Raw genomic sequence first — 45,878 nt, 5'->3', positions numbered from 1 at the left:
AGCAGTTCTAATTAAAAAATGGAATTACGCTAAATTCTTTTCTAATTCCGATTTGTGTTTTCTTAATATAGCTCTAGTCATCCCTAAATTTGCTTTAGCAGAATCTGCAGCCAGATAAATCATGAACTTTTTGTTCGGTGAAATGTCAATAATGTGAATTTGATTAGAAAGAGTGATCAAAATATCTTCAATATCCTGATTTAAATTCAAAGCTTTCACAGCGTTTAGTTTTGCTTTTACAACTTCAAGGTTGTAAGCAGCGGCCAGCTCAGGATCAAATGAAGGGTCAATAGTCAGATTTCCAAAGCTTAGGCCTGATTCAATTTCGGTAACAGCGACAGCAATAAAGCCGTTTACGTTTGTTTTCATTTCATTTAAAAACACGTTTAAAAAATCGTTACTCATAGTTTGTTGGGTTTGTTGTTAATGGATTATTTATTTTAATAGGGAATTTTTGCTTAATTGACTCGAAACTTCTTCTATAGAACGCATTAATAAAGCCAGATTACTGCCTTCTCTTGAAAATGCGACTAAAAAGTTTGTACCGCTGATTTTGTTTCCGACAACAACACCTTCGGAAGTTTTTAAATATAGTTGTTTTAGGGCTCCTTTTTCTAAATCAATTAGAAATTTTTCGCTCATAGATAAAATAGCAGCGCTCATTGCTGCAATACTGTCTCCGTGGTCCAGGTTTTGAGAAGTGATTAGCTTTCCCTTTCCATTTGTGATTAAGGCTGACGTGGATTTTGTGTCTACCAGAAAGTCGTTTAAGATGGTTGTGATTTCGTTCATGGTTTTGTAGGATTTCGGAAAATAGTTAAAATTAATTCATATAGGTGGTGGATTTCAAAAAAACATTGCTTTTGTCATAAACAATTGTTAATTTATGTTAACAAATATAAATTAATTTATGTATTATTGTAATACCAATTTGATAAATTTTAAATTATTCACTATAAAAAACTTACACAATGGCTAAAGTACTGAAATTCAAAGAAGTAAACTCTGATGTTGAGAGCAGATTGAAAGAGTTCGAAAAATTGCGTATAAAATTTAAAGCTGAAGTAAAAAAGACTGAAGTTAAAAAAGCAGCAACCGGAAAAGAGAATAAAGGGCTGCTTAAATCTATTTCAGATTTCTTTGCCGATAGTCCGAAAACAATAGTTGCGACTCCGGCAAAAAAATAGACTTTAAGCTTAATAGAATACTAATTGATTTTATTTTGTTTTATTAGAAAAGAATTAACGCTCCTTAAGGAGCGTTTTTTTTGATTTAATTGTTATTTTTGCGCATCAAAAAATTATAAAATGTCATTACGAAAAGCGTATTTCCTTATATTTCTAGTTCTAATTGTTGACCAGCTCTCAAAAATCTATGTAAAAACAAACTTTATATTAGGTGAATATGGTGAGGTTAAAGTTTTTGATTGGTTTAGAATTCATTTTATTGAAAATGAGGGAATGGCATGGGGAACAAAAATCCCGGGAGAATATGGAAAGTTAATTTTGACTGTCTTTAGAATTTTTGCTGTTGTCGGAATTGGTTATTGGCTGGCAGATTCTGTAAAAAAACGCCAATCCAATTATCTGATTGTTTCTATAGCATTAATTTTTGCAGGAGCCGCAGGAAATATAATTGATTCTGTCTTTTATGGAGTTATTTTTGACGGAAGCAGTCATAATTTGGCAACATTATTTTCTCCTAATCCTTATGGAACATGGTTTCACGGTTTAGTGGTTGATATGTTTTATTTTCCGATCTGGAAAGGTATGCTGCCATCTTGGATTCCCTTTTTTGGAGGAAAAGAGTTTACCTTCTTTAATGCTATTTTTAATGTTGCAGATATGGCAATTTCTGTAGGAGTTGGAATATTGTTGTTTTTTAATAAAAGAGCATTTCCAAAAACTGAAAATACTGCAGAATAATTATGCGTAACAAGTATATTGACGATGAATCTCATTTTGTAACGCGTGCTGTCGTTTTCTTATCTATAGTTTTTTGTTTCATTGTCTTTAATTATCTTTTTATTGATCCAAATGGCCGTTCCTGTTTAGGACCGCCCAGAGTTTTGGTCTTTGGAATGCTTGGTTTTCCATTCATTACATTAATGCTTCTTTTAGATCTAATCGTATTGGCTTTTTTAAAGGCTTTAAGCTGGACAAAAGCCTTCATAAACCTTGTACTTTTTCTAAGTATGATCTTCTATTTCTATTTGGTTTTTTAATTAACTTTATAGGCATTCTTTCTTTTTTATATTCATCTGTGCTTTAGAAATAGTATTTTTACCATTTAAAATATAAACTATGCAAAGTCCGTCTTTCTCTATTTACGATGCATCTGCAGGTTCGGGAAAGACCTACACTTTGGTTAAGGAATATCTTAAAATCATTCTTTCGTCACCAAAAAATGATGCCTATCGTAATATTCTTGCCATAACTTTTACCAATAAAGCTGTTCATGAAATGAAAAGTCGTATTGTGGGGAGTTTATCTGAATTTGCAAAAGAAGTACCTTCCGATAAAGCATCAGATTTAATGGAAGATTTATCTCGGGAAACGGGTCTTTCCATAATTAAAATTAAAGTAAAATCTCAAAACATTATCAAGCACCTAATCCATAATTATGCTGCTTTTGATATTTCTACTATAGATAAATTTACTCACAAAGTGATTCGGGCGTTTGCTCATGACTTGAATCTTCCGATGACTTTTGAAGTTACGCTCGATACGGAAAACTTGTTGATAGAAGCTGTTGATGCGATTATTGCTCAAGCCGGTCAAGACGAAACACTGACGAAATTGCTCATCGACTTTACGATGGAAAAAACCGACGATGATAAAAGCTGGGATATTTCGCGTGAAATTCTGGAGACAGGTCGATTGGTTTTGAATGAAAATAATCGCAATGAAATCTCGCATTTTCAGGATACAACTATTGAAGAGTTCCTGGAGATTAAAAAGAAAATGCTGGCGCTTTGTAAAACCTTAGAAGAGGAGAATGGACAGTTTGCTTGTGATGTTATTTCTCTGATTGAGAAAAATGGGATTGATCCTAAATCATTTTCAAGAGGAACTTTTCCTAATCATTTAGAAAGCATTCGGGACGGAAAATTTAATCCAAGAAATAAAACTTTTCATGAATTTGATGATATTGCGATTAATAAAACTGCAAAAGACCGTACGTTAATTGAAAGTCTCATTCCTGATTTTCTTCAGGCATTAGATAAAATTTATAAAAATTTTGAAAAAAGAGATTTTTACAAAGCTTTCCTGAAAAATATAACACCGCTTTCGCTGCTAAATACGGTAAGTAATGAATTGGCAAAAATTCAATCAGAGCAAAATATTTTGTCTATTTCTGAATTTAATGCTATTATTCACCGTGAAATTCAGAATCAGCCGGCGCCCTTCATTTATGAACGTTTAGGCGAACGTTACCGTCATTTTTTTATTGACGAATTTCAGGATACTTCAGAAATGCAATGGCAGAATTTGATTCCGCTGATTGATAATGCGCTTGCCGGTCAGGATGATTTAGGAAATAAGGGAACATTAATGATTGTTGGAGATCCTAAACAATCAATTTATCGCTGGCGCGGAGGTAAAGCAGAACAGTTTATTGAATTAAGTAAAGATGCTAACCCATTTAGTAATCCAGATAAAAAACTCGAGAATTTGAATACAAATTACCGCAGTTATAGTGAGGTAATTGACTTTAATAATGATTTTTTTAGGCTTATTTCGACTGAATTTTCAAATGCAGATTATAAAGATTTATACGAAAATCATAGTTTTCAAAATACAAATTCAAAAAAAGGAGGTTATGTCAATATTTCTTTCCTTCCTGTAATTGATAAAAATGATTTTGCTGATGAAGAAGAGGTGGTTGAAAAATCTGACCTGTATGTTCTCGCGACTTTAAATACAATTCAGAATGTGGTTCGGCAAGGTTTTCAATATAAGGATATCGTAATCTTAACCCGAAAAAGAGATCAGGGAATCGCAATTGCGAACTACTTAACAGAACAGAATGTTCCCCTTATATCTTCGGAAACGCTGATGATAAAAAATGCGAAAGAAGTCCGCCTGATCGTACATCTTTTAAAATATCTGAGTAATAGTGCAGATTTAGAATCAAAAGCAAATTTTCTTCATTTTTTAGCAGTGAATATGGAGGTTGATCTCCCAATTCATGATTTTATAGCAAAAGGAATGTCTCAGAAAAGAGAAAATGACTTTGAAGCATGGCTTTTAGGGTTTGATGTTTCCCTTTCTTTTGAAAACATCAGAAAAAAATCGCTTTATGAAGCGGTTGAAATTATTATTTCAAAATTTGTACTTCCGTCAGAAGGGAATGCTTATGTGCAGTTTTTTCTTGATATCGTTTTAGAGCGAGACATAAGAAATCAGGCTGGTATTTCTGATTTTTTAGTTTTCTGGGATAAAAACTCAGAGAAGTTTAGTATTCCGTCTCCAGAAGGGAATAACGCTGTGCGTATTATGACCATTCATAAATCTAAAGGACTGGAGTTTCCGGTTGTGATTATGCCCTTTGCAGAAGAGGATTACAGCAGAAAACCAAAAGACAAATTATGGCTGGACACAGAAGAAACTGATTTGAATGTTCCTAAAGCTTTAATTGATAACAGCAGTGCTGTAGAGGGTTTTGGGGAAAATGCTCTGGCGGTTTTTAATTTAAAAAAACAAGAAGAACTCTTAGATAATATAAATGTTTTGTATGTGGCTTTAACTCGTGCAGAAGAGCAGTTGTATGTTATTTCGCAATCATTAAAAGAAAGGAAAGATGGTGAATATCCTAGTAATATGGCATCTTTTTTTATCAAATATCTTATTTATAAGGGTGTATATGATCCTGAAAAATTAGAATATGAGTTCGGAAATAAAGTAAAGCTTTCATCTGTAAAACATACAGTAGATTTGGTGAAAACGATTCCAATGGTTTCGCATGTTTTAAATCCAAAGAATATAAAAATTGCGCAGAGAGAAGCTTTAATGTGGGGAACGCATCAGCAAGAAGCAATTTCGTACGGAAATATTGTGCATGAAATTTTGGCTTTCGTAAAAGATAAATCAGATATAGATTTGGCGGTTTCAAAAGCAATTGAAAACGGTTTAATTGTATTTGATCAGGTTGAAATTGTTTTAAGTACACTCCGAGAAATTGTAAACCATCCTGAGCTGGAAAATTGTTTTAATGGATCCTATACGATTTTAAACGAGCAGACCATTATTCAAAAGCATGGAAAAATTTTAAAACCAGATCGCGTTATATTAACTCAAAACAAAGAAGCTTTTCTTTTGGATTATAAAACTGGTGCAGTAAATCTCAAATACAAACAGCAAATTCAAGAATATCAGGATGCTATTGAAGATTTAGGATATAAAGTGTTAAAAAAAGCTTTGGTGTATATAGGAGCCAATATTGATGTAGTAAATTTGTGAAAAAATTAATCAGATGTTAAAGGTTTAATGATGGTTATATTGTTAATATTTAACGTTTTAAATAAATAAAAATGTACGGAAAAATTAAAGAACATCTGCAAAGTGAGCTGCAGACGATTGATGAAAATGGGATTTTCAAAAAAGAGCGTATTATAACTTCTGCACAAGGGGCAGAAATTACAATTTCTACCGGAGAAACGGTTTTGAATTTTTGTGCAAATAACTATCTGGGACTTTCTTCACATCCAGAAGTAGTTCAGGCTGCAAAAGATGCCATGGATACACATGGTTTTGGTATGTCGTCAGTTCGTTTTATTTGTGGTACTCAGGATATTCATAAGACTTTAGAAAAAAAGATAGCTGATTTTTATGGTACAGAAGATACTATTTTGTACGCAGCTGCTTTTGATGCTAATGGAGGTGTTTTTGAGCCTCTTTTAGGTGAGAATGACGCCATTATTTCAGATAGTTTAAATCATGCATCAATAATAGATGGTGTTCGTTTGTGTAAAGCTGCTCGTTATCGCTATGAAAACAGCAATATGGAAGATTTAGAACAGCAGTTGATCAAAGCTAATGAAGCAGGAACACGTTTTAAATTAATTGTGACCGATGGAGTTTTTTCTATGGATGGTCTTGTGGCGCCATTAGATAAAATTTGCGATCTGGCTGATAAATACGATGCTATGGTTATGGTTGATGAATGTCACGCCGCTGGATTTATTGGTGCAACTGGAAAAGGAACACTAGAAGCAAAAGGTGTGATGGGAAGAGTAGATATTATAACTGGAACTTTGGGTAAAGCGTTAGGCGGTGCAATGGGAGGTTATACTACTGCTAAGAAAGAAATAATCGAGCTGCTTCGTCAGCGTTCGAGACCATATTTATTTTCTAATTCACTTGCGCCTGCAATTGTAGGAGCGTCTATTAAAGTATTTGAGCTTTTAGAAAAGGATACTACCTTAAGAGATAAGCTCGAATGGAATACAAATTATTTTAAAGAAGGTATGAAAAAGGCCGGCTTTGATATTATAGACGGAGATTCTGCAATCGTTCCTGTTATGCTGTACGATGCTAAATTATCCCAAACAATGGCAGATGAATTATTGAAGCAAGGTATTTATGTAATCGGATTCTTCTTTCCTGTTGTTCCTAAAGAAAAAGCTAGAATTAGGGTGCAGCTTTCGGCAGCTCATACTAAAGAACATTTAGACAGGGCGATAAAAGGTTTTGAAGTTGTCGGAAAAATGTTAAAAGTTATATAATTACCATATACCCCAAATTTTTGTAGGTTTTTTTTAACATTTCATTTTGTATTTAAAAAATTTGGTGTTACTTTTGCTAGTAATTAACTAAATTGTAATTAAAAAAATTAAGTATGAAACATCTTAAAAAACTTTTAGTTGCTGTACTGATGGTGATGGGTCTGGCTCCTCAAGCTTCTCACGCGCAAGACAGTAACAACCCATGGGCTATCTCATTTGGAGTTAATGCCGTTGACACTAGAACTAGCTCTGGTGCAGGAAGTGGTTTCTTTGATCAACACTTTTCTCAGCCATTCGCTGTAAAAGACAACTGGAACATTCTTCCTTCTTTATCTTACATTGGTGTGTCTAGATATGTAGGGAGCGGTTTCTCTTTAGGTTTACAAGGATCTGTAAACAAAATCGATAAATTAGTAACTTTCTCTCCATTTGCCGCAGGTCATGACGGTAGAGGAAATGTTGTTACTAATCCTGGTGACTTGATGTATTACGGAATTGATGCTACTATTAAATATAGCTTCAAAGAATTAATTAAATCTAAAGTAATCGATCCTTCGTTATCTGTTGGTGGAGGTTATACTTTCTTCGGAGATAGTAGTTTTGGAACTGTTAATCCAGGTGCTGGTTTAACTTTCTGGTTTACTGATGCTATTGGTCTTGAATTAGCTACAAGATACAAATGGGTTGTTTCTCCTAACGAAACTAAAGCAACTGACAGATCTGTATTTCAACACACAGCTGGTCTTATCTTCAAATTTGGAGGAAAAGATACAGATGGTGACGGAATCTACGACAAAGATGATGCTTGTCCAGATGTTGCTGGTTTAAAACAATTCAACGGATGTCCTGATACTGACGGTGACGGAATCGTTGATGCTTCAGATGCTTGTCCAGATGTATTTGGTTTAGCTGCATTAAACGGATGTCCTGATACTGACGGAGACGGAATTGCTGATAAAGATGATGCTTGTCCAGATGTTGCTGGTTTAGCTGCTTTAAAAGGTTGTCCTGATACTGACGGAGACGGTATTGCTGATAAAGATGACAAATGTCCTACAGTTGCTGGTCCTAGAGAAAATGGTGGTTGTCCAATCTTAGACGCTGATAAAGATGGTGTTGCAGATAAAGATGACGATTGTCCTACAGTTGCTGGTCCTGCTAGTAACAGAGGATGTCCAGAAGTAACTTCTGAGGCTTTAGAAGATCTTAAAGTTCAAGCTAGAGCGGTATACTTTAACTCTGGTAAAGCTACTTTCAAAACAGGAGACAAAGAAACTCCAGCTAGATTAGAGGCTATTAAAGAAATCCTTAAAAACTATCCAAACGCGAAATTCAGTGTTGAAGGTCACACAGATAGTACAGGTTCTGCTAAAGTTAACCAAAAATTATCTGAAGACAGAGCTGCTGCTGTAATGAATGCTTTAATTGAAAGAGGAGTTAATCCAGAGAACTTAGAGTCTAAAGGATTTGGTTCTACTCAACCAGTTGCAAGTAACAAAACTGCTGCAGGTAAAGCACAAAACAGAAGAACTGAAATCAAACATATTGGTTCTAAATACCAAGGTAAAATCTAATTTACCTTTTAAATAAATACTAAAAGCCATTCTTAATTGAATGGCTTTTTTTATTTTTACAATATGGTAAATCCTTCTTTTCTTCAAAAAATAGCTGCCTTTGTAATTCAGGATTATTCTTCAAAACTTGCTGATATTACAATAGTGCTCCCTAACAAAAGGGCAAAGGTTTTTTTGATTGAAGCCTTAAAAAACGAAACTAAAGCGACAATTCTTAGTCCGGAAATAGTTAGTATAGAGGATTTTGTACAAGATATTGCGGCTGTTAGATCAATAGATTCTATTGAACTTTTATTTGAGTTTTATGAAGTCTATTTGTCAGTGACTGATAAACAGAATCAACAATCATTTGAATTATTTGCTAACTGGGCAAAAACACTTTTGCAGGATTTTAATGAAATTGATCGTTATCTTTTAGATCCATCACATGTTTTGTCTTACTTGAAAGATATTGAAGATATTAAAAAATGGGGAATTGAAGTTGAAAATAAAACAAAACTCTTAGAAAACTATATTGATTTTTGGAAATTACTCCCATTGTATTATGAATCTCTGTACGGACATTTGCTTAATAAATCAATAGGATATCAAGGATTGATTTACAGAGAAGCAGTAAATAATCTGAATCATTTTTCTAATACAATTACAAATCGAACTTTTATTTTTGCTGGATTTAATGCATTAAATGCTGCAGAAGAAAAAATTGTGCAACATCTTTTAGCGTTGGATCAGGCTAAAATTTATTGGGATGTTGATCAGGCTTTTTTAAACGATCCTTATCATGACGCTGGATTATTTGTTCGTCGTTTTAAAGAAAGCTGGAAACATTATAAATCGAATCCATTCGAATGGATTGTTGATGATTTTTCTCAACATAAAAATATTCACGTAATTGGAACTCCAAAAACGATTGGACAAGCTAAAATAGCAGGAAGTATTATTGAAAATATAATAAACGAAAACCCTTTAGTATCTCTGGATAAAGTAGCAGTAGTTTTAGGAGAAGAGAACTTATTGGTTCCGGTGTTGTATTCTCTGCCGTCTACAGTCGGAGCTCTTAATATTACAATGGGATATTCTGGAAAGAATAATCCATCCCAGATATTGATTGCAAAATTGTTTAAAATGCATACCAGTGCAATTTCCCGAAAGGGGGGCAGTTATGTCTTTTATTATAAAGATGTACTCGATATTTTAACTCATCCTTTGGTAGAGCCATATGCAAGCACTAGGGAGCTTGTCAGAATTGTCAAAGAAAACAATTATACTTTTGTAACTCATAGTAAACTTGTTGAGCTAAATCCAAATCAATCGATTTTATTTACACTGCTATTTCAAAAATGGGAAAGTGGTTCAGTGGCAGTTTTGGAAACTATTTCTGCGTTGCTGCTTTTGATCAAAGAGAATTTCAGTAATGATAATGAAGAAGAAAAAATAGCTAAAACTTTTGTTTTTTCTGTTTTCAAAGTGATTAATAAGCTTATTAATTATTATTCGCTGCATAAGCATATTGATAATATAGATACTTTGTATGCCATATACAAACAGATAATTGATATCGCAGAAGTTTCTTTTGAAGGAGAGCCTTTAAGAGGTTTACAAATTATGGGAGTGTTGGAAAGCCGTGTTCTGGATTTTGATACCGTAATTGTGACTTCTATGAATGAAGGTAAATTTCCTGCCGGAAAATCTCAAAACTCTTTTATTCCTTATGATGTAAAAAAGGAATTAGGACTGCCAACCTTTAAAGAGAAAGACGCGATTTATACGTACCATTTTTATCATTTGCTTCAAAGGGCAAAAAATATTTACCTGATTTATAATACAGAAAATGAAGGACTGGATGCAGGAGAGCGCAGTCGTTTTATTACACAGTTGGAAGTAGAAAGACAAAAAAAGCACAATCTTACATTTGATATTTACAATCCTGTTTTGCCTGCAACGGCATACGAATCTATGGTTGTTCCTAAATCTGCTGCGGTAATGGAACGTTTGAAGGAAATTGCCGAAACTGGATTTTCGCCATCTGCATTAACAAGCTACATTCGAAATCCTATTGAGTTTTATTTTCAAAAAATTCTCCGAATCCGCGAAGTAGAAGAAGTAGAAGAAAATATTGCTTTAAATACTCTGGGGACCATAATTCATGAGACATTAAAGTCATTGTACGAGCCTTTTATTGGAAAATTTATTTCAGAACACGATCTTTCTAATTGTTTAAAATTATTGGATGAAGAAGTTTTGAAACAGTTTAAGCTTGTTTATAAAGAAGGTGAAATCAAGAAAGGAAGGAATCTTTTGGCTTTTGAGGTTGCAAAACGTAATGTTTCTAATTTTATAAGAATGGAAATAGAAGCGGTGAAAAACGGTGATTCTATTAAGATTATAGCTTTAGAAACTACATTTCAATATGAGCTGAATCATCCGAGCCTTCCGTTTCCTGTTTTGCTAAAAGGAAATGTGGATAGAATCGAACTTAGAAACGGCAGAATAAGAATTATTGATTATAAGACGGGAAAAGTTGAAAAAGCCAATGTTATCTTGAAATCATGGAATGGATTAACACAAGAGCTTAAAAACGATAAAATAATACAAGTATTAGCTTATGCCTTAATGTTTCAAAACGAAGCCAAAGATGTGCCTGTTGAAGTTGGGATTATTTCCTTTAAAAACCTGAAGTCTGGTTTTCTGCCTTTTGGATTTAAAGAAGAAAAAGAGCTCACTACGACTGTAACTCCTGAAATCTTAAATAACTATCTGGAACAAATCGTTTTATTGTTAAACGAAATTTTTGATACTGCAATTCCTTTTGAAGAGAAGGTTTAAAGAAATCTGATGGAAAACAAATGTATCTTATTAAAAAAAAGGATTCAGGTGTTGTTTAGATAATTTTGGTTATCTGCGTAAAAATCAATTTATTCCAATTTATTTGTCGATTTCTATTTCATCAAATTTTCCATCGCTAAACAAAATAGACGTATTTTTTTAAAGAATGAATTTATTTAAAATATTTTCAAAAACAGATTAATTCGTTTTATTCTGGAAATTGAATTGTCTTAAAGAAAAGGCGGTGCTTTTTTTATAACATAAAGTCTGTGCAGTAAAAATAGATTCTGTCAGATTATCCCCCGATATCACTGGTCTCGCGAAAGAAAGTGTTAAAAGTAAATTCGTACAATAAAGAATTTTAGTGCGATAGAGTAAGTAAAAGAATGTAATAAAAGTTTTTACATTCATTAGTTTTTACTGATAGTCTTAAGATGCAGATAATCAATATAAAAGCTGAATTTTTTAAAGAAAAGTTCTCTAGAAAATTCAGCTTTTTATAATTGCTTTTTAGCTAAATATTTTTTTGAAGAAACCTTTTTTAGCAGGTTCCTCAGAAACAGAATTATTTATACTTCCGTTTTCAATTCTAAATCTTCTAAACTTCATCAGTTTTACATTTAAATCAAAGCGTAATTCATCAACAGTTTTCATCGCGTTAAATTTTTTTGCAAATGTAAAGAAAACTAATGGAAATTAAACTTTGTTTATGCTCGTGGCATTAGAAATGAGTTTAATGAAACGAAATGTTAATTTTTTCTCTATATCTGTTTTTTCTGTTAATTTTTTTTGAAGATTTTATTCTAAAAAAAGCGAATAATTATGCTATAAACAAAAGTGATTCAATGGGTTGTGATTGATTGTTTTTTAACAAGTGTTTATCGGATAGTTGAATTTTATTGAAATAACTTTGAACTTTCTAAAATATAATTAAAAAAGAATATGATTAATTTAAACACATTAGTAGAGGAGACAGGAGCAGAATCTGGATTAAGTTTTAACATTGACGGAATCTTAACAGAATCTGTTAATTTAGAATATGACGGAAATGTTGCTGCAATGATAGGAATGATTTTAAAAATGTGTTTAGAGATGTCAGAAGATGTTAATAATGGTGACCTTAAACAAGTTATGATTAAAAACAATGATGGAATAGTGGTGGCGAGCAAAGATTCAGAAGATAACTGTGTGGCTTTGCTGTCTAAAGATGTGAGCAAAATGGGTCTTTTACTTCGTAAGATGGACTCAATTTTCAATAATTAATTAAATATAAATACAAAACATGTCAGATTTTTTACAAGATTTTCAAAATGATCTAAAAGAGAATATTAACGGATTTATTGCTGTTTCGGTAACTGAGGTTGAAACAGGAATGTCTTACTGCTCATTAACTGTAGATCCAAATTTTGATCCTGAATTGGCGTCTGCTTATAATTTAGAAGTTGTAAAAGCTAAAATGAATGCGATTAAAGCATTGGGCTTAGATCAAAAAATTGGCGATATTTTAATTTCGCTTACAGATCAGCTGCATATTTTGGATGTTTCTGAAGACGGAAGATATTTTATATACTTAGCAGTAGATTCTAAAAAAGCTAATCTAGGTTTAACGAGAGCAACATTATCAAAATATAAAAAAGATATTGTCTCAAAATTATAATAATATTGCCCCCAAGAATGAGAAAAAGGCTGTTTCAAAATATTTTGAACAGCCTTTTTTGATTTTATGGACAGAATTTTAATTGATAAATTTCAGTAAAACATCTTTTAGTTCTTCTTTATTTTCGATGTGGCTCATATGTCCATCGTCAAAAGAAACCAGTTGAGCATTTGTACCTTCGATCTGGCCAATATTTTCCTCATAATTTAAAACAGGATCTTTTTTTCCTAAAACTAACAAAAGCGGAAATAAATTCTGCTTAAGAAATGATTCTCTGTCTTTTCTGATTTTCATGCCTTCCAGCGACGCTACAATTCCCTGCAACGGTGTTTTTAGAGCTTGTTCTTTTGCCTTTTCAATTTCTTTTTCTAATCGGGTGCGGTTATTTTCGCTGAATAAATTGGCAATTGCCAGACTTACAAAGTTTACATAACTTTGTTTTACTGCTTTTATCGCGCGCGTTCTGTTTAATTTTTTCTCGGCATTATCCTCCTTAGAAGTTGAATTCAGCAACGCTAGTTTCTGAACTTTTTCCGGATACAATTCGGCGAAAGCCAAAGTAACATAACCACCCATAGAATGTCCTGCAATAATTGCTTTTTTGATTTCTAAATGCTCCAAAACTTCATTTACAACATGGGCATTATCTTCCATTTCATGAACATAACCCAAAGAATCTGTCTCGCCGTGACCTAATAAATCGATTGTAATAACGCGATGACTTTTAGAAAAAAGTTCAACATATTCCTCCCACATTTTTTTGTTTTCCAAAAAGCCATGAAGAAATACAACCGCGTTTCCTTCGCCTGAATCTGTAAAAGATATATTGGTGTTTTTATATAGAATGTTTTTCAAAATAATGTTTTTTAAGTATAACACAAAGATAATAATTGACAAGCCATATAAAGGCTATAAGTTTATTTCAGTTAAAAATAATAATTATTTGAGGCAGTTTTAAATGAATTCTTAGTGCTGAATAATTTAAACAAAAATAGCCGACATTTCTGCCGGCCATTTTATATAAAATATATTTTTTATATGCTCTTAAGAATTCATCAACGTTTCAATTTCGTCAATTTCTACAGGAATGTTACGCATCAGGTTAAAAGGTTCTCCTTTTTCCTGAACGACAACATTGTCTTCAAGACGGATTCCGAATTTTTCGTTCGGAATATAAATTCCAGGCTCAACCGTAAATACCATATTGGCTTTCATTGGCTCATGAAGCAATCCGTAATCGTGCGTGTCCAATCCCATGTGGTGAGAAGTTCCGTGCATAAAATATTTTTTGTACGCTGGCCATTCTGGGTTTTCATTCTGAACATCGGCTTTGTCTAATAAACCCAAACCAAGCAGTTCTGATGTCATGATTTTGCCTACTTCAATATGATACTGTTTCCAAAGTGTTCCTGGAGTAAGCATTTTTGTTGCTTCATTTTTAACATTCAAAACCGCTTTGTAAACTGCTTTCTGGCGATCAGAAAAACGTCCAGAAACCGGAATCGTTCTCGTCATATCGCTTGAATAATTTGCATATTCAGCAGCAACATCCAATAAAATTAAATCTCCAGCTTTACATTGCTGATTGTTTTCTATATAATGTAAAACATTCGCATTGTTTCCAGAAGCAATAATTGGTGTATAAGCAAAACCTTTAGAACGGTTACGAATGAATTCGTGCGCTAGTTCAGCTTCGATTTCATATTCGGTAACATTTGGTTTTACAAACGATAATAATCTGAGGAAACCTTTTTCTGTAATGTCGCAAGCTTGTTGAATCAAATCGATTTCTTCGCTTTCTTTTACAGAACGAATGCGCTGTAAAATTGGGTTACTTTTAGCAACATTATGTGCCGGATAACGTTCTTTCCACCATTTTACAAAACGAGCTTCGCGAGTTTCTGTTTCAACAGTTGCGCGATAATGTTCGTTGGTGTTAATGTACATTGTGTCGGCGTAGGTCATCATTTCGTTCAAAATTTTATGAAAATCCTGCAGCCAATAAACTGTTCTAATTCCCGAAACCTGAAAAGCACGTTCTTTAGTTAGTTTTTCACCTTCCCAAACTGCGATATGTTCGCTGGTTTCTTTCAAAAAAAGGATCTCTCTTTGACTTTCATAAGGTGCATCCGGAAACAAAAGCAAAATGCTTTCTTCCTGATCTACACCGCTCAGATAAAAAATATCTCTGTGCTGCGCAAACGGCAAAGTACTGTCGGCGCTAATTGGGTAAATGTCATTTGAGTTGAAAACGGCAACCGAATTAGGTTTCATTTCTGCCGTAAATTTTCTGCGGTTTTTTACAAAAAGAGCGCTGTTTATTTGATGATATTTCATAATAAATTGAATTTTGAACTTCGATTTTCAAAATTAGTGATTTTTAGAGAAGTGACGTAAGATTGATTTATTAAAGTTTTCTTATTTGTTTGAGATTTTTTCTTTCACAGATTTCGCAGATTTTTAATAGTTCCGCAAAAGAAACCTAACAGGTTTTTAAAACCTGTTAGGTTTGTCGTAGTTTCATTTTTAGGCAATTTTTGGCGATTTTATCTCACGCAGATTTGGCAGATTTTTTCTTTTCAAATTCGCAGGTAACCATAATCTTGTCATTTCGACGAAGGAGAAATCTGCGCAAGAAACTCTACAAAGAGTGAAAATCTCAGCAACTTAGAACCTTAACATCTCAGGATCTTAATTTGGGCGTGACCCTCCGGGTCGTCCCGAGGCTTCGGGATCGGCTATATCTTTTATTCCGCTCCGCTCCATAAAAGGATACCGCCTCAATCCCTCACGCGAATCTCGGTTTCATAAGAAAGCAAAGGTTTATAGATGTTTTTGATTATTCAGAATAGTGTATTGTTTTAATTCTTATTTTCGGTTTATAAAATCAATAAATTAAAATAAATGTCAAATTATAAGTGGACAACTAATTTGAGTATTGCGACTCCAATGATTTTAATTGGATCCATAATTATTTCAGGAGGTGGACACGGATTTACAAATCAATTGATTGTTTTGTTTCCTTGGGCATCTATATTTTTATCAATTGACTTTGAATTTCTTTTTTATTTTTTTGCTTTAATACAATTTCCTATTTATGGAATTTTGTATGATAAGGCTTTTAATAAAGTAAAAACTTTATTTGTAATTGGGATTATTCATTTTTTAATAATGTTAGCAGTTTTATTCTTAAAGAATAAGTGAAATGTAGTTTGGTAGTACAGATTTGTAATCCTAATAAATTTTCATTCGGCGGTATCTTTTGCTCCGTTTCACTTCACAAAAGGATACCGCCTCTATCCCTCACGTTGGCGGTTTCATAAAAAATTTATTATTCTTATAATTTTATTTTACCAATTCTGAGAATTTGTATATTCGTTTAAGAAAACAAACTAAAAAACTATAAATGAAATTTAAAACAATAGTTATATCGTTCGTCTTTTTAGTTTTTTTCAGTTGCAAGCAAACTCCGGCTGCGATAAAATTAAAAGTAGCGTTTTCAGATCAATCAAAAAAAGAACTTCCCCAACTTTATTTTATAGATGTTTATAAAGACGGAAAAATATTTAAAAAATACGAACGCTTTAGAAAACCTCGTATCGAAAAGGAAATTTTGATCGATAGTCTGGATAATGGAGAATATGAATTTGTTTATTTAAATTTTTTAAATCAATCTCTAACAAGAACTATCGAAGTAAAAGAGAATAAGGTATATAATATCTCAATCTATCCTGATTATTCAGATTACAAAGAATTCATTAATAAATCATTTGTTAGAAATTTGAAAGACAACCAAAAGGTAGAATTCTATTATGAAAGTTCAGGATGTTTTCATTCTTTTGAAGGAAATTTAATAGTTAGCAAAAGAGATAATAAATATTATGCTGAAAGTCGCGGTTCGTCTAAAAAGCTGAATAAAAAAGAATTAGAAGCGATAATTCAAATGGAGTGCGAGTTGAATCTTTTGAATAAAGGAGGATGTACAACAGATGATAGTTACATTGTTAAATTTGGAAACGAACAAAAACAATTTAATGATAGAACCTGTGCGTGGGAAGGCTGGAGAACAATGTGGAAACAAATTGGTTTGAAAATATGAGTTTTGAAGTTAAGCCGTTCCGTCTCTAAAAGATAATTTTAATAAATAAAAATAAACTCATTTAATCAAGCTGCTTTATGAAACCAAATATGAAATTTTTTATTTCAATTCTCTTGATCGGATTTTCAATGTTTTCTTGCTCATCAAAAGATAATGAAGAAGATTTTTGGAACTGGTTTTCATCAAATCAGGAAAGAATTTATAAATTTGAAAATAACCAGGAAGAAGTTTTTGATGAATTACATGAGAAATTAATAGAAATTGACTCAAATCTTGTTTTCGAATTTAGTAAAATACGTAAAGATAGTACTAGAGAGTTTATAATATCGGCAGATGGTATTACAGAATCTTTTCCGGCAGTAATTAAACTCGTAGAAAAAGCGCCAAAATTAAAAAAATGGGAAGTTAAAGCTTTCAGGCAGAGAAATTCTGGAGACGGTTTGCAAATTGTGTATGATGATTCATTAAAAATAGCTTACGATGATATTTATTTTCGTCACAAAAAAAAATTAGGGAAACTTGATATTGAATTAAATATTAGAAATTATAGAGAATCTGCAGAGATGATGAATGCTACATATATTTTACTTGACGGCTTAATTGGTGAATATGATATGGTAACAAAAATAAATGGCATTGAATGGAGGAAATTAGAAGAAACACAAAAAGATTCATTATACAAAATTATCAAATTACGAGAAATCGTTGATTCTCTAAAATAGAAAGCAGCGAAAGGAGTATGTTAAAATCTATTCCTGCAGCAATAATCAAGTTCAAAAAAACAGAAGCAATCAAACTTCAGTTTTTTATAGATATTACGATTACACCTGCGTATGGAATGGCTGGTCAAATTTATTTAAAATAATTAAGTTGAAATCTAAAGTTTGATTTTTAGGATGAACAATGAAAACGTAAAATTATTAAGAAATAAAATTTCAGTTCCTTTGAATATTGCTCTTGAGCTTCTTAAAAAGAATAATGGAGATATTGAATTATGCGAAAAGGAATTTCATGACGATAATATTCAAAAAATCTGTGACAGAACAGAATGTGATTATGAAACCGCCAAAGAAAATTACAAAATCTGCAATTGGGATATTACAAAAGCAATCGAAAGAATTAATCAAAAACTCGTTATAATTTCAACAGGCAAAACAACAGATTCTAAAATTGGTTTTATTTTATGGCCAGAAAATGCAGATGGAGAAGCGTATAAAACAGAGAAAAGAAACGATGCTTTTATACCAGCTGAAAATTTTGATCTTATTTTAAAAGAGTTTCAATCTGTTTTTCCATTACGTAATCCTTGGAATGATCTTGTTGAAGATGAATTTGATATAATGGGCAGTAATTTCTTTGACAATAAAACGTGTAGAGAAATTGTAGAAAAAATAAACCAAATAAAAAATGAAGATGAAAAAGTGCAGACTTTTCTAAAAGAATTTCTAATCTGGTTAAACGACAAATTAGTCTACGCAGATTATATTGTAGTTTATGGAAATTTATAAGCAGTTTATGAACTTAAAAATCAAAATCAGAAATTTGAATGTCTAGGTTTGAATGAATATTTATAGAGATAAAATGAAAGAACTTATAATTGAAAGTGTGAAAAAAATCCTGCTAATAATAATGATTTTATTTATTTCGAATTTCGGCTATGCTCAAATGAAGAATTTTCAAGAGATAGAAAAATATGTCAAAAACGTTCCGGAATCTGAAACTTTAGATGTGGCGATTTTGACTCAATACTTAAAGAAAAATGCTAAAACCAAAACCGAAATTTTAGCAAGAGTTTATTTTTGGATGATAGAGAATATAGAATATGATTGGGATGCTTTTTTGAATAATAAGAACATTGATGTTTCTGCTGCAGTAACATTAGCAAACAAAAAATCTGTTTGCTCAGGTTATGCCAATTTGTTTAAAGCAATTTGTGATAATGCTAAGATTAAATGCGTTGTAATTATTGGTTATGCGAAAGGATATGGTTATAATGGTAAAAAATTGAGTGAACCAAATCATGCTTGGAATGCAGTAAAGCTTTATGATAAATGGGAGTTAATTGATGTTACATGGGGAAGAGAATCGACTCTTACCAATGATGGGGAGCAGAATTCGTGGAATGCCAGATATTTTTTAGATGACCCAAATGACTTTATTCTAGAACATTTTCCCCAAGATGAAGTATGGCAATTATTAGACAACGAAATAAGTATAGATACTTTCTTTAGTAATAAAATGGAAGAGAATAGGAGGGCGAGATCGGATTATGAAATTATAATTGAAGAATAATTATGTAAGTAAAAGACATAACAGTAAGAAAAATCCAAACCCAAGATCTAGATTTCGTCTATAAAGCAATTTACGAAAACCTTTGTCAAAGTTTTAAACTTTGACAAAGGTTCAATAGATTTAAATTTCAAATCAATGATAATTCAAAAAGCCAGTATAACCGACCATGAAGTTCTCACAGAAATAACCAAAAAATCAAAAGCATATTGGGGATATTCGGTAGAACAAATTCTAGAATGGGATAAAAACCTAACGATTTCCAAAGATTATATTAGAGATCAAAATGTATTTAAGTTAGTAAATGACAATTTAATTATAGGTTATTATTCTTATGTTTTTAAAGAAGAAAAGGTAATTGAGCTCGATAATTTATTTATATTCCCCGAATATATTGGGAACGGATTAGGGAAATATTTGCTTTTAGATTTCTTAAACCGAATAAAAGAAACTAACATAGAAAAGATAATTCTCGATTCCGAACCAAACGCAGAAGGTTTTTATTCGAAAATGGGATTTGTAAAAATTGGCGAATTTGAAACTTCCATAAAAAACCGTTTTATGCCCATTATGGAAATGAAAGTTATAGGGTAAATTGCAATGTCAGACCTAACAGGTTTTTAAAACCTGTTAGGTCTCCTGTAGAATTAAAATCAATAAAAGGATTGTGAAAAAATGAAACAGCTAAATATTTCCATAAAACATAATCTTATAGTAGGTTTATTGATTGCATTATGGCTCTTTATTTTTGCTTTCATCATAAAACCTTTTGATGACGGAACTATAAATTTCAGATCTTGGCTTTTAATCAGTATTGGATTTAGCGTTTTGGCTTTTTTATGTTATGCTGTTTTGGTTTTCATTCAAAAACAAGTCTATCGGAGAATATTAAAATGGAATCTCACTTTAGAAACTTTAAGTGTTTTCTTTTTTTATTTTATTTATTTGATTGGAATTTACGCCTATTATAAAAGCCCGATCTTAAAAGGCGGATATGATTTCGCCGAATTCTTTTCAATAATTTTCGTAAAAGTAGTTTTGATTTTGACACCGCTAATTATTCTCGCAAGAAGATATTTAGTGAAACTCATTCCTGTAAAGGAAGATGTTTTAATCATTAAAGGTGAAAATAAATTGGATATTTTAAAAATAAATAAAGCAGATTTGGTCTGCATTTCTAACGCTCAAAATTATATTGAGATTTTTTACACCGAAAATGATAAACTGAAGTCAAAACTAATTCGGACTTCACTCAAAAAAGTTCAGGAAGATTTCGATTTCCTAATTCAAATCCATCGATCTCATTTAATAAATCCGTCGCATTTTAAATCGTGGAGAAACCAAAATACCGTTATTCTCACTCAAATAGAACTTCCGGTTTCTAAAAGTTTTAAAGAAAGCTTATTGACATTATAATTTCGTACCTAAAACGATGTGTTTTGTACCAAAGCCAATAAAATCAGTATTTAATAAAGTTTTCCATTTTAGTTTTGTCTCATCAATTTAAAATTAATTTATGAAAACAAAACACCTTTGCCTCTTCGGATTATTATTTTTCCTGATCAGTTATGTATTCTTTTCCAATATTTTGCTAGATTTTAAACAGTCAATAGATTTTGCACATTGGTTTAATTTAATCGGAGCTTGTTTGTTATCGTCATTCAATGATGTTTTTCCTAAAAACAAGTTGAGTTTCCTCGCTTCTATTGCAACTACTTTAGGCGTTATTGCTCATGTTGGTCTCTGTACGATTGACTTTATAATGTGGAGTTATCAAAATAATGAAATTGCAAAACAAGCATTAAGCGTTCAGATTAGTAATACGCCTTCTATTTTTTATCCTTTTATTGTTATAGGACCATCTTTGCTATTTATCGGTCTGTCTTTGCATGCTTTAAATTTTATCAAAAGTCATTTAGTATTGGCTTTAATGGTTGCGATTAGTTCAATTGCAATTGGCTTTTCGTTTTTTGTTTTGAAAGACGGAATTTATATGCTGTTGAGTTGTGTGGTTTTTGTTTCGGGATTGGGTTTTCTAATTTGTAAGAATGATAATAGTAAATTGTATTGAAATCTATATATTTGAATTTTGAACTATTTGTTTTTGAATAGCAAATGAAATACTCCAAATATGTATAAGATTTTCAGCTTGATTTTTTTCGCTCTAACATTAAATCTGTCGGCACAAAGCCAAATGAAGTTTGATAAAAAATTTGTTCAAAGCGAAGATAAATGGATTGCGTTTCAGGCCGACAGTACGGGAGCGCATAATTTTGGATTCATTTATATAGATTCTCAAGCCGGGTTGACATTTGATTTTAAAGGTACTTTTATAATTGATGCCAGTGGAAAATTCATTCCGACTATAAGAGACAAAACAAGTTCTATGAAATTTAGATTGCAGCCTAATAATACACTAGTAGCTTTTATTCCAGAATCGAAGTTTCAAGAATTGCATATTGATAAAATTCCAGAATGGCTCAAATTTTACAAAAAAGAAGAAGGTTCTATAAAACAGCTTTACGATTGGGGTTATATGTATAACGGCTGGAATGAATGTCAAAAAGCGCTGGAATATCTAGAAAAAGCAGATAAAATTAACCCTGAATACAAAGGACTTCAAGTAGAAATGGCATTTTCTTATAACGGTCTAAAACAATATCAAAAAGCGGTAGAAGTTTTGCAAAAAGCCTTAAAAAGTAATCCGCTCGACGCTTACACCAATAAAGAATTAATTTACGCCGAAGTTAAAAATGATCATTTAGAAGAAGCTAAAGTTGTTTGCCGTAAGGTTTTTAAAGAATGCAAAGATAAAACGTACCACGGCGAGAACGCTTTTAATATTTTGGGTGCTTATTATGAAAAAAAAGATATTAAAAACTTCGACAGCTGGCTGGCAGAGGCAAATATTTATATAGTTGGGAATCCAAAACTTAAGTCTCTGGCAGAGCAAATGAAAGCACAATTAGGGCAGTAAAATCAAATGTGATAGATTTGCCATAGAAATAAAACAATAATAAACTTAATCTTGAATAAATATCTAAAATATCTTCTTTCTCTCTTTCTGGTTTTTGCCATGATTGCGACTGACGGCACTTTAGGTTCTCAATCCAAATCAGCGGCTTATTATCAATCTTCGTATGTAATTTCAAAACGCGAATTAGATTTTAAAATTTTCCATTTACATGTATTTCAAAAGGGAAAATCTTCTGAAAAAACTTCTTTTTCTGTTTTTGTAACTTATCTGAAACTTAAAATTGTTTTCGGTTTTTATGTTAAAGGCGTAGTGCAATTGCAAGCGCTGCTTCATCAAAATATAAATTCATTTATAAAACAATCTATTTTTGTAAATGAAATAGAAACTTCAAAAAACTTACGTACAAGTTTATACATCGCTTAAGGAATTTATTTCTTAAGTACTTATGCTTTTAAGGCATAAAATGATCTGTAATGTCTAATCATTTATCATTTTCAAAATGTATAAACACAAAAATAAAACACGTTTAGAGCAATCTAAGCAGCCACTTCTTTATTGGGTAAAAAGAAAATTGCTTTTAATAATAACCGCCTTTATGTTAGGAATGTCCAACGGAATGAATGCCGAAGATCGATCTGTAAATGGAAATTTTATTCAGACCGAACAACAGGATAAAAAGGATTAATTTAGTTGTTTAGGACGTCGACCTTTGTCAAAGTTTAAAACTTTGACAAAGGTTTTTGACACGATCTTGTCATTTCGTTTTCGGATTAAATTAAAAGACCAGGCAGGCATAAAGCTTTACTTCACAACAAATATTTGCTATTTCTTGCGTAGGCATTTCAAAAGTTTATATTTTTAAGAAATTTCTTGTATTATAGAATGAAATTAGATGGATATTTGTAAGTGCAAAGGAGATTATTAAAATTTTAATTGAAGTAAAAAGAATATATAAATTAAATAATGATAAAGTCTTATAAAACAGTAGTAATAATTCAAATTCTAGTAATCCTGATTGGCGGTTTTGCGCTCCATGATTTTCATTACACAAACGATTTTAATCGACTTCCAACAACTATTGTTTTATTGATTGGTTCATCGGTTTTAATTTTATGGATGTTTTCGATACTCATTCAAATGTTAATTGCCGGAATTTTCTATTCCAATTCGACAATTAATGAGGTAAGCAAGGATGTGATGAATGATAAATTTTGGAGAAACTCATTTTCTATTAATCTCGGTTTCGGAATTCTTGCTTTTATAGTTTCTGTTGTGGCAATTGTTTCAAATTTGGATTTAGCAGTTCCAGGATATGACTCTAGTGATCGATTTTTTATTTCTTTAGCAATTTTGATAGTCTCCAGTTTGGTAATTAGCCTTTTACTGCACATAAAAAAATCGGTTAATATAACAACAAAGCTGTTAGGATTTTTAATGATTTTGATTTCTGTAATTGTTTTTGCAGGATCATTATTTGTCGCGTCAACTAATGCATTAATGGTAAAGTCTTATAATCGTGACAGTTTATACGGGATTTTAAAAAAAATACTTGGAGAAGATGTCGAAACTCCTTCAAATGAAAAAAAAGTTACAAAAGTGGTAGTCCCAGTAAAAGTAGTAAGTAAGGATGATGCAAAAGAATCAGATCACGATTACTACGGATTTAGTAAAATGAGTTTTCCAGATCTTGAAACAGGAGATTATTTTATAGAGCTTTTCGATGAAACATATACCAAATCAAAGGTTCAGGAACTTTTCGGATTTTTTTTATCTGATTTCTTGAGTTTGCAAAGAAAACAATCGATTTGTTATTTGAGAGGATCAATAGAATTAGGTTTTTATTCTTATAGGTATGACGATTTGGTAGCGGTCGATAAAATGATCGGGCGAAACCCTGAATCAATTCAAAAAACATTTGATAGTTATAGTCCTTTGATTTATGCTTTTATTTCAGATGAAACCTATTACGATTCCAATCTAAATGTTATTGTAGATATTTTGATTGAAAGTCATAACGATATTTATAGGACTGAAAATCCAGAAGAGGCTCTAAATAAAATCTATAAAATAATGGTTTTAGGAAAAAATACACAGTATCCTGATTTTCATTTTAAAGAACTCAGTAAGTTTGCTTCGAAAAAGGTGTTGGATTTAATTAAACAGAATACAAAAGGCGATCCAGATCCTGATTACAGCGTAAAAGTAAGTACATTTTGGATTTACAGTTTTTGGGCTAGAAGATACAAGGAAAAAAATATTGATGTTGTGTTTGAAATTATTAAAGAAATTAAACAGCATTATGAAGTTGATGATGATCAATAATTTTCATAAAAAAAACCGAAGTCATTTCTGCTTCGGTTTTCTATTTATTGGAATTTAAAAATTTTGGAATTTCTTAATCAATCCATTTATAATATCTCGCCCCAATTAAAACAGGAATTTCTTTTTCAATTCGGTCTAAAATCCATTCGTTTTTAGGAGTTCTTACGCTTTGTTTCTGTTCTTTTTTATGAAGACTTTCATAAGTTTCAAAACCAATTTCTATGCTTTCTTCTAAGTTTTCAAAAAGTTTTACATTCTCCAAAGCTAGTTTCCATTCTGGCTGAATAGTTCCTTCAAAAACTTTCGATTTCGATCCGCTTCCATAAGCAAGGAAACCAAATTTAGTTCCGGCAACTTCTTGGTTTGTATCGTAATAATGTGCCAAAGTCGATAATAATCCCATGAAAATAGAACCTGTATAAAGGTTTCCAATTAAAGACGAAGCCAGTTCAGCAGGCTGTAATTTATCGGTTACAAATTTTCGGTAATCATCAGATTTTCCAACTTCTTTAATTTTTGTCTGATAATCTGCTGGAGTAATGTCATCAGAAATAATTTTTTCTGCACTATCTAAAGCATAAATTTCAGATAACATTCTGCGTCCCTGAAAAGAATACGGTAAGTGCATGATAATGCTGTTCCAGGTACTGTATAAAGTTTCAGTTGTGTTTTTTAATTTTTTAAAAGAAAAGTAAGCATTTCGCGTACGATCCATATAACATTGATTGGAGTATTGTCCGTCAAAAACCGGCTGATCTTTATGAATTTCGATTTCGGTTTCTAAATTGTCAAACCAAGAATCGTTATTTTTATTTTTTGTAATTTCTTCTTTCGAGATAGTTCTGTAAGGTTTAAAAAAGTCAAAAACACCTTTTGTACTCGTTGCCCAATTGTCATCAAAAGCAATGATTTTTGGATTTGAAGTTACAAGCATTGCCACCGCTCCGGCACCCTGCGTATATTCGCCAGTAGAGTTTAAATCGTATTTTGCAAAATCAGTTGTTACAACGACAGCTTTTTTTGTGGGATTTAATTTTACAAAATCCAGACAGTTTTGCAGCGCATCAACCCCGCCAATACAGGCAAAAGTAAAATCTACAACATCACATTCTGCTAAACTGTCTTCGCCAAATTTTTGTTCCATCAAAGCAATCAGATATGAACTAATTGGTTTCGAACTGTCAATCCCGCTTTCGGTACCAACATAAATCCGGCTGATTTCGCTTAGGTCTATTTTATTGTCGAGAATTAGCTTTGTTAAAGCATTTGCTCCAAAAACAACCGCGTCTTGGTGAACGTCGGGCAAAGTCATTTTTAATAATCCTAGACCTTTTTCTAATTTTTCTGGTTCAATATTTCTGGCAGCTGCCAAAGTTTTTATAGGTAAGTGTATGTTGGCTACATCAAAAGAGATAGCATCAATTCCTGTTTTCATTATTAAATTTTAAGCCGATAAAGGTAAAACTATGTGACGGACTGGCAATTTTTTGATATAATAAAATGAAGCCGGAGAATCACTTTTGAAGAAAACAACTCAAAAGTTTAAATAAAATAATAATATGATAAATTTTTAGTAAACTTCTTCATGTCGATTTTTTTAGAAAACCCTTCTGGAGTAGTTTGTTACGGTTTTCTATACTAAATTAATTGTTATTAGAAATAATTTCATAAGTAAAAATACGTATACGGGCTCTATTTTAAAATCATTATAAATAACAGCGAAATGGTTGTAGTTCTTTTGTAATTGAGTTATTTTTGTATAATTTTTTAAAACAAACTACTTAAACAATTATGGCACAATCTGCACAGTTGAATGCTTCCATCTTAAAGAAAGTGGCTATGGCTCTTTCGGGAATATTCTTAATCACGTTTTTAGCGCTGCATGTTACCTTAAATTTTATTTCTGTAATTAGTGAGAATGTCTTCAATGAAGTTTCTCATTTTATGGGTTACAATCCGCTGATACAATATGTAATGCAGCCAGTTTTGGCATTCGGAGTAATTTTGCACTTCGTAATGGGATTTGTACTTACTGCTCAAAACAGCGCAGCAAGACCAATTTCTTATGCAAGATACAATGGAGCAGCAAATGCTTCTTGGAGTTCGAGAAATATGATTATTTCTGGATTGGTTATTCTGGCATTCTTAGGATTGCATTTTTATGATTTCTGGTTTCCTGAACTTAGTTATAAATATGTAGCAGGTGAAGCACCAAATGCCACAAGATATTATGAAGATTTGGTTCATAAATTTGAAAGTCCAGTTCGTACAGGATTATACTGTATCTCTTTTATCCTTTTAGGATTTCACCTTTGGCACGGATTCGCATCTTCTCTTCAATCAATGGGGATGCACAACAAATATTCTCGATTTTTAAGTAAAGTAGGTTATGGTTTTGCTGTTGTAGTTCCAGCTGCTTTCGTGATTATCGCATTATTTCATCATTTCAATAATTAATATCAATTATAATGGCATTAGATTCAAAAATTCCAAATGGTCCTATAGCGGACAAATGGACAAATTATAAAGATCATATTAATTTAGTAAACCCTGCTAACAAACGTAATCTTGATATTATCGTTGTTGGTACAGGTTTGGCTGGAGGTTCTGCTGCGGCTACTTTGGCAGAATTAGGATATAACGTAAAAGCATTTTGCTTTCAGGATTCACCTCGTCGTGCGCACTCTATTGCAGCACAAGGTGGTATCAATGCAGCAAAAAATTATAAAGGAGACGGTGACTCAGTTTACAGATTGTTTTACGATACTGTAAAAGGAGGTGACTACCGTGCACGTGAAGCAAACGTTCACCGTTTGGCAGAAGTTTCTTCAAATATTATTGACCAGTGTGTGGCTCAAGGTGTACCATTGGCTCGTGAATACGGAGGACTTTTAGATAACCGTTCTTTTGGAGGAACTTTGGTTTCTCGTACTTTTTATGCACAAGGACAAACAGGACAGCAATTATTGTTAGGAGCTTATTCTGCAATGAACCGTCAGATTGGTCGTGGAAAAATAAAAATGTACAACCGTCACGAAATGCTTGATTTAGTAATCGTAAACGGGAAAGCAAGAGGTATTATCGCTCGTAACTTAATTACCGGAGAAATAGAAAGACACTCTGCTCATGCGGTAGTAATTGGTTCTGGAGGATACGGAAACGTATTTTTCCTGTCAACAAATGCTATGGGAAGTAACGCAACAGCAGCTTGGAAAATTCATAAAAAAGGAGCGTTTTTCGCAAATCCTTGCTACACACAAATTCACCCAACATGTATTCCGGTTTCAGGAGATCACCAGTCAAAACTGACTTTGATGTCTGAATCGTTACGTAATGACGGTCGTATTTGGGTTCCTGCAAAATTAGAAGATGCTCAGGCAATTCGTGAAGGAAAGAAAAAAGCAACAGATTTATCTGAAGCAGATAGAGATTATTTCTTAGAAAGAAGATATCCTGCGTTTGGTAACTTAGTTCCTCGTGACGTTGCGTCTCGTGCAGCTAAAGAAAGATGTGACGCTGGTTTTGGTGTTAACAAAACGGGTGAAGCGGTTTACTTAGATTTTGCAGCAGCAATTAAACGTTACGGAACTGAAGATGCTTACGTAAAAGGTTTAGATGATAAAGATACTGCTTTGATAACTAAATTAGGAGCGGCAATCGTGAAAAGTAAATACGGAAACTTATTCCAAATGTATTACAAAATCGTCGATGAAGATCCTTATACAACACCAATGATGATTTACCCTGCGGTTCACTACACAATGGGTGGAACTTGGGTTGATTATAACTTGATGACTACAATTCCTGGATGTTTCTCAATTGGAGAATCTAACTTCTCTGATCACGGAGCAAACAGACTTGGAGCTTCTGCATTGATGCAAGGTTTAGCTGATGGATATTTTGTACTTCCTTATACTATTGGAGATTATTTAGCTCCAGATATTAAAATGGGAGAAATTTCTACAGATTTGCCAGAATTCGTTGAAGCTGAAAAAGCTGTTGTAGATCAAATTAATAAGTTCATCAATAACAACGGTAAACATTCTGTAGATTATTTCCACAAAAAACTTGGAAAAATCATGTGGGATAAAGTAGGTATGGCTCGTAATGCTCAAGGTTTGACTGAAGCTATCGAAGAAATTGCTGCTTTACGTGAAGAGTTTTATAAAGATGTAAAAGTGCCGGGAAGCGCTAACGAATTTAATCAGGAATTAGAAAAAGCAACTCGTGTTGCCGATTTCTTAGAATTAGGAGAATTGTTCGCAAAAGATGCTTTACACCGTAACGAATCTTGTGGAGGTCACTTCCGTGAGGAATACCAGACAGAAGAAGGAGAAGCACTTCGTGACGATGATAACTTTGCATACGTTGCAGCTTGGGAGTACAAAGGAAAACCAAGTGATGCCGTATTACACAAAGAAGCTCTGAATTATGAAAACATTAAATTAGTACAGCGTAGTTACAAATAGCAATTAGTCAAAAGACAAAAGTCTTAAAGTCTAATGGCTAAAATGTCAAGCGACTTTCGACTTTCGACTTATGACCTTCAAACTAAAACAGTATGAAACTTACATTAAAAATATGGCGTCAGAAAAACGCCCAAGATAAAGGAGGGATTGTAGAATATCCTATTGATGGAATCGAACCAGACATGTCTTTCCTTGAAATGCTTGATGTTCTTAACGAACAATTAATCAACAAAGGAGAAGAGCCAGTTGCATTTGACCACGATTGCCGTGAAGGAATCTGCGGAATGTGTTCTTTATTCATCAACGGAGAAGCACATGGACCAGACAGAGGAGTAACAACTTGTCAGTTACACATGCGTATGTTTAAAGATGGCGATACAATTTTTATCGAACCATTTAGAGCAAAAGCTTTTCCTGTAATTAAAGATTTAGTGGTTGACAGAAGTTCTTTTGACAGAATTCAGCATGCAGGAGGATTTATTTCTGTAAATACTTCAGGAAATACTATTGATGCTAATACAATTCCGGTTAACAAAGACGATGCAGATAAATCTTTTGATGCTGCAGCTTGTATTGGGTGCGGAGCTTGTGTGGCAACTTGTAAAAACTCTTCGGCAATGTTATTTGTTTCTGCAAAAGTTTCTCAATATGCATTATTGCCTCAGGGTAAAGTTGAAGCAACTGACCGTGTTTTAAATATGGTTCACCAAATGGATTTAGAAGGTTTTGGAAACTGTACAAATACTGGAGCCTGCGAAGTAGAGTGTCCTAAAGGAATTTCTCTTGAAAATATTGCACGTATGAACCGTGAGTATTTAGCAGCAAGTTTAAAAGGATAATATAATTCAATTTATATAGTACAAAAGCGCATTCAATTTGAATGCGCTTTTTGTTTTTAGATACCTTAACCGCGCTTTGTTGATGCCGTTTGGTTTTGTTAGTCTGTAATATTATTTGAAATGTTTACATTTGTTATAATTAAATTATATTGAGTATGGATGCTGATAATGAAGTATTAAATTATAGTAAAGAAGATAGAAAGAACCACATTTTGAGAGAAATAAACCTGCACACGCGTGTGAGTTTTGAAACACTTTCGGCTAAGTTGGGAGTTTCTGAAGATACTGTGAGACGCGATATTAATGAGCTGGAATCTGAATCTCTTTTGATTAAAGTAAAAGGCGGTGCAATGACAAATGGTTATCATTATTCGTCATCGAACCAAACCTATGCGGTAGAATCAAAGCAGATTATTGCTCAGAAAGCTATAAATCTTCTTCATGACGGAATGGTTTTGTTAATTGATGGGGGAACTACCATTAGAGAATTTATTCGCTTAATTCCAAACGATTTAAATCTTACCGTTTTTACCATTACAGCATTGTCTGCAGTACAGCTTTTGGATAAACCCAATATCAAAACAATTATGATAGGAGGCAGTATTTCATCATACAGCCAAATGTGTGTTAGCGGTGAAGTATTTCATCAGCTGGCTAATATTAAAGTCGATTTGTTGGTTTTTGGAACTAATGCTCTGGATGTCGAAGGAGGATATTCAGATTCTGACTGGGAAACAGTTCAGGTAAAGAAAGCGATGATTCAGGCTTCTAGAAAAACTGCGATTCTAACGATTTCAGAAAAACTCAATACTGTTCTGAAAATGAAAATTGCGAGCCTTTCTGAGGTTGATTATATTATTACAGAATTAAATCCAGATCATAAAAAACTGGAAGTATATAAAAAATCGGATTCTGATTTGATTATTATTTAAATTTAAAATATGAAAATCGCACTCATTCAATCGGATCTTCATTGGGAAGATATTTCTAAAAACAGAAGTAATTTTGAAACTAAGATAAAACAAATTGATTCTGATATTAATTTGATTGTTCTTCCTGAAATGTTTTCTACCGGATTTACTATGAATGCGCCGGCTGTTGCAGAAACGATGGAGGGCGAAACTATTTCCTGGATGAAGTCTATGGCAATGGAGAAAAATTGTGCTCTTACAGGAAGTTTGATTATTGTTGAAAATGGACAATACTATAACCGGATGGTTTTTGTTTTTCCGTCAGGCGAAATTAAATATTACGACAAAAGGCATTTGTTTACGCTGGCTGGAGAAGATCAATTTTACAGCAGCGGTAAGGAAAAAGTAATTGTGGACTATGAAGGCTGGAAGATCTGTCTTCAGATTTGTTATGATTTGAGATTTCCGGTTTTTGCGAGAAATGTCGAGAATTACGACTTACTTTTGTATGTTGCAAATTGGCCAAAAGTACGTACAAATGCTTGGGATTCTTTACTTAAGGCAAGAGCGATTGAGAACTTGAGTTATGTTGCAGGAGTAAATAGAGTGGGTCTCGATGCACATGATTATGAGCATATCGGACATTCTCAGGTTGTTGATTTTTTAGGAAATTTTATCCTCGAACCACAAGAAACAGAAGCTGTCTTTGTGGTCGAATTAGATAAAAATATATTGTTGGAAACTCGAAAAAAACTCGACTTTTTAAGCGATAGAGATCACTTTGAAATTGAAATTTAGAAAGCTTTTCGTTTTTTCTCTGCCTCTTTTTTCTTTTTCTCATCCTGTTTTTTCTCTACTTCAGGACTAAAAGGTATGCTTAAATCGATAGTTTCGTCCCGATCCCAATTGGCACGGACATCATATGCCTGCTGATAATAATATACTTCTTCTGCATATCGTTTTTCCAGATAGCTTCCGGTATCGTATAATTTATTTTTATTATCATCATAAATTACGCGTATGGTAAATAATTCCGGAACAACTAAGTTAAATTCGATTCTTGTTTCGCCTTCAGAATAAGCAGAGGCCAGAACGTTATCGCCTTTTTTATTGGTTAGTTCAACAATAATCGGGAAACGTTTTACATTCTTTAGATTCAGGATTAAATTTCCGTAGTCAGAAAGTTCTTTTGTGGCTAATTTATAAGATAAAGTATCATTTGTCTTTTCGTAAAAATCAGTCAGAGCGCCGGGGAAAAAAGTAAATTTATATGCATTAGAAGGTTCTCTCTTAAAATCTACATACAATTTTTGGTCAAATTCGTCGTATTCTGTAGTAAAATCTACAGCGACAGAATCTTTGTTAATCAGTCTAATTTTAGACTTGTCAAATTTAACCAGCGGTGTTTCGGTTTCTAATGTAAATCGATCTCTGTAATTAATGCTTCCGCTTTGAACTGCTTTTATATTTAAAGTGTCTTTCTTCTGATCTTTAATTTTAACAGTAAACTTTTTATTATACTTGTCTTTATCCACTTCCAGCGAAAGCGAATCAACTTTTATGGGTTTGTACCAAATTTGAAGGGAATCTTTTTTAGGAAACTGTGTTACAATAGTTTCAACGGTTTCGCTGCCATTTCTTAAAGTAATTTTAGGTTTAGAATTTTTAAAATTCTGTTTTCCTTCATAAGGAAGCAATAACCTATTTCCAGAGGCTTGTATAGGTTTGAAGGTCTTTAATGGTAAAGTTTCTTTAAATAATTCAACTTCGTAAACCGTATCATTTGGCACCGTGATATAGTTCTTTAAAAAACCAATTTTGTCGTCCTTCGGATTAAATTTATTATTAGACGATTTGTCTTTTAAAGCAACCATCAGGTATTTTCCGGCTTTTAAATTTTCAAATTTAAAAGTCCTCATACTGTCCAAAGTGTTGGTAATATATCTTGGAGTCTCTTTGTAGATAACAGAATCCTTAAACTTATCGTTTACATCATAAAGCATTACCGATACAAAATTGTCTACGTTTTTTTCGTACGCGTCTTTTATTCTTCCGTTTAGAGAAAGGGAGTCAATATATGGGCCGGTAGAAAAAACGTATTTGAATTGATTTAAAGCATTTCCTTCGTTATTATCTGCAATACTTTGACCAAAATTAAAACTGTAAGTAGTATTTGGCTGTAAAGTATCTCTGATTTCTATGGTAATAAATTTACTTACCGATGTTGGTGAAATTAGAGGTTCTTCTTTCATCGGAGGAGAAATAATCAGCTGTTTATTGATGTTTTTTAATTTTATATATTCATTAAAGACCAAATTAACTTTGTTTCCTTTAAAATTGGTACTGAAATTCTTAGGCGTACTAGAGATTAGCTCTGGAGGAATAGTGTCTTTTAATCCGCCAGTGATACTGCCTCTTTTTGCACAGCTTACCATTAATAATACAAATAAAAATGAAAAATATTTAAGTGTGTTTTTCAACATATAGGTTTTAAATTTGATTGCACAAAATAACGATTATATTTGCTTTAATTGAAATATTTTATCCATTTATTAGGATTTATCCCTTTTGTGTCTGCTATTTTTTTAGTTTACGAATTCTCTGCTTTTGTTATAATTTCTTACTTTTGAGTTCAAATTTAATATTCTGCATTTTGTTAAAGAGATTTCTTTTAGTTTGTGTCTTTTTTTTATTGGTTTCCTGTAGTAAAAATGAGCAGCCGGTAATTGCTTTTTATTACTGGAAAACGATCTTTAAATTATCTCAAACAGAAAAAAATATTTTAGAAGTCAACAAAGTTAATAAGCTATATATTAGGTATTTTGATATTGGTTTACAGGAGCAAACCAAAGACCCAATTCCCATTAGTCCGATTCGTTTTGAGGAAAAAGCAAATAATTTCACCATTGTTCCTGTTATTTTTGTTCAGAACAAAGTAATGTTGAATTCTAATTTAGATATTGAAGCTTTGGCTCAGAAATCAATTCGTCTTGTAAATCAAATCAACGAATTTAATAAAATTACGGTTCAGGAAATTCAAATTGACTGCGACTGGACTTTAAACAGCAGAGATAATTATCTTAAATTTATAGAACGATTTAAACAGCTTTCGCATAAAAAACTTTCTGCCACAATAAGACTTCATCAGGTAAAATATTTCAAAAAAACAAAAATACCAAATGTAGATTCTGGTGTTTTAATGTATTATAATATGGGGTCAATTGCTCCGGATTCTTCAAATTCTATTTACGATCAGAAAGCTGCAGAAAAATATCTTAAAAGCCTCAAAAAATATCCCCTAAATCTTGATGCTGCACTGCCAATTTTTTCTTGGGGAGTTCATATTAGAAATCAAAAAGTGGTAGGGCTTCGTTCTAAAGTGAATGTTTCGGAACTTAAAAAAGATAGTAACTTTGAGCAGGCAGGTGCTTTGTTTTTTAAGGTAAAACATTCCAATTATAAAAACGGAATTTTTTATGAAGAAAAAGACCTGCTGAAGATAGAAGCCGTTTCGGCAGACGATTTAAAACAAATAGCAAAAGAGCTTGATGAAAATCTGGCTCGAACTCCAAAAGAAATTATATTTTACGATTTAGACGAATTCAATTTAAAAAACTATGAAAAGAATATTTTTGAGCAGGTTATTTCTTGTTTCTAGTGCCTCTTTACTTTTTGTATACGGAATAATTTATGCCTGCGGCGGTGGAGACGATTGGGATTACTTTGGTTACAATTCTAATTTTACGCCAGAAACTTTTGCAGATAAGTCGTATGCGCCTCTTTTTTTATCAGGCGGTATTTTTTACGGAATTGGTTTTGATACCCAGCACAATTCTCGTTTTAACGATAATATAAAATCTGATTGGGCTGCTTATCTAAAAGGGAAAGCAGATACGACGACGGTAAACTACTTCTTGATTGGAGATGAAAAGCCGGTTTATTATGAAGGAACAAAAAAACCGTCTCCCAATAAAGCAGAGATAGAACAGCTTCATGTTTTTTTTAAAACCAAAAAAGACAATAAAAGTTCTCTAAAATGGGGTAAGAAAATTAATTTGAAAGAAGATAAAATTAAGAGTTTTATTGAGTTTCTGTATTTGGCACAAAAAATAGAAACGGTTTCTATTGGGGATGATTACTGGAGTTATGAACCTGTGAAAGCTAAAACTTTTAAGGATGTAAAAATGATTCAGTCTATTGAAAATGTGTATAATATGACTGCAGATTCATTCTTAAAAAACAGATATTGGTTTCTAACAATGAAAGCCCGTTTTTACAGTAATGAGAAACAGAAAGCAATCTTGTTTTTTAATAAAACAGAAAATACAGTTCCCAAAAATGTCTTGTATTATCGTGCGCTCTCGTATGTGGCCGGAATAAATTATCAGCAGAAAAAATATGCAGTTTCAAATTACTTGTATGCGCAGGTTTTTGATAAATGTCCGGAATTGAGAATTGTTACCGCTTACAGTTTTCGACCAAAGAGCGAAGCAGATTGGACTAAATCGCTTGCAATGGCGAAGAATAATAACGAAAAAGCAGCACTTTGGGCCATTCACGGATTTTATAAAGATGAAAAACAAGCGATTGCAAAAATTTACGAATTAGATTCTAAAAGCGAGCATTTGAATTATCTGCTAACCCGATTGGTTAATAAAATGGAGGAGAACATAAATAGTTCTTTTCAGCAGAAAGCAGGAGAAAATCTGCCGATGAAACCGCAGTCGATTGCAGAGAATAAAGCAGAAAACGAATCTAAACTGGATAAAAGCGCTTTTGACTTATTAGCAAAAATTGCTGCTGCAGGAAATACAGACAAGCCATATATGTGGGATTTGGCTCTTGGATATCTTCAGACTTTGAAAAGTGATTATGCAAATGCAGATAAAAATTTTGATAAAGCAGCAAAAACACTTCCTAAAACACAATTGGCAGAATATCAATTGCGATTATTACGCTTTATAAATAATCTCAGTAAAATTGATAAACTGACCGATAAAAATGAAAAAACAATCCTGGCCGATTTAAATTGGCTTTATCAAGAGCTTCCAACGAACTATAAAGGAAACGAATTTCGTTATCAGAATGCTGCGCAATGGAGTAAAAACTATTTGGCAGTACTTTATAAAGCAAAAGGGAATCCGGTAATGTCTGAGCTTTTTGGAGCTTCACGTTATGATTATTGGAATTATCAAAGTAGTTTTTATGATAACGAAAAAGATTTGTTAGACATGAAAGCCTTTTTGACCAAGTCTAATAAAACTGAAATAGAGAAAATTGGAGCAGGAATTTATCATTTGAAGCTGAAGGATATTAATAATTTCCAAGCTGTTCAGGCGACTTACAAAAATAAAATTCCTGAAGCGATTGCTTTTCTGCAGCAAACCGATTCGGTGCAATATTATACTTTTTTAGGAAATCCGTTTAACGGAGGGATAAAAGACTGCCACGATTGTGATCATGCAGCTTATCAGAAAAAGAAATATACTCAAATGGATTTTTTAACGACTATAAAATCCATGCAGGATAAAGTGGCTCAAAAAGAGGATGTTTATACCAATAGTTTACTTCTCGGAAATGCATTTTATAATATTACTTATTTTGGTAACGGAAGAACGTTTTATGAAATCAGTATCCCAACTGATAATGCGGGAACTTATTCTTGCGACATTGCAAAGATGTATTACAAGAAAGCTTTTGATGCGGCAACCACAAAAGAGCAAAAAGCAAAGTGTCTCTACATGATGGCCAAATGCGATCGAAACGACTTTTATAATACCACATACAAAAATGTGAGCTGGTGGGAGAGAAAGGATGATCAAATTGATTTTATTGCCTGGGAAGGTTTTAAAGCTCTGAAAAAAGAGTATTCGGACACCAAATATTATCAGGATGTTATTGCTGAATGCGGTTATTTTAATACCTATATAAATAAGTAACTTAAATTTTGTTTTTGAAAAAGTAAATGAAATGGTAAACAAAATAGAACATATCGGAATTGCAGTAAAAAATATGGATGACGCCAATGTATTGTTTGAAAAACTGCTTGGTGTGCCCTCATGCAAAATGGAATCTGTAGAAAGCGAAGGTGTGCTGACTTCATTTTTTCAGACGGGTGTAAATAAAATCGAACTTCTAACGGCAACAAATCCTGAAAGTCCTATTGCGAAATTTCTAGAAAAAAAAGGAGAAGGAATTCATCACATTGCTTTTGATGTTGAAGATATTCAAGCTGAGATAGAACGTCTAAAAAGTGAAGGATTTGTATTGATTAACGACATTCCGAAGAAAGGAGCGGATAATAAATTAGTTGTTTTTCTGCATCCAAAGAATACAAATGGAGTTTTGGTTGAGCTTTGTCAGGAAATAAGATAAAAAAGATCATTTTTTTATTTTAAATAAGAGCTTGAAAATCAATCTTATTCTTAAAACAAAGGGATTGAATTGAAATTAAATGCAAATCAAGTATTAAAATATTTGGTGTAAATCAAAAATAGTAGTAATATTGCATCCTCTAAACCGGTCCTATAGCTCAGCTGGTTAGAGCACCTGACTCATAATCAGGTGGTCCCTGGTTCGAGCCCAGGTGGGACCACAATTTTAGAACAAAAAGCCTTTACAGCATTGTAGAGGCTTTTTTCGTTTTAATCGACGAACATTTTTTAAAAGTACTGTAAAAAAGACTTGTTTTATTTTCAATTAGTTTTACTTATTTTTATGGAAGCTAACTAATTGAACATGGAAATTTATATCTACATCATAACGTTTGTGTTATTTTTTGCTCACCTAATCTTATAGAGAGCAATATAGCTGATATGACTTTGAAAAAAGATTTTAAAACAATAAAATTTGGTACTGCTAGCACAAAAATCTCATCAGCAGAAGAAGAGAAAAAACTGAGAAGAGAAGAACGAAATAAAGCGGATAGATTAAATGAGTAAAATACAGGTCCATTAGAAAAACACATACAAGACAATATAAAAATAACTGTGGTTAAAGAGGGTCAGATATTCATTCCGATTATTTATACGGAGATTCAAGTTGAATTAAAACTACCATATGTCAAATATCTTTTTAATCAGGCTAAAGACGCGCTTAAAGAATAAATTTATGAAAAAAAATATTGCAATTTTAATAATGTTTTCTTGCTCTCATTTGTTTAGTCAAAATGATTCGAGGAAATATTATGATGAATCTTTAGCATTAGAAAAAACTAAAGACTATGATAAATCTCTAATTTTTGTTAATAAAGCATTAGAAGTTGACGGGCAAAAAAGGGATTATTTATTACAAAAAGTTAAGCTTCTTTATTTTAAATCCAAGTGTAAAGATGCTATCAATATTTTGGAATCAATAATCACATCAGAAAACAAATTTGACGATATTACTGTAACCTATTTTGCGGAATTAACAGATTGTTTAGGGAATAATAAAATAGCCACACAAGCGCTTTTAGACTATATCAATCAAAATAATTCTCCAGAAGTTACAGCTGTTGTTGCTCAACGATATTTTACGATGGAAAAATATGATGAAGCAATATTTTACTATCGTAAATTAATCAAGATAAATCCTAATGATATCGATGCTATAATTGATTTGTCAAGAATTTTATACGCTTACCAAAGTAAGGAAGAGGCTTTAAAAGAATTGATGAAAGGTTTAGAAACCAATAATGAGAATATTAAATTGTTGACTTTTTTAGCGAGTGGCTATCACAATATGAAGGAGTACGATAAAGCTATAAATATTGTAAATAAGATAATTGCTTTAGAGCTAAAGCCTGAGCATTTAGCAAGTAGAGCAATGTTGTACGAGCTGCAAGGAAACAAAAAAGAAGCATATAAAGATTATAAAAAAATCATTGAACTAGTAAAATGCAATTTAGAATATTATCAAAAGATATTGCAATATGAAATTGAAAATAAAATGTATGAAAATGTAATTAATGATAGTTATGACATTATTAATTGCAGCAAAGATTACGAAAGTTTTCTACTTGATGGATTATATACATCCTTATTCTTTCAAAATAATTTTGTGGAAGGTAATAAATACTTAGAAAGAAGACTTAAACAAAATCCGGACAATTTTAATCCATATTATTTAAAAATCCTCTATTCTCTAGAGAAAAGAGAATTTAGTGATATTTTAAAATACGCTGATTTAGCACTCAAAACAAAAGATATTGAAGAAAATGACAAGGTTAATATTAGTTTATTGAAACTTGGATATTATCTACTAAAGGAAGATTACCCGGCACTTGTAGAATATTGGAAATCGGGGGCAATTAAGTCACTAGATAACAATTTGAACTTTACCATTATTGAAAACACATCAGATAGAGCTGAAGTGAAGACTAATTATAATAAAGAAACAGGTGTTATAAATTCAACATTAGTGATACCAACAAAAATTTTAAAATTATTATCTGATAAGTACAATTTTAAAATTGATGTCGAAAAAAATAATTAGAGCTAAAGTTTTAGAATTATATTTCTAAGATTTTTTACAGGAGTGTTTAATAAAAACACAAAGTTCGCAAAGCTTTATGTTGATGTAGCTTAGCGAACTTTATGTTTTTGATGCGTATAGTAAAATTAAACCTTAGCGTACTTTGCTTTTAAAAATTAAGATAACTCCAGACGTTTTTGTATATCAAAATAATATCAAAAATGAATTTGTTATTTTCTTAAAATAATAGACATATCACTATTGAAAACAGCTTCGGACTCAGACCCAAATTTTGTCAGCTTGAAATCAAAGGTGTATTTACCGTCTTTTGGAGCAGTAAATTTTTTGTTTTCAAGTTCAAATTCAAAACTTTCTTTATATATAGAAGTCTTTTCAGGTGCATCTCCAGAACTTGCCTTAGCATTTATTATATGATCTCTTCCAGAAGTAAATCTGCTAATACTGTCAAATTCAACGGTTTTGTTATTTTCTTCAATCAGATACTTAATGCTGTATTCAGGATATGCAGTATTGGCATTTATCTTGGTCCAAAACACAACAGTTTCTCCTTTTTTCAAACTGATTTCACCAGAAGAAGTAATTTCATCTTTTACAGGTACTTCAATTAAATCTTCCCCGACAAAATGACAACCGCTGCATGTTATTAGTGCTATTAATGCAGTAAATTTTAGTATAATTTTCATATTTATTTTTTTAGAGAAGGAATATCCAACGTCTTGTTTTTTGAATAATAATTGAACATTTTAATGTAAAAATCCCTCGTAAGGTCTGAAACCTCATTTGTAATTAAATAAAAACTTTTTTGGTCATGCTGTACATTACAAATCAATATTTCATGAACACGATCACTATTTTCTGGATCTGTAATTTTTATAGCTGCAACATTGTCTATTTGAGAATAGCTGTATTTGTTTGATGTTGAATATCTTAAATCAAGGAAAACTTCTTCAAAACGGTTACTGATTTTTTCAGGTAGTTCGAACTTTTCTAAAGTATTTGTTTTTACCGCATTTAGAAAATTAAGATAAGCAAAATCCATTGTATCATTTGATCTGTAAAACGTTACATAACCATAGTTTCCTTCTGATCTCGGCGATACAGATTGATTGGGACCCAGAAAAGCTTTCATTTCTTTATTTAATTTAGTAAAAATAGATTTGAATACATTGATTTCTGCATGAGGTGAATTCAAAACATATTCTTCCCAAGAATTGAAAGGAATTTTGCTGAAATCTTTTTTCAATAAATTTTTACCATTTTTAAGCATGTGAAGAGCCATGTTTTCTTTTTCAGGAAATTTTGCAAAATGATCTATTTCTCCAGTATAAAAAATATAGCTTTTTGCGGCAGTATCGTACTCGTAATGGATAACAGTAAAATTTTCGCCGTAAATAATGCTATTAGCATCTTCGTAGTAAATATTATTTTCTTTTACAAGCTGCTTTTTGATTTCCGGCATGCTCACCAAGTTTGGGTTTTCTTCTTTGATGACATAAACGTTTTGTTCACAAAGTCTTTCACTTGGAAGCAATGCCGAGGCCAACTCAATGCCAATTACATCTTTTCGGTTTATAAAATTTATTTTTCCAAATTCCAAACCAATATTACCTTGTTCGTACACAGTAATTCCACTATTGTAATTGTCCGGAATAGCAATATTAAATTTACCAGGTTCAGATAAAGAAGTCAGATTTACTTTTAAATTTAAGATCTTTTGAGCATCTTGTTTGTTAATTTTTGTCTTTTGAGGAATTAATTCGTTATTGGCTGGATTTTCTTCGAGATTATATCTTTTGCACCCTGATATTGATAAAAGGAATACCAGTACATATATTATTTTGATAATTTTCATAATGAGTATTTATTGTTGATTGAACTTATCAGTATCTGCTGTTAAGTTTTCTTGGTTTTGGGTGTTTGAATATGCAGCATAAAAGGATTTATGTAAAACATAATAAAAAACATAATAAAGAATAAAAACACCAAAACTAGAGAGCCATAAAAAGGAGAAGATCTTGTCTTTGAAAAAAGCGAGATAACCTTCGGTAAAATCAAAGAAGCGTTTTATGTCTTCAAAATATAAAAACAGAACTACTGCAAAAGGAACAATTTTGGTCATGATTTTATAATGAGCAACCAAAAATATTGCTAGAATAAATACAGGAATTTTTATCAAATCTGTTATGGTTTTTACTTCATTTGTAAAATAATCATATACCAGAAAAAGAGTTAGTAAAAGGCAATAAATACCTAAATGAATTGTTTTGTTTTTCTTTAAATTATCAAAATATTGAGTAACGTTTTCTGCTTTTTTTGTTAGAAGTAAAACTAAAAACGGAAAAATATTTATTATAGGAATAAGCGTAAAAGCATTTATAACTCCAAAATATCTTTTTAAAGAATAACCTCGAAACTGAATTAAACTGCCTAAAAATCTTCCTGAATACAGCAATAAAAAATAGCTTGAAACTAATTTGCTTACTTCTGCTAAATTAAATTCTGAAGAGAACAAAGAAATTGAAAGTATCGATTGAGCCAGATTTAAAATAGTCAGAATCAAAATAAAATAGCTGATAATAAAACCCCACTTAAAGAATTTCGTATCAATAAATTGCTCGTCGATGGGTTTTCGGATACTTTTAATTCCTCCAAATCTATTGGTAATGTAGAAAAATCCGATAAGGGCAAATAAAATTTTAAACGTATTGATAAGCTCTATAGTCGTTATAAATATATCCTGCATGTAAGGTTCGCTGAAATTCAAAAATGTAAAATTTCCAAATGTATTTTCAAGTTCTACATCAATAACGTTAAGTAAAACTATTGATATCAGTACAGGAAAAATCCATTTTGTTTTTTTGGAAGTATCAAAGTTTTCCAGCGCAAAATAGTGCTTAACAAAATAAAGAAAAGGAATTAGAAAGCCTATAAAATTGATGATTTTGTAAATGTAGCTACTTTCATACCAAGTAAAATCGTAAAGATAGCTGGTCAAATTATAGTCTAAAAAAGAGGATATGCTATTTTTAAAAAAATAAGGGATACTCAATAATTGCAAAGTGATTCCGGTCCTTATTTTATTGTTTTTATAAAAATACCAGGCAAGAATAAACGTGTTGAAAAACCAAGAAAGGATACGCCAAAGTTGTGTAAATATAAAAGTGTTTGGGGTAAAAACTTCGATACAATAGAGAAGCATACTTATTGAAAAAAGTATAGTTCCGAATACCCAAATTTTATTAATTACATTATTTTGAGTTTCGCTAAAAATTAATTTCATAGAGTAGTTTTAAGAATATAGGGGAATTACGTACAAAAATATTCTTTTTAAAATGATATCAAAATTTTCTTTAACATTTATTGTTTGTCATCTTTAGGATAATTTGAAAAACCACTAATATCAATTTCCTGTCGTAAAAATGATGTTTTATTTCTCTCAGAATATCACCAATTTTCCATGATTTGACTTGGTAAATTCTACGAAATTTCCATATTTGTGATTTTGTATTACAGGTGGGGCCACTTATAGACAAGATCTTTTTTTGTAATATTTTTCTATAGTTTAAAAATGTATTTTTACTTTTTACGAACTAAAATAAGATCATGAAGTTAGAGCAAAGAGATAATAGCTATTTCATCACTTTAAAAAAGAGTTTTGAAAATAATGAAGTTGATTTCGCTTTCATAAAGCAAGCTTTTGATTTTGCCTTTAAAATGGTTTACGAAGGCGGATTTCATAGACCAGCGAGATCTGGTGGAGAAACTGAGAGAACAAATGCGGTAATTTTTCAAAACACATTTCAGGGAAAATTAGCAGAAATTGTATTGTACGAAAATTTGAAACTTCAGAATATTGAAGTAGAGTTTCCAGATTTCAGTATTCATGGAAAAGGAATTTGGGATGAAGCCGATTTAAAAGCAAATGGGAAATCGATTTGTGTAAAATCTGCAGCTTTCTTTTCTAATTTGTTGCTTTTGGAAACTAAAGATTGGAATTCAGAAGGAATATATATTCCCAATCTTGATAATTCAAATATAGATTCTTACGATTTTTTTGTTTTGGTGAGAGTTAAGCCTGATATAAAATTTGTTTTAAAAGAAACTCCTGAAAGCAAAGAAAATTTATGGCAGAAAATCGAAAAAACAGCTTGGTATTATGATATTCCGGGTTGTTGTTCTATAAAGACAATTCAGCATATAATTAAAAATCAATATGTTATTTCTAAAAATGCTTTGCTGAATGCTAAAACCAAAATGGATGCAGAGAATTATTATATTCAGTCTGGCGATTTACATGATTTAGAGGATTTGTATTCGGGTTTAAGAGAAAAATAGATTAAATTTATCATTCAAAGACAAATTTAATCTTAAAAGATCATGGATAATTTAACTCCCGAACAGCGGAGAAAAAATATGCAGGCGATAAAAAGTACGGGAACAAAAGACGAAGTCAGACTTGCAAAAGCTTTGTGGAATTTGGGATATCGATATCGCAAAAACAATAAAAAAATATTTGGAAAACCAGATTTGACTTTTGCTAATTATAAAATCGCCATTTTTATTGACAGCGAATTTTTTCACGGAAAAAATTGGGAAGCACAACAGTTACGCATTAAATCGAATCGCGAATATTGGATTCCAAAAATCGAACGCAATATGAAACGCGATGCTGAAGTAAATGAGTATCTGGTTTCAAAGAATTGGAAAGTTTTGCGGTTTTGGAGTAAAGAAATTCAAAAAGAATTAGAATCTTGCATCGAAAAAATTAAAGAAGAAATTGAAATTTCAAAATAAATAATGTTTCTAAAAACTCAGACCAATCAAAATATCGAAAACTATACAAGCGCTTTAAAAGCTATTGGTGCGTTTTCGAATTTGTTTAGTTCTTCAGACAAACCTTTTATTCAGTACAGAGTTGCAGAGAATGCTTTTTGTAAAGCATTTAGTGCAGACAATCTAGCGCGCGCAGATGTGGCATACGACGCCATTATAAACGGTTGCGGCATTGGTATTAAAACTTTTGTATTGTCCGGAAGTTCTAAAATTGAAAAAGTAGCCGAATTTAATTCACGCAGTTCAGAACTTAGAATCCTTAAAGGTTTGGATCTGGCGCGTAAGCTGGCAGATTTTAGAAATGAAAGAATTGAATTTGCAGATCGAGTTTACAATACTCAAAACAGAGTTTATCATATAATTGGTCGTGATAAATTTTTGATTAAAGTTTTTGAAATCCCTTATGATTTAATTGATAAAGATTCGATAGAAATTCTTGACGAAACTAAAAGCTCGCTGAAATTTAAAGATGCTTTAAACGAATACAATTTTAATTTTTCTAAAAGTGTTTTAATGAAACGCTTTATCATTCCTAAAGAATGTATTGAAATTGCAGTCGAAATCTTAGAAGAGCCAATCAATGTGCTTTTAAATCTGACGCAGCCAGGTTCTGGAAAAGAAGCCGATTTTGAAAATCAAAAGCAGCTGCAAAATACAATTGGTTTATTAACAGACGAAGAATTAATTCCGTTTGTAGATTATGTCATTCTGCCGTTATATTCTCCAGAGGCCAAAAAGAAACTAAAAGAACCAATTGTGCCAGTCAAAAGTCAGTTGAATCAATGGAACGCTGGCGGAAGAAAAAGAGATCCGGGCGAAGTTTATATCTCGATACCTTCAAAAATTAGAAATAATGCACCCGATTTTTTTCCAGAGAAAGATGTAATTTTTAATCTTAGAATTCCAAACGGTAAAATTCTTTCAGCAAAAGTATGTCAGGACGGGAGCAAAGCTTTAATGACAAATCCCAATAAAGCAATGGCCGACTGGATGCTTCGCGATGTTTTAATGCTCAAAGAAAATGAACTTCTTACTTACGATAAACTCAGAAAAACAGGTTACGACAGCGTGAAAATTACAAAATCTACCAACGATGACTATTTTATAGATTTCACCAAATTAGACGAATATGAATCTTTTATAGAAAAAGTGTCAGAAAATCAGGATGGCCAGTTTAAGCTTTCTCTTTAGACTTTTTCTTGCCTTTAGATTCTACTTTTTCAATAACCTTAAAAATTTCAGACGCCAATCTTTGAATAACGGGCATACTTACAGAGTTTCCGGCTTGTTTGTATAAATGCGAATTTGAAATCGCAGGTAATTTAAAGTTATCTGGAAAACCCTGAAATCTAAAACATTCTCTTGGAGTTAATTTTCTAAAACCATAATCGGTAGTAATAATGGGTACATTATGTCCGCCAGTTCCCATATTTGCAGTCAGTGTAGGGCATACGCTCGATTTGTTCTCTCTTACATATTGCCTTCTAAATTGATAAATTCGTTCTTTGCTCACAACAGATTCTTGCAGCATATTGTACATATACTTGTCTTCGTGATAGTAAAATTTATCGTCTACTTTTTCTGCAGTAATAAGATCGGTTATAGATTTGGTCAGATTTTCTTTATCAGGAAAATGAAATTCAAATTTATCATCCTTAATAAAATCTTTATCAAAAGCAATCATAAAGATACGCTCTCTGTTATGCGGAATATTGCCGAAATCTTTGGTGTTTAAAACCGAACTGTCAAAAGTGTAATTGCGTTTTTTTATTTCGTTCTCAATTACCTTCATGGTATTTCCGTTATCATGTCCTTTTAAATTTTTGACATTTTCTAGAAATACGACTTTTGGTTTCATTTCATCAATAAAATCTAAAATT

The 45,878-nt window shown here is 31.9% G+C and carries 45 protein-coding genes and 1 tRNA gene (1 of these 46 only partly in view); 34 read left to right on the top strand and 12 right to left on the bottom strand.

From position 1 onward, the window contains the following. Nucleotides 1–24: 24 nt before the first annotated feature. Nucleotides 25–405 (bottom strand): hypothetical protein, encoded by a 381-nt coding sequence (locus B0A68_RS19760; RefSeq protein WP_035681594.1) that lies wholly within the window; start codon nt 403–405, stop codon nt 25–27. Between the two features lie 30 nt (nt 406–435). Then, complete coding sequence (locus B0A68_RS19755) at nt 436–792, bottom strand: roadblock/LC7 domain-containing protein (RefSeq protein WP_035681597.1); 357 nt, start codon at nt 790–792, stop codon at nt 436–438. A 179-nt stretch (nt 793–971) separates the two neighbouring features. Between B0A68_RS19755 and B0A68_RS19750 the strand changes: the two genes are divergently transcribed. Together B0A68_RS19750 and B0A68_RS19745 are read left to right on the top strand one after the other, a co-directional pair. Then, the gene (locus B0A68_RS19750) at nt 972–1,187 is read left to right on the top strand and encodes a hypothetical protein (protein ID WP_035681598.1); all 216 of its coding nucleotides are present in this window, start codon (nt 972–974) and stop codon (nt 1,185–1,187) included. Between the two features lie 120 nt (nt 1,188–1,307). Continuing rightward, on the top strand, nt 1,308–1,925 hold the full coding sequence (locus B0A68_RS19745) for a lipoprotein signal peptidase (RefSeq protein WP_035681599.1): 618 nt from the start codon (nt 1,308–1,310) through the stop codon (nt 1,923–1,925). A gap of 91 nt (nt 1,926–2,016) precedes the next feature. On the opposite strand, the gene B0A68_RS24545 is transcribed toward B0A68_RS19745, so the two are convergent. After that, nucleotides 2,017–2,172 carry a hypothetical protein gene (locus tag B0A68_RS24545; protein ID WP_165571317.1) on the bottom strand — a complete coding sequence of 52 codons (156 nt, stop codon included), beginning with the start codon at nt 2,170–2,172 and terminating at the stop codon, nt 2,017–2,019. A 131-nt stretch (nt 2,173–2,303) separates the two neighbouring features. Between B0A68_RS24545 and B0A68_RS19740 the strand changes: the two genes are divergently transcribed. The 4 genes from B0A68_RS19740 to B0A68_RS19725 all read left to right on the top strand — a co-directional run bounded on the left by B0A68_RS19740 (nt 2,304) and on the right by B0A68_RS19725 (nt 11,127). Beyond that, nucleotides 2,304–5,462: a UvrD-helicase domain-containing protein gene (locus B0A68_RS19740; protein WP_035681601.1), complete on the top strand. Its 3,159-nt coding sequence runs from the start codon at nt 2,304–2,306 to the stop codon at nt 5,460–5,462. A gap of 71 nt (nt 5,463–5,533) precedes the next feature. Then, nucleotides 5,534–6,727 carry a glycine C-acetyltransferase gene (gene kbl, locus B0A68_RS19735; protein WP_035681605.1) on the top strand — a complete coding sequence of 398 codons (1,194 nt, stop codon included), beginning with the start codon at nt 5,534–5,536 and terminating at the stop codon, nt 6,725–6,727. A gap of 113 nt (nt 6,728–6,840) precedes the next feature. Then, on the top strand, nt 6,841–8,301 hold the full coding sequence (locus B0A68_RS19730; RefSeq protein WP_035681607.1) for an OmpA family protein: 1,461 nt from the start codon (nt 6,841–6,843) through the stop codon (nt 8,299–8,301). 63 nt (nt 8,302–8,364) lie between these two features. Further along, a complete protein-coding gene (locus B0A68_RS19725) occupies nt 8,365–11,127 on the top strand; it encodes a PD-(D/E)XK nuclease family protein (protein WP_035681610.1) in 2,763 nt (920 codons plus the stop codon). 510 nt (nt 11,128–11,637) lie between these two features. Here B0A68_RS19725 and B0A68_RS24540 read toward each other — a convergent pair. Continuing rightward, nucleotides 11,638–11,781 (bottom strand): hypothetical protein, encoded by a 144-nt coding sequence (locus B0A68_RS24540; protein ID WP_165571318.1) that lies wholly within the window; start codon nt 11,779–11,781, stop codon nt 11,638–11,640. Between the two features lie 288 nt (nt 11,782–12,069). Here B0A68_RS24540 and B0A68_RS19720 point away from each other — a divergent pair, with 288 nt between their 5' ends. Beyond that, nucleotides 12,070–12,390, top strand: coding sequence for a roadblock/LC7 domain-containing protein (locus tag B0A68_RS19720; protein ID WP_035681612.1), 321 nt, complete (start codon nt 12,070–12,072; stop codon nt 12,388–12,390). Between the two features lie 19 nt (nt 12,391–12,409). Next, complete coding sequence (locus tag B0A68_RS19715; RefSeq protein WP_035681615.1) at nt 12,410–12,784, top strand: hypothetical protein; 375 nt, start codon at nt 12,410–12,412, stop codon at nt 12,782–12,784. 78 nt (nt 12,785–12,862) lie between these two features. Here the strand turns inward: B0A68_RS19715 and B0A68_RS19710 are convergent, their stop codons facing one another. Both B0A68_RS19710 and B0A68_RS19705 read right to left on the bottom strand, forming a co-directional pair. Further along, nucleotides 12,863–13,639, bottom strand: coding sequence for an alpha/beta fold hydrolase (locus B0A68_RS19710; RefSeq protein ID WP_035681617.1), 777 nt, complete (start codon nt 13,637–13,639; stop codon nt 12,863–12,865). Nucleotides 13,640–13,828: 189 nt separating this feature from the next. After that, nucleotides 13,829–15,121 (bottom strand): aminopeptidase P family protein, encoded by a 1,293-nt coding sequence (locus tag B0A68_RS19705; RefSeq protein ID WP_035681619.1) that lies wholly within the window; start codon nt 15,119–15,121, stop codon nt 13,829–13,831. Between the two features lie 567 nt (nt 15,122–15,688). Between B0A68_RS19705 and B0A68_RS19700 the strand changes: the two genes are divergently transcribed. The 12 genes from B0A68_RS19700 (at nt 15,689) to B0A68_RS19645 (ending at nt 24,471) form a co-directional block, all read left to right on the top strand. Continuing rightward, on the top strand, nt 15,689–15,988 hold the full coding sequence (locus tag B0A68_RS19700; RefSeq protein WP_035681621.1) for a hypothetical protein: 300 nt from the start codon (nt 15,689–15,691) through the stop codon (nt 15,986–15,988). Between the two features lie 202 nt (nt 15,989–16,190). Further along, nucleotides 16,191–16,883 carry a hypothetical protein gene (locus B0A68_RS19695; RefSeq protein ID WP_035681623.1) on the top strand — a complete coding sequence of 231 codons (693 nt, stop codon included), beginning with the start codon at nt 16,191–16,193 and terminating at the stop codon, nt 16,881–16,883. 89 nt (nt 16,884–16,972) lie between these two features. Next, on the top strand, nt 16,973–17,605 hold the full coding sequence (locus B0A68_RS19690; protein WP_123947530.1) for a hypothetical protein: 633 nt from the start codon (nt 16,973–16,975) through the stop codon (nt 17,603–17,605). A gap of 174 nt (nt 17,606–17,779) precedes the next feature. Then, on the top strand, nt 17,780–18,391 hold the full coding sequence (locus B0A68_RS19685) for a hypothetical protein (RefSeq protein ID WP_051892449.1): 612 nt from the start codon (nt 17,780–17,782) through the stop codon (nt 18,389–18,391). A gap of 73 nt (nt 18,392–18,464) precedes the next feature. After that, on the top strand, nt 18,465–19,175 hold the full coding sequence (locus B0A68_RS19680; RefSeq protein WP_165571319.1) for a transglutaminase domain-containing protein: 711 nt from the start codon (nt 18,465–18,467) through the stop codon (nt 19,173–19,175). A 135-nt stretch (nt 19,176–19,310) separates the two neighbouring features. Beyond that, the gene (locus B0A68_RS19675) at nt 19,311–19,766 is read left to right on the top strand and encodes a GNAT family N-acetyltransferase (protein WP_035681628.1); all 456 of its coding nucleotides are present in this window, start codon (nt 19,311–19,313) and stop codon (nt 19,764–19,766) included. Nucleotides 19,767–19,847: 81 nt separating this feature from the next. Further along, on the top strand, nt 19,848–20,588 hold the full coding sequence (locus tag B0A68_RS19670; RefSeq protein ID WP_035681633.1) for a LytTR family DNA-binding domain-containing protein: 741 nt from the start codon (nt 19,848–19,850) through the stop codon (nt 20,586–20,588). A gap of 100 nt (nt 20,589–20,688) precedes the next feature. After that, the gene (locus tag B0A68_RS19665; protein WP_035681634.1) at nt 20,689–21,243 is read left to right on the top strand and encodes a hypothetical protein; all 555 of its coding nucleotides are present in this window, start codon (nt 20,689–20,691) and stop codon (nt 21,241–21,243) included. 123 nt (nt 21,244–21,366) lie between these two features. Then, nucleotides 21,367–22,149, top strand: coding sequence for a tetratricopeptide repeat protein (locus B0A68_RS19660; RefSeq protein ID WP_165571320.1), 783 nt, complete (start codon nt 21,367–21,369; stop codon nt 22,147–22,149). Between the two features lie 51 nt (nt 22,150–22,200). Then, on the top strand, nt 22,201–22,572 hold the full coding sequence (locus B0A68_RS19655; protein ID WP_035681639.1) for a hypothetical protein: 372 nt from the start codon (nt 22,201–22,203) through the stop codon (nt 22,570–22,572). A 76-nt stretch (nt 22,573–22,648) separates the two neighbouring features. Further along, nucleotides 22,649–22,834 carry a hypothetical protein gene (locus B0A68_RS19650; protein ID WP_035681641.1) on the top strand — a complete coding sequence of 62 codons (186 nt, stop codon included), beginning with the start codon at nt 22,649–22,651 and terminating at the stop codon, nt 22,832–22,834. Between the two features lie 278 nt (nt 22,835–23,112). Next, nucleotides 23,113–24,471 carry a hypothetical protein gene (locus B0A68_RS19645; protein ID WP_035681642.1) on the top strand — a complete coding sequence of 453 codons (1,359 nt, stop codon included), beginning with the start codon at nt 23,113–23,115 and terminating at the stop codon, nt 24,469–24,471. A gap of 73 nt (nt 24,472–24,544) precedes the next feature. On the opposite strand, the gene B0A68_RS19640 is transcribed toward B0A68_RS19645, so the two are convergent. Beyond that, on the bottom strand, nt 24,545–25,906 hold the full coding sequence (locus B0A68_RS19640) for a hydroxymethylglutaryl-CoA synthase family protein (protein ID WP_035681643.1): 1,362 nt from the start codon (nt 25,904–25,906) through the stop codon (nt 24,545–24,547). 356 nt (nt 25,907–26,262) lie between these two features. Here B0A68_RS19640 and B0A68_RS19635 point away from each other — a divergent pair, with 356 nt between their 5' ends. From B0A68_RS19635 to B0A68_RS19615, 5 genes are all read left to right on the top strand, one after another. Further along, entirely contained in the window at nt 26,263–26,928 is a 666-nt protein-coding gene (locus tag B0A68_RS19635) for a succinate dehydrogenase cytochrome b subunit (protein WP_035681646.1), read from the top strand. 11 nt (nt 26,929–26,939) lie between these two features. Continuing rightward, complete coding sequence (locus B0A68_RS19630; RefSeq protein ID WP_035681648.1) at nt 26,940–28,940, top strand: fumarate reductase/succinate dehydrogenase flavoprotein subunit; 2,001 nt, start codon at nt 26,940–26,942, stop codon at nt 28,938–28,940. Nucleotides 28,941–29,032: 92 nt separating this feature from the next. Then, a complete protein-coding gene (locus tag B0A68_RS19625) occupies nt 29,033–29,779 on the top strand; it encodes a succinate dehydrogenase/fumarate reductase iron-sulfur subunit (RefSeq protein ID WP_035681650.1) in 747 nt (248 codons plus the stop codon). A gap of 155 nt (nt 29,780–29,934) precedes the next feature. Further along, the gene (locus tag B0A68_RS19620) at nt 29,935–30,711 is read left to right on the top strand and encodes a DeoR/GlpR family DNA-binding transcription regulator (protein ID WP_035681654.1); all 777 of its coding nucleotides are present in this window, start codon (nt 29,935–29,937) and stop codon (nt 30,709–30,711) included. Nucleotides 30,712–30,720: 9 nt separating this feature from the next. Beyond that, the gene (locus tag B0A68_RS19615; protein ID WP_035681657.1) at nt 30,721–31,488 is read left to right on the top strand and encodes a nitrilase family protein; all 768 of its coding nucleotides are present in this window, start codon (nt 30,721–30,723) and stop codon (nt 31,486–31,488) included. Here B0A68_RS19615 and B0A68_RS19610 read toward each other — a convergent pair. After that, nucleotides 31,485–33,173 (bottom strand): Ig-like domain-containing protein, encoded by a 1,689-nt coding sequence (locus tag B0A68_RS19610; RefSeq protein WP_035681660.1) that lies wholly within the window; start codon nt 33,171–33,173, stop codon nt 31,485–31,487. The genes B0A68_RS19615 and B0A68_RS19610 overlap by 4 nt on opposite strands. Before the next feature lie 170 nt (nt 33,174–33,343). Between B0A68_RS19610 and B0A68_RS19605 the strand changes: the two genes are divergently transcribed. The 6 genes from B0A68_RS19605 (at nt 33,344) to B0A68_RS19585 (ending at nt 39,165) form a co-directional block, all read left to right on the top strand. Further along, nucleotides 33,344–34,348 (top strand): hypothetical protein, encoded by a 1,005-nt coding sequence (locus B0A68_RS19605; protein WP_035681662.1) that lies wholly within the window; start codon nt 33,344–33,346, stop codon nt 34,346–34,348. Continuing rightward, nucleotides 34,308–36,629, top strand: a complete 2,322-nt coding sequence (locus tag B0A68_RS19600; RefSeq protein ID WP_035681665.1) for a hypothetical protein — start codon at nt 34,308–34,310, stop codon at nt 36,627–36,629. The genes B0A68_RS19605 and B0A68_RS19600 overlap by 41 nt, the downstream gene beginning before the upstream one ends. A gap of 31 nt (nt 36,630–36,660) precedes the next feature. Further along, a complete protein-coding gene (gene mce, locus B0A68_RS19595; protein ID WP_035681667.1) occupies nt 36,661–37,065 on the top strand; it encodes a methylmalonyl-CoA epimerase in 405 nt (134 codons plus the stop codon). 146 nt (nt 37,066–37,211) lie between these two features. Further along, nucleotides 37,212–37,285 (top strand) — tRNA-Ile (locus tag B0A68_RS19590). Between the two features lie 220 nt (nt 37,286–37,505). After that, entirely contained in the window at nt 37,506–37,631 is a 126-nt protein-coding gene (locus B0A68_RS24795) for a hypothetical protein (RefSeq protein ID WP_262486739.1), read from the top strand. Nucleotides 37,632–37,800: 169 nt separating this feature from the next. Further along, nucleotides 37,801–39,165 (top strand): tetratricopeptide repeat protein, encoded by a 1,365-nt coding sequence (locus tag B0A68_RS19585; RefSeq protein WP_035681670.1) that lies wholly within the window; start codon nt 37,801–37,803, stop codon nt 39,163–39,165. A gap of 209 nt (nt 39,166–39,374) precedes the next feature. Here the strand turns inward: B0A68_RS19585 and B0A68_RS19580 are convergent, their stop codons facing one another. Genes B0A68_RS19580 through B0A68_RS19570 form a run of 3 tightly spaced genes read right to left on the bottom strand, consistent with a single transcriptional unit; the run spans nt 39,375 to nt 42,445 of the window. Next, on the bottom strand, nt 39,375–39,848 hold the full coding sequence (locus tag B0A68_RS19580) for a hypothetical protein (RefSeq protein WP_035681673.1): 474 nt from the start codon (nt 39,846–39,848) through the stop codon (nt 39,375–39,377). A gap of 2 nt (nt 39,849–39,850) precedes the next feature. Beyond that, nucleotides 39,851–41,017 (bottom strand): hypothetical protein, encoded by a 1,167-nt coding sequence (locus B0A68_RS19575; protein ID WP_035681675.1) that lies wholly within the window; start codon nt 41,015–41,017, stop codon nt 39,851–39,853. Nucleotides 41,018–41,026: 9 nt separating this feature from the next. Further along, complete coding sequence (locus tag B0A68_RS19570; RefSeq protein WP_035681677.1) at nt 41,027–42,445, bottom strand: hypothetical protein; 1,419 nt, start codon at nt 42,443–42,445, stop codon at nt 41,027–41,029. Between the two features lie 323 nt (nt 42,446–42,768). On the opposite strand from B0A68_RS19570, the gene B0A68_RS19565 reads away from it, so the two are divergent. Genes B0A68_RS19565 through B0A68_RS19555 form a run of 3 tightly spaced genes read left to right on the top strand, consistent with a single transcriptional unit; the run spans nt 42,769 to nt 45,189 of the window. Continuing rightward, nucleotides 42,769–43,500 (top strand): hypothetical protein, encoded by a 732-nt coding sequence (locus B0A68_RS19565; protein WP_035681680.1) that lies wholly within the window; start codon nt 42,769–42,771, stop codon nt 43,498–43,500. 42 nt (nt 43,501–43,542) lie between these two features. Then, entirely contained in the window at nt 43,543–43,959 is a 417-nt protein-coding gene (locus B0A68_RS19560) for a very short patch repair endonuclease (RefSeq protein ID WP_035681682.1), read from the top strand. Between the two features lie 3 nt (nt 43,960–43,962). Next, the gene (locus B0A68_RS19555) at nt 43,963–45,189 is read left to right on the top strand and encodes a phospholipase D-like domain-containing protein (RefSeq protein WP_035681684.1); all 1,227 of its coding nucleotides are present in this window, start codon (nt 43,963–43,965) and stop codon (nt 45,187–45,189) included. On the opposite strand, the gene dcm is transcribed toward B0A68_RS19555, so the two are convergent. Next, on the bottom strand, nt 45,173–45,878 hold the 3' portion of the coding sequence (dcm, locus tag B0A68_RS19550) for a DNA (cytosine-5-)-methyltransferase (protein WP_035681686.1). Its footprint extends 290 nt past the window's final position; the window shows 706 of its 996 coding nt (coding positions 291–996); its start codon lies off the right edge, out of view — the gene reads right to left on this strand; it ends in the stop codon at nt 45,173–45,175. The two genes, B0A68_RS19555 and dcm, sit on opposite strands and share 17 nt — an antisense overlap.

The organism is Flavobacterium reichenbachii, assembly GCF_002217435.1.
GTDB classification, from domain to species: domain Bacteria; phylum Bacteroidota; class Bacteroidia; order Flavobacteriales; family Flavobacteriaceae; genus Flavobacterium; species Flavobacterium reichenbachii.
Note: the sequence above shows the minus strand (reverse complement) of the source record. Positions and strands in the feature narration are given on the sequence as shown.

Excerpts from the sequence above, each read along its gene's own strand:
- B0A68_RS19760 (WP_035681594.1), bottom strand. The coding sequence starts at position 405 with ATGAGTAACGATTTTTTAAACGTGTTTTTAAATGAAATGAAAACAAAC.
- B0A68_RS19755 (WP_035681597.1), bottom strand. The coding sequence starts at position 792 with ATGAACGAAATCACAACCATCTTAAACGACTTTCTGGTAGACACAAAA.
- B0A68_RS19750 (WP_035681598.1), top strand. The coding sequence starts at position 972 with ATGGCTAAAGTACTGAAATTCAAAGAAGTAAACTCTGATGTTGAGAGC.
- B0A68_RS19745 (WP_035681599.1), top strand. The coding sequence starts at position 1,308 with ATGTCATTACGAAAAGCGTATTTCCTTATATTTCTAGTTCTAATTGTT.
- B0A68_RS24545 (WP_165571317.1), bottom strand. The coding sequence starts at position 2,172 with ATGAAGGCTTTTGTCCAGCTTAAAGCCTTTAAAAAAGCCAATACGATT.
- B0A68_RS19740 (WP_035681601.1), top strand. The coding sequence starts at position 2,304 with ATGCAAAGTCCGTCTTTCTCTATTTACGATGCATCTGCAGGTTCGGGA.
- kbl (WP_035681605.1), top strand. The coding sequence starts at position 5,534 with ATGTACGGAAAAATTAAAGAACATCTGCAAAGTGAGCTGCAGACGATT.
- B0A68_RS19730 (WP_035681607.1), top strand. The coding sequence starts at position 6,841 with ATGAAACATCTTAAAAAACTTTTAGTTGCTGTACTGATGGTGATGGGT.
- B0A68_RS19725 (WP_035681610.1), top strand. The coding sequence starts at position 8,365 with ATGGTAAATCCTTCTTTTCTTCAAAAAATAGCTGCCTTTGTAATTCAG.
- B0A68_RS24540 (WP_165571318.1), bottom strand. The coding sequence starts at position 11,781 with ATGAAAACTGTTGATGAATTACGCTTTGATTTAAATGTAAAACTGATG.
- B0A68_RS19720 (WP_035681612.1), top strand. The coding sequence starts at position 12,070 with ATGATTAATTTAAACACATTAGTAGAGGAGACAGGAGCAGAATCTGGA.
- B0A68_RS19715 (WP_035681615.1), top strand. The coding sequence starts at position 12,410 with ATGTCAGATTTTTTACAAGATTTTCAAAATGATCTAAAAGAGAATATT.
- B0A68_RS19705 (WP_035681619.1), bottom strand. The coding sequence starts at position 15,121 with ATGAAATATCATCAAATAAACAGCGCTCTTTTTGTAAAAAACCGCAGA.
- B0A68_RS19700 (WP_035681621.1), top strand. The coding sequence starts at position 15,689 with ATGTCAAATTATAAGTGGACAACTAATTTGAGTATTGCGACTCCAATG.
- B0A68_RS19695 (WP_035681623.1), top strand. The coding sequence starts at position 16,191 with ATGAAATTTAAAACAATAGTTATATCGTTCGTCTTTTTAGTTTTTTTC.
- B0A68_RS19690 (WP_123947530.1), top strand. The coding sequence starts at position 16,973 with ATGAAATTTTTTATTTCAATTCTCTTGATCGGATTTTCAATGTTTTCT.
- B0A68_RS19685 (WP_051892449.1), top strand. The coding sequence starts at position 17,780 with ATGAACAATGAAAACGTAAAATTATTAAGAAATAAAATTTCAGTTCCT.
- B0A68_RS19680 (WP_165571319.1), top strand. The coding sequence starts at position 18,465 with ATGAAAGAACTTATAATTGAAAGTGTGAAAAAAATCCTGCTAATAATA.
- B0A68_RS19675 (WP_035681628.1), top strand. The coding sequence starts at position 19,311 with ATGATAATTCAAAAAGCCAGTATAACCGACCATGAAGTTCTCACAGAA.
- B0A68_RS19670 (WP_035681633.1), top strand. The coding sequence starts at position 19,848 with ATGAAACAGCTAAATATTTCCATAAAACATAATCTTATAGTAGGTTTA.
- B0A68_RS19665 (WP_035681634.1), top strand. The coding sequence starts at position 20,689 with ATGAAAACAAAACACCTTTGCCTCTTCGGATTATTATTTTTCCTGATC.
- B0A68_RS19660 (WP_165571320.1), top strand. The coding sequence starts at position 21,367 with ATGAAGTTTGATAAAAAATTTGTTCAAAGCGAAGATAAATGGATTGCG.
- B0A68_RS19650 (WP_035681641.1), top strand. The coding sequence starts at position 22,649 with ATGTATAAACACAAAAATAAAACACGTTTAGAGCAATCTAAGCAGCCA.
- B0A68_RS19645 (WP_035681642.1), top strand. The coding sequence starts at position 23,113 with ATGATAAAGTCTTATAAAACAGTAGTAATAATTCAAATTCTAGTAATC.
- B0A68_RS19640 (WP_035681643.1), bottom strand. The coding sequence starts at position 25,906 with ATGAAAACAGGAATTGATGCTATCTCTTTTGATGTAGCCAACATACAC.
- B0A68_RS19635 (WP_035681646.1), top strand. The coding sequence starts at position 26,263 with ATGGCACAATCTGCACAGTTGAATGCTTCCATCTTAAAGAAAGTGGCT.
- B0A68_RS19630 (WP_035681648.1), top strand. The coding sequence starts at position 26,940 with ATGGCATTAGATTCAAAAATTCCAAATGGTCCTATAGCGGACAAATGG.
- B0A68_RS19625 (WP_035681650.1), top strand. The coding sequence starts at position 29,033 with ATGAAACTTACATTAAAAATATGGCGTCAGAAAAACGCCCAAGATAAA.
- B0A68_RS19620 (WP_035681654.1), top strand. The coding sequence starts at position 29,935 with ATGGATGCTGATAATGAAGTATTAAATTATAGTAAAGAAGATAGAAAG.
- B0A68_RS19615 (WP_035681657.1), top strand. The coding sequence starts at position 30,721 with ATGAAAATCGCACTCATTCAATCGGATCTTCATTGGGAAGATATTTCT.
- B0A68_RS19610 (WP_035681660.1), bottom strand. The coding sequence starts at position 33,173 with ATGTTGAAAAACACACTTAAATATTTTTCATTTTTATTTGTATTATTA.
- B0A68_RS19600 (WP_035681665.1), top strand. The coding sequence starts at position 34,308 with ATGAAAAGAATATTTTTGAGCAGGTTATTTCTTGTTTCTAGTGCCTCT.
- mce (WP_035681667.1), top strand. The coding sequence starts at position 36,661 with ATGGTAAACAAAATAGAACATATCGGAATTGCAGTAAAAAATATGGAT.
- B0A68_RS24795 (WP_262486739.1), top strand. The coding sequence starts at position 37,506 with ATGACTTTGAAAAAAGATTTTAAAACAATAAAATTTGGTACTGCTAGC.
- B0A68_RS19585 (WP_035681670.1), top strand. The coding sequence starts at position 37,801 with ATGAAAAAAAATATTGCAATTTTAATAATGTTTTCTTGCTCTCATTTG.
- B0A68_RS19580 (WP_035681673.1), bottom strand. The coding sequence starts at position 39,848 with ATGAAAATTATACTAAAATTTACTGCATTAATAGCACTAATAACATGC.
- B0A68_RS19575 (WP_035681675.1), bottom strand. The coding sequence starts at position 41,017 with ATGAAAATTATCAAAATAATATATGTACTGGTATTCCTTTTATCAATA.
- B0A68_RS19570 (WP_035681677.1), bottom strand. The coding sequence starts at position 42,445 with ATGAAATTAATTTTTAGCGAAACTCAAAATAATGTAATTAATAAAATT.
- B0A68_RS19565 (WP_035681680.1), top strand. The coding sequence starts at position 42,769 with ATGAAGTTAGAGCAAAGAGATAATAGCTATTTCATCACTTTAAAAAAG.
- B0A68_RS19560 (WP_035681682.1), top strand. The coding sequence starts at position 43,543 with ATGGATAATTTAACTCCCGAACAGCGGAGAAAAAATATGCAGGCGATA.
- B0A68_RS19555 (WP_035681684.1), top strand. The coding sequence starts at position 43,963 with ATGTTTCTAAAAACTCAGACCAATCAAAATATCGAAAACTATACAAGC.